The sequence below is a fragment of the Sedimentitalea todarodis genome, from assembly GCF_032595355.1.
GTDB classification, from domain to species: domain Bacteria; phylum Pseudomonadota; class Alphaproteobacteria; order Rhodobacterales; family Rhodobacteraceae; genus Sedimentitalea; species Sedimentitalea todarodis.
Window position 1 is genome coordinate 172746 of sequence record NZ_JASMWN010000004.1, and the last position, 56746, is coordinate 229491.

Below are 56746 nucleotides of genomic sequence, written 5' to 3' on the forward strand. Positions count from 1 at the left end.
GTCCATTGCACTGGACAAGAGCGGAATATTCATCTGAATGGTCTGCGTCACCCTTGTTGCGGTACTGGCCGTCGAGGGCAGTACATTGCTGGCCGCCGGGACCAGCAGAACGTCATCAAAGGTGAGGGCCTCGCGAATCTCCATCGTCACTCTCCGTGGATATCTCGTTTGGCGCTTCCCTATGGCATGGTTGGCGGATGGGGAAAAGGGTTCACACAGTATATTGTGCCCCCCAACGCTCTTTTCCACCCGACCCGGCGCTTTGACACCGCCACTTCAAACCGAATGACGCAGGCGCATCAGAAATTGCCGTTACCCGTGTTTCGCTTTACACAGCGCCGACTATGGTGACCCAAGCTGACACACAAGGTGGATCTGCGGCATGCAAAACGACCCTCTCGTGATCTTTACCCCATCCGGAAAACGCGGGCGCTTCCCGGCTGGCACACCGATCCTGACCGCCGCGCGCCAACTCGGCGTCGACCTCGACAGCGTTTGTGGCGGCCGCGGCATTTGCAGCAAATGCCAGATCACCCCAAGCTATGGTGAATTCCCCAAACATGGCGTCACTGTCGCGGCCGACGCCCTGACAGCATGGAATGCAGTTGAAGAGAGGTATCGCTCCAAACGCGGAATGATCGAGGGGCGCCGCCTTGGCTGCCAGGCCCAGGTGCAGAGAGATATCGTGATCGACGTGCCGCCGGAAAGCCAGGTGCACAAACAGGTGGTCCGCAAACGGGCCGAAGCCCGCGACATCGTCCTCGATCCCTCCGTCAAACTCTACTACGTCGAGGTCGCGGAACCCGACATGCATGACCCGACCGGCGATCTTGAGCGCCTGCGCAACGCGCTGCGCGAGCAATGGGACGTGACTGACCTGCAGATCGATCTGGCGACGCTGCAAGCACTTCAGCCCGTGCTGCGCAAGGGCGGGTGGAAAGTGACCTGCGCGGTTCACCTCGGCTCGCGCGCCTACCGGCCCCGCATCATGCAGGTCTGGCCGGGGTTTCACGACGCCCCGATCTACGGCCTTGCTGTCGATCTTGGCTCCACCACCATTGCGGCCCATCTTTGCAACATGCAAACCGGAGAGGTCGTGGCCTCGTCCGGGATCATGAACCCCCAGATACGGTATGGCGAAGACCTGATGAGCCGGGTCAGCTATTCGATGATGAACGCAGGCGGTGCCGCGGAAATGACGGCCGCGGTACGGGCCGGAATGAACACCCTGTTCGATCAGATTGCGTCAGAGGCCGGGATTGACAAGACCGAAATCATGGATGCCGTGTTTGTCTGCAATCCGGTCATGCACCACCTGTTTCTGGGTGTCGATCCGTTCGAACTGGGACAGGCGCCGTTTGCGCTGGCCACGTCGGATGCGCTGAACCTGACTGCCGCCGAGATGGATCTGAAACTGCACCCGAGCGCGCGCATCTACCTGTTGCCCTGTATTGCCGGACATGTCGGTGCGGATGCCGCCGCGGTGGCCTTGTCAGAGGCGCCTGACAAATCCGAAGACCTCGTTCTGGTTGTCGATGTGGGCACGAATGCGGAAATCCTGCTGGGCAACAAGGACAAGGTTCTTGCCTGTTCCTCGCCCACCGGCCCCGCCTTTGAGGGAGCCCAGATCTCCTCGGGCCAGCGCGCCGCCCCCGGAGCCATCGAGCGTGCCGAAATAGACCCCGTCACCAAAGAACCGCGCTTTCGGGTTATCGGCAGCGAGATCTGGTCCGACGAAGAGGGGTTCGCCGAAGTCATCGCCACGACCGGAATCACCGGCATTTGCGGATCGGGCATCATCGAACTGGTCGCCGAAATGCGGATGGCGGGGATCGTTGATGGGCCAGGCCTAATCGGTTCTGCGGAACAGACCGGCAGCGACCGCTGTATCCTCGACGGGCGCACCTATTCCTATCTGATCTGGGATGGCACCGCCGATGGCGGGCCGCGCATCACCGTCACCAACCGGGATATCCGCGAAATTCAGATGGCCAAGGCCGCGCTGTATTCCGGCGCGCGCCTGCTGATGGACAAGTTCGAGGTCGATCATGTCGACCGTATCGTGCTGGCCGGTGCGTTTGGAGCGCATATCAGCCCCAAACACGCGATGGTTCTGGGCATGATCCCCGACGCGCCGCTCGACAAGGTGACTTCGGCAGGGAACGCCGCCGGAACCGGCGCACGGATCGCGCTCTTGAACCGCAAGGCAAGGGACGAGATCGAACAGACGGTCCGGGCGATTCACAAGATCGAAACCGCGATCGAGCCACGCTTTCAGGAGCATTTCGTGAATGCCTCCAACATCCCCAACGCGATAGAACCCTATCCGATCCTGAACAGCATCGTGACGCTGCCGACCGTGAACTTCAATCAGAGCGGTCGGGAAACCCAGTCGCGCGAACGCCGGCGGCGGCGGCGCGAAGAGTGAAACCTTTTTGTCCAGTATGCGATAGAGCAAACGAGGACAGGGAAAGGACAATTAGTGAAGCGGCTATTTCCCTCATTGCCAGAGAACGCAGGCTTGGCCGAGGTATTCCAGACCTTTCCTGACACCATCAAACCACTACTGGAATATCATGATGCCCTGTTGCGCTCGGACAGCCCGCTTAGCATCGCGCAACGGGAACTGATTGCGGCCTATGTCTCCGGGCTTAACGCTTGTGCCTTTTGCTTTGGAGCGCATGTGATCATGGCGCGGGCCTTTGGCATATCGCCCGAAACGATCGAAGCCTTGATGGACGATCCTGACGCGGCACCGGTCGAAGCCGAGATGAGGCCCATTCTGGCCTATGTCGCAAAGCTGACCAACGCGCCCGCCACCATGACCGAGGCCGATGCCCAGGCGGTCTATGATGTCGGCTGGAGCGAACGGGCGCTGTTTGACGCGATTCAGACCTGTGCGCTCTTCAACTTCATGAACCGTATTCTCGAAGGCACCGGTGTGACCGCCTACCCGCTTGACCCGGATGCCCTCACCGAGGACGACCTGACCGCCCGTCGTACCGTGACCTATGGTGACTGGCGCCGCAGGATCGGCGTGCTGGACTGACCCACGGGTCCGGTATGCCGGACTTGCCAATCCGTCAGGAACGGTCATTCTGTGGGCATTGATCCAGTGATTGTACAAGGCCCGGCATGCAAACCCGCAAAATCATTATCTGCATCGACGGCACCGGGAACCGGGTCGGAGACAACGAAAGCAACATTCTCAAGCTCTACAAGGGCCTTGCGCAGTCAGACAGGCAGATCGTTCATTACGTGCCCGGTGTCGGCACGATGGACGGGCCGCACCTCTTTGGCTCTACCTTGGTGCGCAAGACCAAGGCACTGGCCGGGCTGGCCTTTGGCATGGGGCTCGAGGACGATGTGCTCGACGCCTATCGCTTTCTCTGCCGCACCTATCAAAGTGCCTCTGACAAGCGAAAGGCCGCAAATGCCGACCGTGCGGCGCTGCGGGACGCCGCGCGCAAACTCGGATTGAAATCCCCGCGCAAGACCCCCTCGCTACCAGAAGCGGAGGATGACCAGATCTATATCTTCGGGTTCTCGCGCGGTGCCTATGCCGCCCGGATCCTCGCCGGGTTCATCCACAATTTCGGTCTGGTCGATCCCGCACGGTTGCACATGATCACCGAAGCGTTCCGCGCCTACCGGATCGTGACAGAGCATGACCGCGGAGAGCCCAATGCCGTGGTCTTCAAGGCGTTGCGCCAATATGAAACCGTGCTGCGCCCCAATGGCCGGGTCCCGATCCGATGCCTCGGTCTGTTTGATACGGTGGCCTCGATGGTTCGACTGAACAGACCGCTGTCGTCGCTGTTCAAGTATCGCAGCCCGATGGAACTCAGCACCCATGCCAACGTCGAGCGCAACCCGTCGGTGCGCATCGTCCTGCATGCTATGGCCGTCGATGAACGGCGCAGCATGTTCCGTCCACTGCGTTGGCAGAAGAGCGAATATTACGGCAACCGATTCCGGCAGCCCCAGCAGCAACGCACGCAATTTGTTCACCAGCGATGGTTCCCCGGCTATCATTCCGACGTCGGTGGATCGCCCCGCGAAAACTTCAGCGGCATTGGCAAGATCACCCTGCTCTGGATGCTCAAAGAATTGCGGCGCATGGACCATCTTGCGTGGAAGGAGGACACCGCGCTTGATCCTCCCAAACCGGGCGAACGCCGGATGAAACCGATGCATGGCGTTCAGGTCAAGTCACGTTATCGCAGCGGTTTCCTGGAAGGCAAAGATCAGAAGCGTCGCACACCGGATGGTCAACGCTATGCCAAGCCGGATGCGCTTGCGCCGCTGCATGACTCGATGTCGCTGGCGTGGGCGCCTCTTGAGATTTTTCCCAAGACCACATTGCGGCGACAGTGGCACAACCGTCCCGGATGGTGTTGGTACCTGCCCCTGTCCGAGCCGCGTGTCATCGAAAAGGACGATACGATCGACGACTCGGTTTATGACCGCATGCGCCGCTGGCGGTTTTATCGGCCGGTAAATCTGCCGAAAGAGTAGGATGTCGCTGGCTGTGCGACTGTGCCGACCGCCGCTGACGCGCCCCACTCAATAGGGCGCATCAGTTTTGTCAGTTCGATCAGGCGGATGCGTCTTGCGGAATACGCAGAACCTGTCCGGGATAGATTTTGTCGGGGTGGCTCAGCATCGGCTTGTTTGCCTCAAATATCTCGGTGTAGCGGTTTGCGCTTCCGAGCGTCTTCTTGGCAATCGCAGACAGGGTATCGCCCCGTTCCACCGTGTGAAAAACGGTATCCGAACCATCGCCATCATCCTGGACACTGGCAACGCCACTCACGTTGCCGACGGCCAGAACGATCTTTTCGCGTGTTTCCTGATCGACGCCCTCACCGACCACTTTCACCGCGTCCCCTTCGACCGAGATATCCAATCCAGAGGTATCCAGACCCAGATCGGTCACTTCATTCTTCAGCACTTCGGCATCCGGCGCATCATCGCCACCAAAAAGGCTCTTGCCCGAATCCTTGACGAAACTCCACAAACCCATAGCGATCTCCAATTCTTGTTGTTGTGTTGCGTATGTCGCTGACAACGGACGCGCTCACAAGTGGGAAAACACGCGTGTTTTCGTCATTCCAGGGTTCGTCACTCAGGTCGCCTTGCGGGTTGCCAGCAGCAGGCTGGTTTCACTTGTGCTGACCCCGTCAAATCGCCGGATCTTCCCCAATGCCGCATCCAGCCCCTCCAGCGTCTCGGTGCCCAACTCAACGATCACATCCCATCGCCCGTTGGTGGAATGGACGGCCCGGACCTCGGGCAATCCCTGCAACTGACGCACGACCCGTTCGGTTCCACGCCCTTCGATCCCGATCATCATCAAACCGCGAACCGGATCGCGCAGCGTGTCCTCTTTCATCACCACCGTGAACCCCAGGATCTGACCGCTCTGCTGCAGGCGATCAATCCGCGATCGCACGGTGGTGCGCGACAGGTTCAAGGTCAGCGCGAGTTCTGACAGGGAAGCACGTGCATTGTGGCGCAGCGCCGCGATCAGACGTTCGTCCGTTTTGTCCAAAATGCCCTCCGTTTCGATATTTTATCGTACTAAATGCGCAAAACATCGACTATCATCAAGACCGATATGGAACTTAAACACAGGCATTCCAATCTTGCGAGGCTTTCATGACACGTAAAACCTGTATTCTGATCGGTGCCCCTGTAGATAGCGGCAAGGACCGACGTGGTTGCCTGATGGGACCCGATGCCTATCGAACCGCGGGCCTGTCCGAGGCGCTCTCCGATCTGGGCCACAAGGTTCAGGACATGGGCAATCTCACCCCCGCCACTCATGCGCCCGACACCGGCGAAAGCAAGCTGGTGCGCCCGAACGAAACCGTCGGCTGGACCAATCGCCTGATCCGCGTTGCCGAAGACGCCATGGGCCGTGGTCTGCCGATCTTCATGGGCGGCGATCATTCCCTGTCATTGGGCAGCGTCGCAGGTGTTGCCAACCACGCCGCAACGAAGGACCGCCCGCTCTTCGTCCTCTGGCTGGATGCGCACAGTGACTATCACACTCCGGAAACCACAGGTTCCGGCAATCTGCATGGCACCCCGCTGGGATATGTCACCGGGCGTTCGGGGTTTGGCGGATTTCCGGCAATCACCAACCCGGTGCCGCAGGAAAACATCTGCATCATCGGGCTGCGTTCGGTCGATGCCGCCGAAAGACAGGCCCTGCAGCAGACTGCCATTCGGCGCCACGACATGCGCTCGATTGACGAGACCGGGATCGCGGCCCCGCTGGCGGCCTTCCTCGATCACGTCGCCGCCGCAAACGGGCTGCTCCATGTCAGCCTGGACGTCGATTTCCTCGATCCGATGATCGCCCCTGCGGTCGGCACCACCGTCCCCGGAGGCGCCACCATGCGCGAGGCCCATCTGGTCATGGAGATGATCTGTGACAGTGATCTCATGACGTCGCTCGATCTCGTGGAATTGAACCCGTTTCTTGACGATCACGGCCGCACCGCCATGGTGATGGTGGACCTTGCCGCCTCGTCGCTCGGCCGTCGCGTCTTTGATCGTCCAACCTGAGAGCCACGGCAATGACCCTGCAAGCCCCCTCTTCCGTGATCATGGTGCGCCCACACGCGTTTCAGTCGAACCCGGAAACCCGTGCCGACAATGCGTTTCAGACCGCCTTGCCCCTGACAGAGGATGATGTCGCCGCCCTGGCGCGCGACGAGTTCGACGCCGCCGTTGCCCGGCTGCGCAAGGCCGGGGTCACCGTGCATGTCTTCGAGGATACCGGCAACGAGACCCCGGATTCGGTGTTTCCAAACAACTGGTTCTCGACCCATGCCGGTGGCCATGTCGCGGTCTATCCGATGTTTGCCGCAAACCGCCGTCGCGAGCGCCGCTGGGATGTGATCGACCTGCTGAAACGAGATTATCGCGTGCAGGACGTGATCGACTATTCCGGTCTGGAAGCTGATGATCTTGCGCTGGAAGGTACCGGTGCCATGGTTCTGGATCACGCCGAGCGTGTCGCCTACGTGGCCCGCAGCAAACGTGCGGATCCGGTCCTGCTGGAACGGTTCTGCACCCATTTCGGCTTTGAGCCGATCGTTTTTGACGCCGTCGATGCCAGCGGGGCGCCGATCTATCACACCAACGTTCTGATGACGATCGGTACCGCCTATGCGCTTGTCGGACTGAACCTGATAGCGAACGAGACACGCCGCGCGACCGTGGCGGCCCGCCTGGCCGAAGCCGGCCGCGACGTGATCGATCTCAGCGCGGATCAAATCGCCAACTTTGCCGGCAATGCCATCGAACTGACGGGGCGCGATGGCCCGGTGCTGGTGCTCTCCGCCCGCGCGCTTGCATCGCTGCACGACGACCAGATCAACCTGATTTCCCGCAGCGCCAGCCTGTTGCCACTGGACCTGCCCACCATCGAAACCGCCGGAGGCTCGGCCCGCTGCATGATCGCGGGCGTCCATCTGGCCCGACGCTGAAAGACACGACATGACCCAACCCTCTGACAAGGCCCTCGTGCCATTCGTTTCCGTCGATCACATGATGCAGCTGATCCACCACATCGGTATCGAACCGATGCTGTGCGGGCTGGCCGACTATATAGAATCCGATTTCAAACGCTGGGAGCTGTTTGACAAGACTCCGCGCGTGGCCAGCCATTCCGCCGAAGGAGTGATCGAACTTATGCCAACTTCGGATGGCGAGGTCTATGGCTTCAAATACGTCAACGGCCACCCCAAGAACACCGCCGAGGGGCTGCAAACCGTCACCGCCTTCGGCCTTCTGGCGGACGTGGCCTCGGGCTACCCGGTGTTGCTGACGGAAATGACCATTCTGACCGCGATGCGCACGGCCGCCACCAGCGCCATGGTCGCCAGGCACCTTGCCCCCAAAGGCGCAGACACGATGGCGATGATCGGCAACGGCGCACAATCGGAATTCCAGACCCTCGCGATGAAGGCGATCTGCGGGCTGAAATCCGTGCGCCTCTATGACACCGACCCTGCCGCAACAGCCAAATGCGCCGCCAATCTGGCGAACCATGGCATCAACGTCGTCAGCTGTGCGTCACCGGAGGACGCCATCGAAGGCGCGCAAATCCTGACCACCTGCACCGCAGACAAGCAATATGCGACCATCCTGACCGACAACATGGTCGGCGCGGGCGTCCATATCAACGCCATCGGCGGCGACTGTCCGGGTAAGACGGAACTGGCCCCGGCGATTCTGCATCGCTCTGACATCTTTGTCGAATTCCCACCACAAACCCGCATCGAAGGCGAGATTCAACAGCTTGATCCCGAACACCCCGTCACCGAATTATGGAAGGTCATTTCCGGCACGGCCAAGGGGCGCACCTCGGATCGGCAGATCACCCTGTTTGATTCAGTCGGTTTTGCGATCGAGGATTTCTCCGCCCTGCGTTATGTCCGCGATCAACTGCCCCCAACGGGTCTCTACCACCCGCTCGACCTTCTGGCCGACCCGGACGACCCGCGTGACCTCTTTGGCATGGTGCACCGCGCCAGCACCTAGGGCGCACATTATTCGGCCTTTGCGGGCTTCTCTCACAAAGGCAATTCCCATTCGAACCTAGTCCATCCTCGCGCCGTTGACACATCGTCGGAACGGCCTTATGCATAGTTTGTTATGATATAACATAACATGATCTGATCAACTCCGACTCTATACAAAGGCCCAGATGATGCACAGAAAAATGTTCCAGACCTTCGGTCGTCTTGCCGCAGTCGCCGTGCTGGCGATCGGTGCCCAGGCGCATGTCGCGCACAGCGCGTCAGACAAGTCCCACAGCCACGACCACAAGGCGGATGATATCTATCGCGGATATTTTGACGACGCACAGATCAAAGAACGCACGCTTGCCGATTGGCAGGGCGACTGGCAATCGATCTACGCCCATCTTCTGGACGGCGCACTGGACGCGGTCATGGCGCACAAGGCCGAAGAGAGCGAAAAAACCGCCGAGGAGTATCGCACCTACTACGAAACCGGCTATCGCACCGATGTTGACCGCATCGTGATCGAAGGCGACGACGTGACTTTCCACGAAGGCAATGAACACGTGCAGGCGCGCTATGCAAGCGACGGCTACGAAATCCTGGCTTATGAGAAAGGCAACCGAGGGGTCCGCTATATCTTTTCGAAGGTCGCCGGGGATGCCGAGGCACCGGAGTACATTCAGTTCAGCGACCACCATATCGCGCCCGAAACCGTCGGGCATTACCACCTCTACTGGGGTGATGACCGTGCCAAGGTGCTGACCGAACTGACCAACTGGCCCACATACTTCCCCTCCGGCATGACCGGCAAGGAGATCGCCGCCGACATGCTCGCGCATTGATGCGACGTTCGCGCCGAGGCCGGATCAACAAGGCGTGCGTGCCCGGTTGTTTCGGCCCCGGCGCATTGTCCCCTGACCTTGGGATTGGCCCCATTCGTCCGGGCCACCCCCGCAGCCGGTCCATCGCGCGATTTTCTTGGTCGGGCCGACGGATCAGGCTTCCAGTTCCGCATCCCAATAGAGGAAATCCATCCAACTGTCGTGCAGGTGGTTGGGCGGGAACTTGCGGCCCATGTTGCGCAGCTCTTCGGCGCCAGGCTGGCGCGGGGGTTTGCGCAGGGACAGGCCGGTACGATGCAACGCCTTGGATCCCTTCTTGAGGTTGCAGGGCGAACAGGCCGCCACCACGTTCTGCCAGCTGGTCACGCCTCCGCTCGCACGCGGCACCACGTGGTCAAAGGTCAGATCACCCTTGCCGCCGCAGTACTGGCAGCGGAATTCGTCCCGCAGAAACAAATTAAAGCGCGTGAAGGCCACGCGCTTTTGAGGTTTGACATAGTCCTTCAGCACCACCACCGAAGGTATTCGAATACTGGTACTCGGACTGCGAACCACCTCGTCATACTCGGCAACGATATCAACCCGATCAAGCCATGCGGCCTTGATCGCGTCCTGCCAGCACCAGAGGCTGAGCGGGTAATAGGACAAGGGGCGATAGTCGGCATTCAGGACCAATGCCGGGTGCTGGCGCAACGCACCAGGTGCTCTTACAAAATCCGTCCTGAATTCAGCGTTCATGGGTGACTCCGTCCTCGCCCTGCCTGCCTGTTTCCCGACACCAGAGCGGGGAACCCGCCCCGAATTGAGGATGACTATATATCGTGGTTGGAACCTGACAAGTCCTGTTTTTCCACAATATGTCGCCATCGATTCAACCGTATGCTGCAAGTGCAAGGTAACTCAGACATGACAGTTGTCCACAAAGCAGCCCCCCGCCCTGTTGCGCCCGCATGAATCTGCACTGTAGGACGGGCCCATGACCCGTCTCATCCGATTCAACAAACCCTTTGATGTGCTGTCGCAATTTACCGATTCAGGCACGATCGGCAGCCCGCGCCGCACCTTGTCGGACTTCATCGACCTGCCCGGTGTCTATCCCGCCGGGCGGCTCGATCGTGACAGCGAAGGTTTGATGCTGCTGACCGACGATGGCCGGTTGCAGGCGCGCATCTCCGATCCTCGACACAAGATGGAGAAAACCTATTGGGCGCAGGTCGAAGGCAATCCGGATGAAGCCGCAATCGCCGCGTTACGTGCCGGTGTCACGCTGAAAGACGGACCAACCCGCCCAGCAAAGGCCCGCCGCATCGAGGCACCCGCAGGGCTTTGGCCGCGCGTCCCGCCGATCCGGGTGCGCAAGTCGGTGCCGGATTGCTGGATCGAACTCGCCATTTCCGAAGGTCGCAACCGGCAGGTCCGGCGCATGACCGCAGCGGTCGGCCACCCGACGCTGCGTCTGATCCGTGCGCGTATCGGACCCTGGACACTCGATGGGCTGGGCCCCGGAGAATGGGGTGAAGCGGACGCTGACAGATGGTCGCGTCGCTGATAACATACGTGCATGACCACCACCAACCTGCCCCCTGCTGCCGCACCCGGCGCGATCCTCGAAACGGCATTATATGTCGATGATCTGGATGCCGCGACGACGTTTTACGAGGGTCTGCTGGGGCTTGAAGCTTTCCAGACAGTTCCCGGCCGTCACGTGTTCTTTCGGATTGGCGCGGCGGTGCTGCTTGTGTTCAATCCGGATGCAACCGGTACACCGTCGCAGAATCCGCGTCTGCCAGTGCCGCCTCATGGCGCGCGCGGGCCAGGTCACCTGTGCTTTGCGATGCCGCGCCAACAAATCGACGCGATGCGCGCGCGCCTGATCGCGGCCGGTATTGCGGTGGAAACAGAGTTCGACTGGCCCAACGGTGCCCATTCGCTTTATGTGCGTGACCCGGCGGACAATTCGGTCGAGTTTGCAGAGCCTTGGCTGTGGGAATGATCCAAGCCTAGATCGATACGCGTTCGCCCGCGTCAAACTTCACGATTTCCCTGGAAATGACGCCGATCTCGCCCAGGGCCTCGCGAAAGGCCGCCATATGCGGGGCCTCGGAATGCGCCTGCAAGGCGGCATCGTCGGACCATTCCTCGTAGACGCGGAACCGGTGCGGCGCTTCGACCTGTTGCGAGAACTCGTAGACGTGGCACCCGGATTCCTTTCGGGTTTCTACCATCATCTTGGTCGCCGCAGCCTGTGCAGATCCGATACGGTCGGGATTGATTTCTATGATACCGGTGACGATCAGCATGGTTGGTCCTCCCCTAAAGACTCAACTTGTCGCGCATGAAGGCGAGCGCCACGCTCAGCCCGTCTGGCGCGATCCCATGGGCGGTGCCCTTCATCACGTGGGCATAGACGTCCTGCCAACCGGCCTCCTGCAACGCCTCGGCGGCCTGTGGCAGTGATTGAGGCGGCACCACATCGTCCTGATCACCGTGAACAAGCAAGATCGGCGGTCGCACGACTACCTCATCCGCAAGTGTTTCCGGTGACAGCAACCGCCCGGAGAACCCGACAATCCCCGCAACCGCATCCTCGCGGCGCGGCCCGACATAGAGCGCCATCATCGTGCCTTGCGAAAACCCGAAGAGAACCACCTGTTCCGGCAAGACGTCCTCGTCCACCATCAACGCATCCAGAAATGCGTTCAGGTCGTCGACCGCCGACGTCATGCCGCGCATCGCTTCTTCTTCGCTCGACCCGTCGATCCAGGGAATGGGGAACCACTGGTAGGCATTCGGCATGCCGTCAATGGTCTCGGGCGCGTCCGGCGCGACAAACAGCGTATCCGGCAGATGTTCGCCCAATGGATCGGCCAGACCCAGCAGGTCGGCTCCGTTGGCGCCGTAGCCATGCAGGAACACGACAACCGATCGTGTGGTGCCCGAAAGCGGCTCTTTGCGGCCAGCAGTCAATACGCGCGTCATGAAACCCTCATCCCTGTTTGCCGCAGGCTGCCGCAAGACGGCGAGCAGCGACCTGCAATTGCATGGTTTTGGCACGCAGGTCCGCGCCTGACAAGGCAATTGGGGATCCACTGCCAAGCGACACCCGGCCCTTTCGGTTATTGCGCAGTTTATCAGAAGTTTGAATAATAGGACTGGATTGTACGCCCAAGGTGCGCAACGGTATTTCCAAACGATGACGGGGGGATGGCCGTGAAACGACTACCGCACTACCTGACAATTGGTTTGCTTCTGAGCGGGGCGACGATGGCGCAGGCCCAGAGCGAGGCGACAACGGACGCCGCTCCAAACGACGCTCTGTTGACACAGGCAGAGATCGAAACGCTGGTCGCGCCAGTGGCCTTGTATCCGGATACGCTCCTGATGCAGATCCTTGTCGCATCGACCTATCCGCTCGAGATCGTGAAGGCCGACAACCTTCTCACCAAGAATGCCGGTGCTGACAGTGCGACGCTGGAAAGCGCCATCGATGCCGCAGGGTATGATCCCAGCGTCGGAGTGCTCGCCACTGCCTTTCCCGAAGTCGTCACGGACATGGCCGAGCATGTGGAGTGGACCGAAGCCATGGGCGACGCGATGCTGGCGCAGAGCGACGATGTGATGAGCGGCATCCAGACGATGCGGCAGCAGGCGATCGACTCCGGTGCGCTGATCAGCGGTGCGGCGCAAACCGTCGAGGTCAATAACGAGGATGAGGTAATCATCCAGCCGACAGATCCCGAAGTTGTCTATGTCCCGCAATACGACCCCCAGGTTGTCTACGCGGACAACGGCAGTGATGTGGGTGATATCGTCATGGCCGGCGCGATCGCCTTTGGCACCTATGCTGTAATGGATGCCATTTTTGACACTAATGATCCATGGAACGACTATTGGGGCTGCCGCAACTGCGGCGGCTGGAGTGGCAACCCGATCATCCGCAATCCGAATATTGATATCGATGTCGACGGCAACGTGAACATTGGCAATGAAATTGATCTGGGCGACCGGGAATGGAAACCGGACGACAAGCGCAGAAAGGATGCGAAAGACAAGATTGCCGACAGAAAAGGCCCCGGCGGCGCAACCACGCTGCCGGTCAGGAAAGGCGACAACCGCGGGGATGCCATGCGCGCCAACCTCGCGCAGAAATCCGGCGCGGCCGACATCAGCCGTCCGGGCGCAGCCGGCAAGTTGCCACAGGTCAATCGCCCTTCGGCGCGGCCTGCAAATATCAAGCATGACGCTATCTCCAAGACCCGTCCCGGGGCGGGCAAGGCATCGGTCAACAGACCCGCATCCAAGCGACCGGCCATCAAGAAACCTGCGGCGGCAAGGCCAGCCGGCGGAAGCCACAAGGTCACAAGAAAAGCGCCACACAAAGCATCAGCGATGCAAAAACGTGCCCCGTCGCACAAGGCCCGCGCGGCCTCGCATCGCGGTGGCGGTGGCGGTCACCGGAGACGGAGGTAAGATCATGAAAAAGTTCCTTCTTTCAGGCCTCGCCGCAACCATGGTCTCGACCACGCCGCTGCTGGCGGAACCTGCTGTCTACGCCACACCGCATGATGCGCTCATGGCGCTGATTGATGCGGTTTCGGCGCAGGACCGCGACGCGGTTCTTGCGGTTTTCGGACCCGAAAACGCGGATCTGGTCACGACCGGCAATGCCGCCGAGGACCAGCGCAATCGACTGGAAGTATTGCAGATGTATGGCGAAGGCTACCGCATGGAGCCTCAGAATGACGCAGAGATCGTCATTGCCCTGGGGGCCGACGATTGGCCCTTTCCGGTGCCCCTTGCCCGGACCGACGCAGGCTGGGCGTTTGATGCAGAAGCCGGTCGAGCCGAAATTCAGAATCGCGAAATCGGTGGCAACGAACTGGAGATCATTGACCTGATGGACGCCTATGGTGACGTTCAGGCCGCGTTCCGGCTGGTGGATCAGAACGGCGACGGGGTCATGGAGTTTGCCCGCAGGATCATCTCGGATGCCGACGCGCGCGACGGGCTGTTCTGGCCTGGCGTGGACAGTCCAATTGGTGCAAACCTCGCGCGGGCGGCGGTCGACGGGTTTAGCGATGGCGAGGTCGACTACGAACCGGACCCCTATCAGGGTTATTACTTCCGTATCCTGACCGGGCAGACCGATGCGGCCCCCGGCGGGGCGATGGAATATATCATCAACAACCATATGTTGGCCGGACATGCGCTGCTTGCGGTCCCGTCTGCCTATGGTGAAACCGGGTTCCACAGTTTCATGGTGTCGGAAAACGGCATCATCCTTGAGGCAGATCTCGGACGCGACACGCTTGATATCGCAGCGGACATGACCATGTACGACCCCGGCGAGGGGTGGTCGCCAATTTCAGAGTAGCGTCAGTCGGATAGTCCCTTGTTGCTGGTCGCGACCCGGTAATAGGCCCAGAGAATGCGCGCCGCGACCGAACGCCAGGGCGACCACGCCTCTGCCATTTCGCGCAGGGCCCGGTCCTTTGGCCGGTCCGGCAATTCATAGAGAATGCGAGCCGCTTCCTGCAGGGCAAGATCACCCGGTGCAAAGACGTCGGCGCGCCCGAGGCTGAACATCGCATAGATTTCCGCTGTCCATGCGCCGATACCCGGCACCTGCATCAGTGTCGCGATCACGTCTTGGGAGGGGGCAGATCGCAGCGCCGTATAGTCGATATCGGCCGCTGCCAAAGCCCGCGCATATCGCATCTTTTGCCGGCTCAACCCGACCACGCGCAATGCCTCGTCATCTGTATCACGGACGTTGGCAGGGTCGGTCAGACCCGCGTTCTGCATACGGGCCCAGATCGCACTCGCCGAGGCGACGCTGACCTGCTGGCTGACAATCGCATTCAAGAGTTGCGCAAAGCCGTCCGGGCGAAGGCGCAAGGGCAATGGTCCGGTTTCCTGCAAGGCCGCCGCCAGATGCCTGTCATGTCGCGCCAACCAATCGGCCCCTTCCCTGACACAGTCATCACCGATGATGATGCGCCCGACGCTCACAATCTGTCCACCCAATGCAAGGCTTCCCGGACGGTCTCGACCCGCAATACATCCGGTTGCGGTGGCCGCGCAATCAGGATCACCGGCAGCCCAAGTTCCCTTGCCGCGATCAGCTTGGTCTTGCTTGGCTCTCCGCCGCTATTTTTGGCAACCAATACGTCAATCTCCAATTCACTCAGCGTTTCGCGTTCTTCGTCAACAGAAAACGGTCCCGTTCCAGTCACATAGCAGACGTTCTTGAGGTTCGCAGGCGGGGCGCGTTCTTCCAGTTGCCGCACGAAGAACCGGGCACTGCACTGTGCCACCAGATGCTCCAGTGTCGCGCGCCCGGTTGTTGTGAACACACGCTGCCCCGGCCGCAGAAACGCCGCGACCGCGCGTTCGTCGGCAACTTCGGTCCAGCGATCGCCCTCCTCCGGTGTCCAGGGCGGACGCAACACCTGAACAATCGGAACCGCCAGCCGCGCACAGACCCGCGCCGCGCTTGCACTGATCTGGTGGGCGAACGGATGAGTCGCGTCTACGACGGCGTCGATCCGCTCTGCCAACAGATAGCGGGCCATGCCATCCTCACCACCAAACCGCCCGTATCGCGTCGGCACCGGCAGCGGGCCGAAGCTGCGCGGGGGAAACAGGAACGATCCCGTCACCTTGCAATCCGCGCGCTCCGAGAGCGCCGTTGCGAGATCGCGCGCCTCTCCCGATCCTGCCAGAAGCAGAATGTGCCGACGATGTTTCGGGAATGCATCCATGTCTTTGACACTATCCCCACCACCCCTATGCGCAAGCCGCTTGTGCCTCGCGGGTTTGGACGATAACCAGCCAGCATGACTGACCAATTCGACGACAGGCGCGCCCGCCGCAATGTCTGGGTACTGGTAGCCGCACAGGCCATTCTGGGCGCACAGATGCCGATGATCTTTACCATCGGCGGGTTGGCCGGTCAGTCGCTGGCGTCAAACGTGTGCCTTGCCACGCTGCCGATCTCGCTGATTGTGCTGGGCTCGATGCTGTCGGCGACGCCCGTTTCGGCAATCATGCAGAAATTCGGACGCCGTGCCGGCTTCTTTCTCGGCGCGTTTGGCGGTGCCGTTGGCGGTGCTGTCGGAGCATATGGTCTTTATCTCGGCTCGTTCCCGGTGTTTCTGGCGGGCAGCTTCCTTACCGGTCTTTACATGAGCGCACAGGGATTTTACCGCTTTGCCGCTGCCGATACCGCCTCGGATGCCTTTCGCCCCAAGGCCATATCCTACGTCATGGCCGGCGGTCTGGTGTCGGCGGTGATTGGCCCGCAACTGGTCAAGGCCACCAGCCAGGCTTTTGTGGTCCCGTTTCTTGGCACCTACATCGCGGTCATCGCGGTGAATGTGATTGGCGGATTTCTGTTCTTCCTGATCGACATCCCGAAACCCGTTGCGCCCAGTGCCGGCGCGCCGCGCGGCCGCAGCCGGTGGGAGTTGATCACCACCCCGCGCATCGCGGTAGCCGTGATATGCGCCATGGTCTCCTATGCCTTGATGAACCTCGTGATGACCTCGACTCCCCTGGCCGTGGTGGGTTGTGGATTTACCGAGGGCAACGCCGCAGACGTAGTATCATTCCACGTGCTTGCGATGTTCGCCCCGTCCTTCTTTACCGGCCACCTGATTGCGCGGTTCGGGGTCGAACGGATTGTCGCGCTCGGGCTGTTGATCCTTGCCAGCGCGGGGATGGTTGCCCTGAACGGGGTGCAGCTCGAAAATTTCTTTGTGGCACTCGTCCTCCTTGGCCTTGGCTGGAACTTTGGCTTCATCGGCGCCACCACCATGCTGGCAGGCGCACATGAACCACAGGAACGGGGCCGGATGCAGGGGTTGAACGACTTGCTGGTTTTCGGCGGTGTCACGGTGGCGTCATTGGCATCAGGTGGGCTGATGAACTGTTCCGGGGGCAGCGCGATCGAAGGTTGGACGGCCGTCAACATGGCGATGATCCCGCTCTTGTGCCTCGCGGGCGGGGCGCTGGTGTGGCTGATGCTGCAGCCCAGGGAACAGAACGTCTGAACTACCAGCGGCCAGCTGCCGCCTGCCACATCAGCCCCAGGCGCTTGCGCGCTTCACTGGCACCGAGGCGCCCCTCGGCAACGCGGGCGGGGCTTTCGACGACCTGTCTGAGAATGGTTTCACCCTGCCAGCCAGCAAGCAACGCCGCGCCGGCGTCCTTGCCGATTTCCCGTCGCCGCGCACGGGCGCGGGCCAGGCGAGCCAGCCCATGCCGCGCCAATGCCCGAACCCCGTCAGGCGTGCCATCCAGCAGCGGCACGCGCCGCAGCACCTCTAGCTCCGGGATCGCCCGGAACCAGTTCGCAAGCCCCGATGCAAAGGCAAAATCGCGAACAACCTCCTCCTCGGCAGCGCCCAGCATCCGCGCCGCCAGCCACATGAGCGTGCCAGCGGTCTGCTCGATGTAGCGCTCGAAATGATCGCTGTCTTCAAACGGATCGCGGTAGATGTCCCAACGACGCACCGCGATCATCTCGTCCGCCTGCGCGGCAAGATCCGGTCTCAGAACCTCGGCCAGTGGTGTCACCACTTCGTGCCGCCGGACCAGCCCGCCTGCCGCGATCTCCGCCACCGCATCGCGCCACCATTGCAGGCGCATCTCGGCAATCATCGCCTCCTGCGTGACCCATGGCGCGCGAGCGACCTCGACATTCATGGCATAGATCGGAAACAACACCCGCCGCGCAGCGACCGGGGCCGCCATCGCCGCCATGAACCGATCCGGATCGCCCCGCTGTACCAGCGCGGCGCAGGCCGTGAGATCCTCGGCAAATCCGTCCTGCCCGGTCACCGTGGCCGCGCCAGCATCAGCGCATAGGCAATCCGGTCCTGCGCAGTTCGCCAAAGCGCGATCTCTCGCTCGGTTGCGGCGACGGGTTCGCGCAGGCCGGGATCGTCCGTGGCACGCAGCGCAACCAGATGCGCAGCCAGCGGCGTATAGTACCGCTGCCACGCTGCGCCGATGATCTGCCGATGATCCAGCACCTCAAAATCGGCGGCCTCGATGCGTGCAGCGATCCCGTCCAGATTCGTGATCGCGGGATACTCTTGCCAAAATGCAGAGACGGTTTCATCTGCAGACCCCAGCAGAACCGGCTCGGAAAATGCCACGGTTCCACCCGCTGCCAATCCGGAACGCCATCCGCGCAACCCTGCGGTCACGCCAAGAAAGTAGATCGCCCCGGCACACCAGATCAGATCAAAGGGTCCGTCCAGACGCGCCATATCGCCCTGCCGGACCGTGACATTCGGAATTCTCTCACACCGGGCCTGCGCTTCTTTCACCAGATGTGGCAGTTGTTCAATCGCAGTGATCTGCGCCTTGGGCAGCGCGTTCGCCAGCGTCTCGCTATCCGCCCCTGAACCACAGCCCGCATCACAGACCGCCCGCGCCCCGTTCAATCCAAGGCGCTTGATCGCCCAGGCAACATCGGCGGGATCGCCCGGTCCCTCGCGGTCCAGACCCGTGTAGATCCGCGCCAGCACCTCCTCGTCGGTCATGCGTCGCCTGCGCAATCGCGCACAAGTTTCCAGCGGATCGCATCCAGAAGGGCCTCGAAACTGGCATCGACGATGTTCGGGCTGACCCCCACGGTCGACCAGCGCCGCCCCTTGCCGTCTTCGCTGTCGATGATCACGCGGGTCACCGCCTCGGTGCCACCCTGGGTAATGCGCACCTTGAAATCGACCAGCCGCATGTCTTCGAGCACGGATGAATACTGCCCCAGATCCTTGGACAATGCCTTGCTCAGGGCGTTCACCGGCCCCCGGTCGCTGCCATCCTCATCCAGCGATTCACTGACCGACAGCAGTTTCCGGCCATCGACCTTCACCACCACCACAGCCTCGGACAGGCTGATCATCTTGTTGTACTTGTTCTTGCGCCGCTCGACCGTGACCTTGTAGCGCTTGACCTCGAAGAACTCGGGCATTTCGCCGAGTGCCGCGCGCGCCAGCAGTTCGAAACTCGCCTGCGCCGTGTCGTAGGAATAGCCCTGATCCTCGCGCTGCTTGATCCGCTCCAGGATCAGCCCAAGCGCCGGATTGTCTTTATCGACCGTCAGCCCGGCCTCGGCCAGTCGCCTGCGCAGGTTTGATTGTCCGGCCTGATTGGACATCGGCACGATCCGCTGATTGCCCACAAGGGTCGGCTCGATATGCTCATAGGTACCGGGATCCTTGAGGATCGCACTCGCATGCAAACCCGCCTTGTGGGCAAAGGCGCTGGCCCCGACATAGGGCGATTGACGCATCGGTACACGGTTCAGGATATCGTCCAGCATCCGGCTTGTCCGGGTCAGCCCGGCCAGCGCCGCGCGGCTGACGCCGGTTTCAAAGCGGCTGGCATAGGGTTCTTTCAACAGCAGCGTCGGGATCAGCGAGGTCAGGTTGGCATTGCCACAGCGTTCCCCCAGCCCGTTCAACGTTCCCTGAACCTGCCGCGCGCCGGATTCGATCGCTGCAAGCGAGCAGGCCACCGCGTTTTCAGTGTCGTTGTGGGTGTGAATGCCCAACCGCTCGCCGGGGATCCCTGCGGCGATCACCTCGGTGACAATGCGGCCAACCTCGGAGGGCATGGCCCCGCCATTGGTATCACAGAGCACGATCCACCGTGCCCCGGCTTCGTGTGCTGCGCGACAGCAGGCCAGCGCATACTCCGGGTTGTCGTTGTAGCCATCAAAGAAATGCTCGGCATCATAGAGCGCCTCACGCCCCTGCCCGACAATATGCGCAATCGATGCGCCGATGTTTTCGAGGTTTTCCTCAAGCGTGATCCCGAGTGCCGCGGTAACATGATAGTCATGCGATTTGCCCACCAGACAGACCGTACCGGTGCCCGCGTTCATCACCGCGGCGAGAACATCGTCATTCGCCGCCGATCGCCCGGCGCGTTTGGTCATGCCAAACGCCGCCAGCCTTGCCCGCGTCTGCGGAGCCTCGTCGAAAAACGCGCTGTCCGTGGGGTTCGCACCTGGCCAGCCGCCTTCTATGTAGTCGACACCGAGATCGTCCAGCGCCTTGGCGATCTGCACCTTCTCCGCAGTCGAGAACTGCACGCCCTGCGTCTGCTGCCCGTCCCGCAGCGTGGTGTCGTAGAGATAGAGGCGTTCACGGGTCATTCGGCACCCCCCCGACAGAGGATCCGGACGGGCCAAAGGCCCGGCTAGCGCCTGGCCCTCCCCCGGGAGGGCGCTTTGCACCCACACCGGGTCGGGCGCTGGCCTGTGTTGTGCAATAGAAGAATCTGGGAAATCTCATGGGGTGTTCCCCCAAAGTTCATCCAATAGGTTCACATCAAATCGCGCGGTCTTCTCAAATTCGGGTTCACCAACAGTGTCCTTAACCACAACACCTGCTCGGGCCATTCCGTCTCGAATTCTGTCAGCGCGCTCAAAGTCCTTTTTCCTTCTCGCATGCTCTCTTTCCTGCAACAGATAGCGAACCAAACCTGTCTCTGCATCGGAAAATCCTGGCACCATCGCCCAATCGGGAATTCCATTCTCTAGAAAGCCCAACACGCGCATGCTGGCACGAAGAGTAGTCACGTCATTTGAATTGGAAAGAACGTGACATTCGGTCAGCGCTCCGTGCGTGTTTAAATCGTTGGATAACTCAAGCTCCACCTGTGGATGAACTTTACCGGTCCCAGCTTCAGCTAAGCCGATTTGTCTGTACCATTTTCTTAAGGTTACCTCAGCTTCCCGCGCCTTCTCCACTGTCCAATCCATCGGCTTGCGGTAATGCGTCGACAGAAAAACGAACCGAATGACCTCGCCCGGAACCCCCTGTTCCAGTAGATCCCGCACGGTAAAAAAATTGCCCAACGATTTGGACATCTTCTTGCCTTCGACCTGCAACATCTCGTTGTGCATCCAGACCCGCGCAAAATCGCCTTCGGGGTGTGCGCAGCAGCTTTGGGCGATCTCGTTCTCATGATGCGGGAACATCAAGTCGTTGCCGCCGCCGTGAATGTCGAAACTCTCGCCCAGCAACTCATGTGCCATGGCCGAGCATTCGATATGCCAGCCGGGACGCCCCCGGCCCCATGGCGAGCCCCACCCCGGCAGGTCCGGCGTAGACGGTTTCCACAGTACGAAATCCATCGGGTTCTTCTTGTAGGGCGCGACCTCGACCCGCGCACCGGCGATCATGTCATCGACCGACCGGCCCGAAAGTTTGCCATACTGTTCCCGCCAGCTGTCCACCGCGAACAGCACATGCCCCTCGGCCTCATAGGCGTGACCCTTGGCAATCAAATCTTCGATCATCGCCACCATCTGCGGAATGTACTGCGTGGCGCGCGGCATGTGATTTGGTTCCAGCACCCCAAGCGCGCCCATATCATCCAGAAACCATTGGATTGTCTCTTCGGTGATCTCGCCAATCGCGCGACCGCTCTCGGCCGCCCTTGCGTTGATCTTGTCGTCCACGTCGGTGAAGTTGCGCACATAGGTCACGTGATCTGCGCCATAGGTGTGCCGCAAGAGCCGATACAGCACGTCGAACACCACCACCGGGCGTGCATTGCCCAGATGCGCCCGATCATAGACCGTGGGCCCGCAGACATACATCCGCACAGTGTCGGGATCGATGGGGGCAAACACCTCTTTCTTGCGGGACTTGGTGTTGTGCAGCTTGATCGTCATGGCGAAATCCTCACGCAGGCAGCGCGGGCTTAGCAACTTGGTCAGTGAAAGAAAATGACAGAAACCGGCCCGCTAAAAAGATCAGCAGGGAATGCAGCAAATAATGAAGCAAATACGGCTCATGCGATGGCCATAGCACAGGACCCAAGCCTTGGCCAAGATCATTTTTTGTATGAGCAGTCCGAACGTCGGGCGCACTGCATTGACAAAACCGGTCGACTCTGACCCTGTCGCGCTGTTTTCTACGGCGGAGATCACCATGCACCTGTCTCAACGCATCACCAATGTCACCGGCGGGGGATCGGATGGCTGGGATCTGTTCAACCGGGCGAGGGCGATGATCGCACGGGGCATTGCAGTGACCGAACTCACCATCGGCGAGCATGACACCCCGACCCACCCCAGCATTCTTGAAGCGATGCACACGGCAGCCCTTGGCGGGCACACCGGGTATGCGGCGGTTCCCGGAACGGACGAGTTGCGCGCAACGGTCGCCGCGCGGGTGCAGGCGCAGACCGGAATTGCGACCACGGCCGCCAACGTGATGATCACGCCGGGAGGGCAAGCGGCCCTGTTTGCCAGCCATACGGCGGTTTGCGACGCAGCCGACGTGGCGCTTTACATCGATCCGTACTATGCCACCTACCCCGGCACCATTCGCGGCGTCGGAGCTGTCCCCCGTGCGGTTCCCGCACATGCCGCAAATGCGTTTCAGCCCCGTGCCGAGGATATTGACGCTGCTGCAGCCGGAGCGGTGTCACTGCTCGTCAATTCCCCCAACAATCCGACGGGCGTGGTCTATGGCGCAGACACGCTCGCCGGTATTGCCGGGGTCTGCCAACGGCATGATCTGTGGCTGATCTCGGATGAGGTCTATGACACGCAGGTCTGGGAGGGCAGCCATCTGTCCCCACGTGCCCTGCCTGATATGGCCGACCGGACACTGGTTGTCGGCTCGATGTCGAAATCCTTTGCCATGACCGGGTCCCGTTGTGGCTGGATCGTCGGGCCAGAAACCGCCATCGACCATCTCATCACGCTTGCGACCCACACGACCTATGGCGTGCCGGGGTACATTCAGGACGCAACTGTTTTTGCACTTGCCCGGGGCGACGCGCTCGAACGGCAGGTGGCCGCGCCTTTTCGGCGGCGCCGGGCCATAGCGCAGGATATTCTGGCCCGACAGAACAGTGTCGCCCTGATTCCTGCGCAAGGGGCGATGTACCTGATGCTCGATATCCGCGCCACGGGTCTGACCGGCGAAGCCTTTGCCGAGGCGCTGCTGGATACGCACCATATCGCCGTCATGCCGGGCGAAAGCTTTGGTGCGGCGGCGGCCGGTCATGTCCGTGTGGCAATGACCATCGAGGACGGTGCCTTTGCATCGGCCTTGGCCGCGCTGTGTGACTTCGCAGAGGCACGCGCAGGCCAGACCGCCTAACTACCGGCCTGCAGGATCGCAAACCGCTCGCGGTTCTGTCCGTGTGGGCGTGCTGTGCCCCAAAACTGCGTCACTTACGTCGCAAATAGAACAGATCCGTCGCACGGCTGCGTCACACTCGATTTTCAAGAGGGCACGCCATGCAGGCTGAAGAGAGCAAGATTAGGCTGATTTCCCGTACCATCGGTGCGGATCGTGGGCGTGCGGCGCGCGGGAGACCTGGCGCGTCCTGACCCGCCGCCCTCCTCCCGCAACATGAGTGTCCCCATGAAAGATAATCCGACTTCTTCTGCCCCCGGTCGCAGCGGCGGGCGTGCCGCGCGTCGTGCCTCACGCAATGCCCCGCTTGCCGACCATCTCCGACCAATCCAGCCTGGAATGCGCGGTGGCACATACCGGCCACTCAGCGCCGCAGATATGCAGCGCATACACGAAACGGCGCTGGATGCGCTGGAACAGATCGGTCTTGCGGATGCCCCAGAAAGCGGTGTCCGGTATCTGACCGGTGCAGGCGCAATCCTGGGCGAGGATGGCCGCATCAGGTTTCCGCGCGCACTGGTCGAAGACACCATCGCCAAGGCAAACCGATCCGTGACCCTGATGGGGCGGGTGTCGGCCAACGACCTGACCCTGTCCGGCACGCGGGTGCATTTTGGCACTGCGGGGGCCGCCGTTCACATGGTCGATGTCGACGGGCGCAATTACCGGGAAAGCACGGTGCAGGATCTGCATGATGCCGCGCGCATCGCCGACCAGCTGGACAACATCCACTTTGTCCAGCGGCCGATGGTTTGCCGTGACATAGTCGACAATCTCGAGATGGATCTCAACTCGATCTACGCCTGTTGTTCCGGCACGACCAAGCATGTGGGCATGTCGTTCAGCGATCCGGAGTATGTCGCGCACGGTCTTGAGTTGCTGCACATGATCGCCGGTGGCGAGGACAAGTGGCGCGAACGGCCATTTGTCAGCAATTCCAACTGTTTTGTCGTGCCTCCAATGAAATTCGCGACCGAAAGCTGCGAGACGATGGAACGATGCATCGAAGGTGGGATGCCGGTTCTGTTGCTGTCTGCGGGCATGGCCGGTGCAACCGCGCCCTCGACCATCGCGGGTGCGATCGTTCAGGCGGTTGCGGAATGCCTGGCCGGGCTGGTCTATGTCAATGCGGTCAGGCCCGGGCATCCGGCCATTTTCGGGACCTGGCCCTTTGGCCTTGATCTGCGGAGCGGTGCGATGACAGGCGGATCCGGCGAGCAAGCGCTGTTGACCGCAGGTTGCGCCCAGATGCACCAGTTCTATGACATTCCCGGCGGCGCGGCGGCCGGGATCAGCGACTCGAAACTGCCCGACATGCAGGCGGGATGGGAGCAGATGTGTTCCAACGTCATGGCGGGATTGTCAGGGTTGAACATGGTCTATGAGGCGGCCGGCATGCACGCTTCGCTGCTCGGTTTCTGCCATGAATCGTTGATTCTGGGGGATGACCTGATCGGGCAGGCCCTGCGCTGTGTACGCGGCATCGAGGTGAGCGATGACACCTTGGCGCTGGAGCAGATCCGGTCTGTTTGCATCGGCGGGCCGGGCCATTATCTTGGCACCGACGAGACCCTTGCGCGCATGCAGACCGATCATGTCTATCCTGCGCTTGGCGATCGGACGTCCCCGAAGGAATGGGATGAACTCGGCAAGCCAGACCTGTTGCGACGGGCAACGGCTCGCAAGACCGAAATCCTGTCCCAACGCGCGCCGGCGCGTCTTGATCCGCTGAAAGACGCGGAAATACGGGAACGGTTCAACATTCACTTGTCCGGGTAAAATATTACCATAGAACAAAAAAACGCCCGGCGCATCAGGCCGGGCGTTCCTCGTTTTCAGTCGTCTCAGCCCTCGGATTTCGGCATCAAGCCTGCATCCTGTGCGGCAATCGACTCGGCATCATCCAATGCACCGTCGGCATTCAAATCCATCGCTGAGAAGCTCTCGACAGTGATCTCCGGATAGACCGCCTGAACCTCGTCCAGCGTCAGCATGCCATCACCGTTTGCGTCAATCTCCGTGGCCGCGAAAGCCATTGCGGGAAGACCGATTGCAAGGGCTGCAAGTGCTTTGAGTTTCATAGTCTGTTACCTCTCGTGTGTCGTATGGGTTTCTTGTTCCGTCCGTGAGTGGTGGACAGCCCCTACAGACACCCGCAGCACCCTGTTGTCATCCCGCATCCGGCATAGTGGCCCTGACACGCCAAAGGTTGCCGGATTCGGTGCGCCCGATGCGCAGGCTTCCGCGGTCAGGCAGCAGACAGTTACAGGTCGGCGGTTCTCGACTTATGCAGACACCGGGATCCGGCGAAGCGTTGCTTGGAGCCCCGTGTTTACCCCGTCAGCGGATATCGGCCACAACCGGAACTCGCCGGCACCGCGCGATTCGCGGAGCCGGCGAATCCCCGCGCGCGGCCCGCCAGACGGGCTCAGAACAGGAAGTCGGCGCTGTCGAGATTGGCCATGTTGACGTTCTCCAGCGTGATCACGGTCTTGTCCGTATCGTCGATCAACACGTCCGCGCCTGATTGCGTCATGTGGTTGTTTACAAGATCGTTGAATGTCTTGATCCGGGTCACCGCCGACAGATCGATTTTCTCGTTGTCGTTGGTCGCATCAAAATCCCGGACCGAATCATTGCCGTATTTGTTGGCAAAGACGAAGACATCGTTTCCGGCACCGCCGTGCAGAACGTCATTCCCCTTGCCGCTATCCAGCGTGTCGTCGTCGTTCTGTCCGAAAAGCCGATCCCTTCCGATACCCCCATTCAGGCTGTCATTGCCGTCGCCGCCACGCATGTTGTCTTTGCCCTGACCACCGCTCAGGATGTCATTTCCCTGATTTCCATACAGCATGTCGTTGCCGTCCCCGGTGAACAGGTTGTCATTGCCCCTGCCCCCTCGGAAAACGTCGTCGCCTAGGTTGTTCAGCAATGCCCCGTCGCCAATCAGCGTGCCCTCGGGAGAAATGTCATCAAGGTCGCCCAGGGTCAGGTCCCAGTCCCTGCTCATGACATAGTTTTCGATTGCGAAGGGTTGGGTGCCCAACAGATCAGCCAGGCGAATCGGAGCGAAGGTGGTCAGGTCGATATCGACATCCGTGATCGACATTGTCTCGGAGATCGTCGTGACAGTGATCATGTCGATCACCCCGGTCGCAATATACGTCAGCCCGCCCGGGGTGACGGCAGTGGTGAACCCGGCCCCTGTTGCGGTATAGGTGGCCGGTTCACCCTCGTAGAGACCGCTGCCGGTGAATTGCGTGGAGGTGTAACGCGTGCCAAGCGCGGCCTCGGTGGAGATGAAATCGACGATTTCCGGGATATCCGCGACCGAGAATGTGGTGTCTGAGGGCAGAACAATTGTAAAGGCCATGCGTGATTTCCTTGAGACAAGTGGATTTGGCTTGGTTAGGAAAAGGAGAGCACTCGTGCTAAACTGTTTTTGTGCTCCGCAATGTCGCTTGGCGGCGCAAACTGGATGTTAGACTCTGCTTGTGATTGAGTCACGCCGATTGCGGCGCTTTCTCTGGACTCCACAAAAACAGACTGTTCACGAATCAGAAAAAACGGGGGTCCTGAGACCCCCGTTGAGTTTCGCCGTTCAGGCTCATCTAGTTTACCGCCCGGTGTTTTTTTGCCTGCGGCCTGAACGTCGCCAAGAGCGAGCGCACCCGCCCCTTGTCCCGTGGAAATCCGCCGGATTTCCACGAAGTGAGACAGAGCGGAAACCAGTGGTTTCTGCGGAGTCTCACTCCGCTGAATAATGAGCGGGCCACCTCATTGGCCCTACCCTTCTGTTTCGTCGGGGTCCGGTCACCGGCTGGCAGCCCTGCGACCCCTACACGCCTTTTGGAGGCGCGATCTTTGTCAGCTACACCCGGACGTTCCGCCGCAGGTGTTGCATTTCATGCAAGTCCCGTTGCGCACCAGCGTGTAGTTGCCGCATTCGCCGCAGGCCTCGCCCTCGTAGCCCTGCATCTTGGCTTTGGTCCGCGCATCCAGCGATACAGTACCGGTGGACACAGCCGTGGAGGCGGCGGCAAGGCCGGCGGCCACATCGGGCACCAGTGAATTCAGCGTTTGCGCAGCATCCAACGAGGCCGCCAGTGCCGTCGCGCCCATGCTCGCCCCGCCCTGCAGAACCACAAGTTCCTGTGGCAAGCGCTTGCGCAGATACCCGGTCGAGCTGATTTGTTTCAGCACCTCAAGCGATTTGCTCGCCGCAGTTTCGCTGAGCTCGCTGACGTTTGAGACACCCTCTTCTTCGCCACGCCCCAGATCATCAAACGATGCGCCCTCGGGTTTCACATGCGCCAGATCAGTCCGGTCAAGGTACGACACCGCGAGTTCGCGGAACACGTAGTCCAGGATCGAGGTCGCATTCTTGATGCTGTCATTGCCCTGAACCATGCCGGCAGGTTCGAACTTGGTGAAGGTGAAGGCGTCGACGAATTCCTCCAGCGGCACCCCGTATTGCAGACCCACGGACACGGCGATGGCAAAGTTGTTCATCATCGCCCGGAACCCTGCACCCTCTTTGTGCATATCGATAAAGATTTCGCCGAGATTCCCGTCTTCGTATTCACCGGTCCGCAAATAGACCTTGTGCCCGCCAACAATGGCCTTTTGGGTATAGCCCTTGCGCCGCTGCGGCATCTTTTCACGGTGCGATTTTATGATTTCCTTGACCACCACCTTTTCGATGATCTTCTCGGCAATCACGGTCGCCTTTGCGTGCGGCGTACCGCTCTCCAGCGTATCGGCGGCCTCGTCATCATCCTCGACCAGTGCAGAGGCCAGAGGTTGTGACAACTTGGAGCCATCGCGGTAAAGCGCGTTGGCTTTGACACCCAGCGACCAGCTCAGCTCGTAGGCGCGTTGGCAATCTTCGATACTCGCGTCGTTCGGCATGTTGATCGTCTTGCTGATCGCGCCCGAGATAAAGCTCTGTGCTGCGGCCATCATGGTGATGTGGCTTTTGACCGAGAGATAGCGCTTGCCCTTCTTGCCGCAGGGATTGGCGCAGTCGAAGATGCCATAGTGTTCCTTGCGCAGGAACGGAGCGCCCTCCAGCGTCATGGTGCCACAAACGTGATCGTTCGCCAGTTCGATGTCCTTCTTGCTGAAACCCAGGTGGCGCAGCAGGTCAAAGGTCGGATCGTTGAGCTTGGCCGCGGGGATGCCCAATACGTTCTGGCAGAATTCTTCGCCCAGAGTCCACTGGTTGAACACGAACCGGATATCAAACGCGCTGGCCAGCGCCGCGTCGACCTTGGCCAGTTCGTTGGCACCAAATCCATGACCCGCCAGCGTGGTGTGATTGATGCCGGGTGCATTGCCAATGGTGCCGTGCCCCACCGCATAGGACACGATTTCCTCGATCTGCGCAGACCCATAGCCCAGCTTTTCAAGGGCCGCCGGAACCGACTGGTTTATGATCTTGAAATATCCGCCACCGGCCAGCTTCTTGAACTTGACCAGCGCAAAGTCAGGCTCGATCCCGGTGGTGTCGCAATCCATGACCAGTCCGATGGTGCCGGTCGGCGCGATCACCGTGGCCTGGGCATTGCGATAGCCGTGCTTCTGCCCGAGGCTCAGAGCCTCGTCCCAGGCGGATTTGGCCAGATCGACCAGCCGCGCATCGGGACAGTTGCCATGATCGAGCGGCACCGGCCTGACCGCCAGTTGCTGATAGCCATCGGTCGCGCCATGGGCGGCGTTGCGGTGATTGCGGATCACGCGCAGCATGTGGTCGCTGTTCCGCTCATACCCGGAAAACGGCCCGAGTTCGCCCGCCATTTCGGCGCTCGTGGCATAGGCGACTCCGGTCATGATCGCGGTCAGTGCCCCGCAGAGCGCGCGGCCTTCGTCGCTGTCATAGCTGTAGCCCATGTTCATCAGCAACCCGCCGATATTGGCATATCCCAGCCCGAGCGTACGGAAGTCATAGGACAGCTGCGCAATCTCCTTGGACGGGAATTGTGCCATCATCACGCTGACTTCCAGGGTCACGGTCCAAAGCCGCGAGGCGTGCATGTAATCCTCGGCCTGGAACTCGCCATCCTTGAGGAAGGTCAAGAGGTTCATCGACGCCAGATTGCAGGCGGTATCGTCCAGGAACATGTACTCGGAACAGGGGTTCGATCCCCGGATCTCGCCGTCTTCCGGGCAGGTGTGCCAGTCGTTCACAGTGTCATGATACTGAATTCCCGGATCGGCACAGGCCCAGGCCGCGTGGCCCACCTGCTCCCACAGATCGCGCGCCCGGATGGTCTTGGCGACCTTGCCATCGACGCGGTTGATCAGTTCCCAATCTGCATCCTTTTCCACGGCAGTCAGGAACGCGTTGGTGACCCGGATCGAGTTGTTGCTGTTCTGGCCCGAGACGCTGTTATAGGCTTCGGAATCCCAGTCGGTGTCATAGGTCGGGAATTCGATGCTCGTGTGACCCTGACGCGCATAGTCCAGCACCCGCTTGATATAGGTCTCCGGGATCATGTTGCGCTTGGCATCGCGAACCGCATCCCTGAGCGCCGCATTTACCGCCGGATCATAGGCGTCCGCTTCGGCTCCGTCCCAGAGGCGGATGGCTTCGAAGATGCCATTCAGCTTCTTCTCGTGCATTTTCGAACCGGCGACGATGCTGGCAACCTTCTGTTCCTCCAGCACCTTCCAGTTGATGAAATCCTCGATATCCGGATGGTCCGCGTCGACGATCACCATCTTGGCGGCGCGCCGCGTGGTGCCGCCAGACTTGATCGCACCGGCCGCCCGGTCGCCGATCTTGAGAAAACCCATGAGGCCGCTCGACTTGCCACCACCGGACAGCTTTTCGCCTTCCCCGCGCAGGTGGCTGAAATTGGTGCCGGTGCCGCTGCCATATTTGAACAGCCGCGCCTCGCGCACCCAGAGGTCCATGATGCCGCCTTCGTTGACAAGATCATCCTGTACGCCCTGGATAAAGCAGGCATGCGGTTGCGGGTGCTCATAGCTGGACTTGGATTTCGTCAGCTTGCCGGTCTTGTGATCGACATAGTGATGACCCTGCGCCGGCCCGTCGATGCCATAGGCCCAGTGCAGACCGGTGTTGAACCACTGCGGGCTGTTGGGCGCGGCCTTTTGCGTCGCCAGCATGAAGCGCATCTCATCATAATAGGCGCGCGCATCGTCTTCGGTGCTGAAATATCCACCCTTCCAGCCCCAATAGGCCCAGGCCCCGGCGAGACGGTCAAACACCTGCTTGGCCGAGGTTTCACCGCCCATCTCGACATCATCGCCGTCGGGGACCGAACGCCAAAGAAATTCGGGCACGTTCTTTTCACGCACCTTCTTTAGACGGCACGGAACACCTGCCTTGCGGAAGTACTTCTGCGCGATGACATCGCTTGCAACCTGGCTCCAGCTTTCGGGCACCTCGACATCATCCAGACGGAACACGGTTGTTCCATCCGGATTGCGGATTTCGGACGTTGCCGAGATAAAATCAAGCGCGGCATAGGCGTCCTGGCCGGCTGTGGTGAATTTGCGTTCAATCTTCATGTGCGCTGCCTCTGTCTTCCAGCTGTTATCAAAGCCCTGATTCAGGCCCGCGTCGGATTTGCCGACGCTTTTGGTGTGCCCGGTTGCACGAGGCAAAACAGTCCCGGCCCCTTGCAGAACAAGAGAGACATCGACGTGCGCGTCGAGATGTACCAGTGGTGTCTTACCCTCCCAACCTTGTCAGAGCCTCTGGCTTTTCCTACCAGATTTAGTGGCTCAGCGGCCGGCTCATACAACTTGGCGTATCCGACCGCATTCGGCAACGAAATTTTTCAACAATTTCGGACTCTTTTTTGTTGACCTCGACAGCGCCCGATTCCGACGTGATGCGAAGGCCGATTCATCCACAGAAGGTTAACGCTGGTGCGTGGTGCGGACGCTGCGTTGCGAATAGCAAGAATTCGCCTGTTTCAGTGCGCCTTGGCGTGTCATGTTAAGAAATAGGTTTGCCTTTTGCCGCGCCGCAGCATTAGGGACATGACGACTTATGCACCGGATCCGGCAAGAAACACGCCTCGCATCCCGGTCGCAGATTTTTTTTGGAGAACTGCTCAATGCGCCCGGTTCCAGCCCCCTTCTACTTCCTACTGGTGGTAGTTCTGATTGGCTGCGAGACACAAGATATGGTGACATCAAATGCGAAGGCCCGCTTTGCGTCCTATCCCGACTCGCTGATTGCCGCGTTGGAATCGGCCTGTGCCGGACCCGCACAGACATTTCTGCGGCCCACACCGGATGCGATCGAATGCCGCGAGTACCTTCCGCCCGAACCGACCGCCGCGATCATCCTGACCTATGACGGAACGACAAGCGATCTGCCGCAACTGGTGATCCGCTTCCAGACAAATGAGGACACACCAGGCTACCTGGTGGAAAACGATGTCTATCTAAGCGTGCCCCAGAAATCGGGCGCGCCGTTGCATGTTCGTCAACGGGATCCCCGTTTGAATCGGGTTGTGAACGCCCTCTACCAGCGCTCCGGCGGTGTGCCGGAAGCCTGAAGGATTCAACAAACGTCTGATCAAGCGAGCGGAACGCGCACTGCGCAGGCCTCTGACGTCGTTCAGCTTTGTGAAAATACTCCAGGGTGTCTGAGGGGCAGCGCCCCTCAGCAATCACCTGACCTGAACGCCGAGATATATGTGCGCATCAGGTTCGTCTTGTCGAAAAATGGTCGGGGCGGCGAGATTCGAACTCACGACCCCCTGTACCCAAAACAGGTGCGCTACCAGACTGCGCCACGCCCCGGACCGTGCGCCTCTCTAGCCGGGCAAACCGGATTTGAAAAGCCCTAACAGGGCCATATTGCAGGACCATCGGAAAAAACCGGGTGCTGCATCTGGGATCCGGGTTCGATCCCATAGCGTTTCGCGAGGCCGCCGTTGATTTCCAGAACCGCGTAAATGCCTGCTCCACCCTCGATCGCGGTCAGATCCCCCGGCACGGCGCGATGATGAACGTGCTTTATCGTACCGCTCTGGTCCACGAAAATCATATCCAGGGGAATCAGGGTGTTCTTCATCCAGAAACTGGCGCGTCGCGGTGCCTCGTAGACAAAAAGCATTCCAGACCCACGCGGCAATGCTTCGCGAAACATCAGCCCCTGCGAACGCGCCTTGGGCGTATCCACCACTTCCACGGCAAAGCCCGCCTCGCCCCATGAGCCGCGCAACTGAACATGATCATCACGGCACGCGCTGGCCGCCGCCACGGTGCTGCACATCAGTGCTGCCAACAGCAAAGCAAGACGCATCATGTCAGGAGTCGGTTGCCGACACGGCCATTTCCCAGGCCATGACCTCCGCAGCCATCCGGCCGCGCTTGCCATCGATCACGCGCATCGCAAGCGCTTCGCCGGGTTGCAGATCCGCAAGCCCGGACTGGCGCAAGACTTCGATATGCAGAAAGACATCTTCGGGACGGCCAAAGACGTTGGCAAACCCAAACCCCTTGGATTTGTCGAACCATTTCACCCGCGCGGGCTCGAGCGGCGCGTTGTGAATGACATCCAGATCCAGAGCGGCAAAGTCCGTCAGCACGGGCACTTCTTCGCGTGCCGGTGGTGTGATGCTGACAATTTCAACCGCCTGCACGCCACGGTCTGTCCGATGGGTGACAACTTCAATTCCGGCCCCGTCCGCGACGGAACTCTGTCCGAAATTGCGCAGGACATTCACATGCAGCAAGATATCCGGACCACCTTCGTCAGACACGACAAAGCCAAACCCCTTGACGGGATCGAACCACTTTACCTGGCCGCGCACGTGGTACATGCTATTCAGATCGTCCGCCACAAGTTAACCACCACGATGTTTGATGTCCCAATGTTACACGAAGTAGTGGACAAGTTTAAGCACCAATTTCAAGGAGAAATTGCGACGCCATTACAATAAGTTGCATTTCACGTGACGTGAATGTCACGGAGAGAGGCGCTGAATCTGCCATTCCGAGCCCTCATTTGAGCGTTGCCAGGCGAACCTGTCATGCAATCTGAATGCACCGTCTGCCCAGAATTCGATATGGCTCGGAACGATCCGATAGCCGCCCCAGAACGGTGGCCGAGGCGGATTGGTTCCGTGCTGCGCAGTCACCTTTGCAACTTCTGCCATCAAAGCCGCGCGGCTGCTCAACGGCTGCGATTGATGTGAAGCCCAGGCCCCGAGCCGGCTCTTGAGAGAGCGTGACACGAAATAGGCATCCGCCTGCGGCCCGTCTTCCCGGCTGATTTCGCCACGCACCCGGATCTGGCGGCGCAGCGACTTCCAGTGCATCACGAAGGCGGCCTTCCCTGCCCCATCAAGTTCCCGTGCCTTCTGGCTTTCGTAATTCGTATAGAAAACGAATGCGGCGGGTTCGATCTCTTTCAACAAGACCATCCGCGCGTTCGGAAGCCCGTCGGCATCTACCGTGCTCAGCGCAATCGCGTTCGGATCGTTTGGCTCGGTCGCCTCTGCTTCGGACAGCCAGCGCTGCGCGATGGCAAACGGATCGTCTCCCGCGAATATTCCGTCCCGTTCAGTCATTGTGTCCCTTTCGCATGGATCGTGCGCGTCCTGTCAGCCGCCGCCGGCCAGCACTTGAAGCAGTCAGGTCAATCGCCTAAAGGTCAAGCCCACAATGCGCATTGGTCGGAGAAAAAAATGTCAAATGAGCTAATGGCCGGCAAACGAGGCCTGATCATGGGCCTTGCGAACGACAAATCAATTGCCTGGGGCATTGCAAAAGCGCTGGCGGACGCCGGAGCCGAACTGGCATTTTCGTATCAGGGCGATGCACTGAAAAAGCGTGTCGATCCGCTTGCCGCACAGCTAGGCAGCCAGTTTGTTCTGCCATGTGACGTCGGCGATGAAGCCTCGATAGACGCGCTGTTTGACCAGTTGAAAGAGCAGTGGGGTAGCCTTGATTTCATCGTTCATGCCATCGGCTTTTCCGACAAGAACGAACTGCGCGGGCGCTATGTCGATACCAGCCGTGCCAACTTCCAACTGTCCATGGATATCTCGGTATACTCATTCACTGCGGTCGTTCAGCGCGCGGAAAAGATGATGAATGAGGGCGGCTCGTGCCTGACGCTGACCTATTACGGTGCCGAACGGGTTATGCCGCACTATAACGTCATGGGCGTCGCCAAGGCGGCACTGGAGGCGTCTGTCCGCTATCTGGCCGAGGATCTTGGCAAGGACGGCATCCGCGTAAATGCCATCTCTGCGGGTCCGATCAAGACGCTTGCCGCCAGTGGCATCGGCGATTTCCGTTACATTATGAAGTGGAACGAATACAACTCCCCCCTGCGCCGCAACGTGACCATCGACGATGTCGGCGGTTCCGCGCTCTACCTTCTTTCCGATCTCGGTTCCGGGACGACAGGCGAAGTGTTGCACGTGGATGCAGGGTATCACGTTGTCGGAATGAAAGCGGTCGATGCCCCGGACATCGCTGCCGTAACAGGTCGAAAGGACTGATGAATGTGGAGTGGTGCCTGCAGGGCAATCCCAATGCTCGTCGTCACCGGATTTGCCGTTGCTGCGTGCAATATGGCCACCCCGACTTCCGACACCCAGCAACAAGCGGTGCCGCCATCACAAGGAATTGCCGGAGAATGGCGCCTGCAGGCTGAGGACAGCCTGTCGTGGTGCCGCTTTGTCATTGACCCCAGCGACACCGGCAAGGGACGCGCCGCCGACTATGGCTGCATTGATCTTGATGGTTTTGCAGGCTTCGTCCGACGATGGGAGCGCGAAGACGGCCAGATCGTGTTCTACTCCGCGACAAATGACGGCCCGGTGGCGCGCGTTCGGCGTGACGGTCCAGACATCTTGCGCGGCAACCTGGTTCCTTCCGGCCGAAAAATCGTCATGACCCGCCGATAAACGCAGCGAAAAATCAAGGACCGCCACTATGACCGACAACCGCCTGCCCCACGAAAAGGGGTTTCACATCAGCTGGGACCAGATCCATCGTGACAGCCGGGCGCTGGCGTGGCGTCTGGATGGCCACGGGCCCGATGACGGTGGCTGGCGCGCGGTCGTGGCCATCACCCGCGGCGGAATGGCCCCCGCGATGATCGTCGCGCGCGAACTTGATATCCGCACTGTTGATACGATCAGCATTAAATCTTACGATCATCAGCACCAATCCGAGGCGAAGGTGCTGAAATCTCCCAATGCAGACATGATGGGCGACGGCACTGGTATCCTGATCGTGGATGATCTGGTGGACAGTGGCAAAACCCTAGAGGTCGTGCGCAGGATGTTCCCCAAGGCGCATTTTGCGACGGTCTATGCCAAGCCAAAGGGGCGTCCCCAAGTCGATACCTTTATCACCGAGGTCAGCCAGGACACATGGATCTTCTTCCCCTGGGATATGGCCCTGCAATATGTCGAGCCATACCGGGGCACTGACTGACCGCAATCCAACGCCTTACTGGGGCCCGACATGACGCGCACGCGATCCACCTTTCCCTCTCCGATCGTCGAGACTTTTGGCTGGCTCAAGGGGATCGAGCATCCTGCGGATCGCCCGCTGATGCTGGTGTCTCAGGCCGCGCCGGTAGCACCGCCGCCGAAAGAACTGCGCGAGGCATTGGCGGATCTGGTTCTCACCAACGATGCCATTCATCTCTATGGGCCGGTGTTGGGCTTGTCCGAGTTGCGCGCCGAACTTGCGGAGCAATGCAGCACCCGCTACGGCGGTGCGATCACTCAGGCGCAAGTCGCGATCACGTCGGGATGCAATCAGGCGTTTGCTGCCGCCGTCGCCACCCTGACCGATCAGGGGGATGAGGTTATCCTGCCAACCCCCTGGTATTTCAATCATAAGATGTGGCTGGACATGTCCGGTGTCAGTGCCGTACCACTGCCCGTTCAAGCGGATATGCTACCCGATCCGGAGCAGGCCGCGCGACGGATCACAGGCCGCACACGGGCCATCGTTCTGGTCACACCCAACAATCCCACCGGGGCCGAATACCCTGCGCCGCTGCTGCGTGCATTCTATGATCTAGCGAAATCGCGCGGGATCAAACTCATCGTGGATGAAACTTATCGCGATTTCGACAGCCGCGATGGTGCGCCGCATGATCTGTTCGGCGATCCCGATTGGGACCAGACGCTGCTGCATCTCTATTCCTTCTCCAAGGCCTATCGCCTCACCGGACACCGCGTCGGCGCACTTGTAACGTCTGCCGACCTGCTGTCAGAGGTTGAGAAATTCCTTGATACGGTCACGATCTGCCCCACCCAGACCGGCCAGCAGGCCGCCCTTTGGGGCATGCGCAACCTGTCAAAGTGGCTAGAGGGAGAGCGCGCCGAGATCCTCGCCCGTCGCGCCGCGATCGGCAACGGATTTCCCGTTCTCGCCGAGCGAGGATGGGCGTTGCGCGGGCTGGGCGCCTATTTTGCCTATTTCGAGCATCCCTTTGACATGCCCTCTGACCAACTGGCAAAATCGATGGTCCACCTGGCCAGCATCCTTGCGCTGCCGGCCACCATGTTCACGCCGCCGGGCGATTCCCATGGGGCACGCCACCTGCGCATTGCCTTTGCCAACCTCGACCAAGACGGAATTGCCGTGTTTTTCGACCGATTGGCCGCCCTGCCTGCCTGAACCCGTCTTGCCCCCCCAGAACACGCGTCGTAGACAAGGCGGCGAAAAACAAGGCAGCTCATTGCCAGGCAGGGAGGCATCATGGCCGCAGGCGTTAAAAGTTTATCCAAGACATTTGTCTGGATTATCCTCGCTCTTCTGATCGTGGGGCTGGCCGGATTCGGAGCCACCAATCTCAGCGGTACGATCCGCACCATCGGCTATGCGGGCGACCAACCGATCAGCGTCGACGACTATGGCCGCGAATTGCAGCGTGAAATCCGCGCGATCGAGGCACAATCGGGCCAAACCCTGCCGATGTCGCAGGTCCGCGCCATGGGTCTGGACCAGATCGTGCTGTCCCGGCTCGTCGGGCTGGCCTCGCTGGACAACGAAGTGGCGTCTCTGGGCATTTCCATTGGCGATGCCAATCTGCAGCAGGAAATCCTTCAAATACCGGCCTTTCAGGGGATCGACGGTGCCTTTGATCGCGAGTCCTACCGCTTTGCCCTCAGTCAGGCTGGCCTGAACGAAACCGACTTTGAAAACGACCTGCGCGCCGAATCCGCCCGCACGATTGTTCAGGGTGCAATCATGGCGGGCACCACCATGCCTGCCATCATGACCAACACCATGACCGACCACATTGCGGCGCGGCGCAATTTCATCTGGGCCCAGATGACGGCAGAGAATCTGGATACGCCGATTGCGGACCCGACTCCAGACCAACTGCAGGCCTATTACGACGAACATCCCGACGATTTCACCCTGCCCGAGACCAAGCGCCTGACCTATGTCCTGATGACGCCGGAAATGATTCTCGATCAGGTGAAAATCGATGAAACCGCCCTGCGTGATCTCTATGACAGCCGGAGTGAGGAATATGATGTTGCCGAGCGGCGACTGGTGGAACGTCTGGCATTCTCCGACATCTCTGCGGCTTCGAGCGCCAAGGCGCAGCTTGATGTCGGGGGCACCACGTTCGACGCGTTGGTCGAGCAGCGTGGCCTCGCGCTGTCCGATATCGATATGGGCGATGTGACCCGCGAAGACCTGCGCGAAGCCGCGGACGATATCTTTGCCGCAGACATCGGGGACGTGCTCGGCCCCCTGCCGTCCGAGCTTGGTCCGGCACTCTACCGGGTCAACGGCAATCTCGCGGCGCGCGTGACCGCGTTTGAAGACGTCGAGGAAGAACTGCGCGCCGAACTCGCCGGGGATCGCGCCCGGCGGCTTATCGAAACACAGGCCGAAGGGATCAGCGATCTGATGGCCGGTGGTGCGACGCTGGAGGAACTGGTGGAAGAAACCGACCTGGAACTCGGCACGATCAACTGGACCGACGAGGCACATGAAGGGGTGGCGGCCTATGAGGATTTCCGCGCCGCCGCCGCCGCCGTGACGGCGGACGATTTCCCCGAGATCGGCTTTACCGAGGATGGCGCAATCTTTGCCTTGCGTCTTGAAGAAGTGCTGCCGGTTCGCCCGGAGCCCTTTGCCGCTGCACGCGAAAAAGTGGCCCAGGCATGGACGCTGGACCAGACCGAAGCCGCGCTGAAGGCGCAGGCAGAGACCATCGTCGCAGAACTTGGCGAAACCGGCGACTTCACCGAAACCGGCCTGTCCTTCCGGGTTGAGAACAGCATGACACGCTCAGCTTACATCGAAAGTACGCCGACCGATTTCATGTCTCAGGTGTTCGAGTTGGAGAAAGGCGAACTGCGCGTCATCGCATCAGAGGGCACAGTACTGATCGTGCGGCTTGAGGATACCCTGCCGCCGGAAAACACCGCAGAACTGACCGCGATGCAGACCGCGTTTGGCGAGGGGCTTGATCAGGCATTGGCCGAAAACCTGTTCGAGGTCTTCATGCGCGATGCCCGGCAGCGCGCGAAACCACAGATTGACCAGCAGGCGCTGAATGCCGTGCAGGCCAGTTTCCAGTAAGGGCGGAGCATGCTGCTGACACCCGACCTTGACAGCTTTGCCCGCGCCTACGAGGCGGGGGAAAATCAGGTTGTCTATACGCGTCTGGCCGCTGATCTGGACACGCCGGTGTCACTCATGCTCAAGCTGACGGGTGCCCAGAAGGACGCCTTCATGCTGGAATCGGTGACAGGCGGTGAAATTCGCGGGCGCTATTCGATCATCGGGATGAAGCCGGACCTGGTCTGGCGGTGCCGGGGCACCGAAAGCGCATTGAACAGATCCGCCCGCTTTGATCCGGACGCGTTCGAGTCGCAGCAGGGTGATCCGATGGCCAACCTGCGCGCCCTGATTGGCGAAAGCCACATCGCGTTGCCCGACGATCTGCCACAGGCTGCCGCCGGACTGTTCGGCTATCTCGGCTATGACATGGTGAGGCTGGTCGAACATCTGCCGGATGTGCCCCCCGATCCGCTGGGCCTGCCCGATGCGATGATGTTGCGCCCGTCGGTCGTGGCCGTTCTGGATGGGGTCAAGGGCGAGGTCACCGTGGTCTCTCCAGCCTGGAAGAGCGACGGGCAGTCCGCGCGCGCGGCCTATGCACAGGCCGCCGAACGGGTCATGGATGCGGTGCGCGATCTTGAGCGTGCCATGCCCGCCGAGACCCGCGATCTTGGCGATGCCGCCGAAGTTGCGCCTCCCGTGAGCAATTTCACCCCAGCGGCCTACAAGGCGGCGGTCGAGACGGCCAAGGACTATATCCGTGCCGGAGACATCTTTCAGGTCGTACCGTCTCAGCGTTGGACGCAGGATTTTCCCCTGCCCCCCTTCGCGCTTTATCGCAGCCTGCGCCGGACCAACCCGTCGCCCTTCATGTTCTATTTCAACTTTGGCGGTTTCCAGGTGATCGGCGCATCGCCCGAAATTCTGGTCCGCGTGTTTGGCAACGAGGTCACCATCCGCCCGATCGCAGGCACCCGCCCGCGCGGTGCGACGCCGGAAGAGGACCGCGCGCTGGAAGCTGACCTGCTGGCGGACAAGAAGGAGCTGGCCGAGCATCTGATGCTGCTCGACCTGGGCCGGAACGACACCGGTCGGGTCGCCCGTATCGGCACGGTGCGCCCCACCGAGAAGTTCATCATCGAGCGCTACTCCCACGTTATGCACATCGTCAGCAACGTCGTTGGCGAACTGGACGAAGGCAAGGACGCCCTTGACGCGTTTTTTGCCGGAATGCCTGCGGGCACGGTCAGCGGCGCACCAAAGGTGCGCGCCATGGAGATCATCGACGAACTGGAGCCGGAAAAGCGCGGCGTCTATGGTGGCGGCGTCGGCTATTTCTCGGCTGGTGGCGACATGGACATGTGCATCGCACTGCGCACGGCAGTGGTTCAGGATCGCAAGCTCTATGTTCAGGCCGGTGGCGGGGTCGTCTATGACAGCGATCCCGAGGCCGAGTATCAGGAGACCGTCCACAAATCCAACGCCATCCGCCGCGCTGCTGCGGATGCGGCGCGATTTACCCGGAATGGCAATAGCTGAGCGCAAAATTCTGCGGGTTATGTGAGGGGGCTCCGCCCCGCCGCCCTGCGGGCGGCTCCCCCGGAGTATTGATGCAAAGATGAAGGCGCAGCTGCGGCCTAGAGCGCTCGGCGTTTGGCTTGGCTCAGCCAGTATTACCTAACACGTTGAAATCTGGTATTTCCGACAGCGTTGGGTGGGTCAGTTGAAGCTCGAAACGCCAACGCCTGCAGGGTCTGGTTTCCAGCAGAGCAATTAATAATGGGCCGCCCCGTTTCGGGGTTAGCCCTTTGTCGTTCGGTTCCGCATTCGGCCCCGCGAGACCGGTCAGCCGACCAGTTCGAGGCCGGCAAAGAAGTAGGCGATCTCGGTTGCGGCGGTTTCGGGGGCATCTGAACCGTGCACCGAGTTTTCGCCAACCGATTCGGCGAATTCGGCACGGATGGTGCCCGGCGCTGCGTCTGCCGGGTTGGTGGCGCCCATGATTTCGCGGTTCTTGGTGATCGCGTTCTCGCCTTCCAGGACCTGAACCACGACTGGTGCGGAGGACATGAACGCGCACAGTTCGTCGTAGAACGGGCGTTCATTGTGCACGTCATAGAAGACACCGGCCTGTGCCTTGGTCATGTGAATACGCTTTTGCGCGATGATGCGCAGACCCGCGTCTTCAAACTTGGCGTTGATCTTGCCGGTCAGGTTGCGGCGGGTGGCGTCGGGTTTGATGATCGAAAAGGTGCGTTCCAGTGCCATCGGGTATCTCCATCATTGGTCGGCGGATTGGCCCGCCGGACTGTCTCGCGCGCCGCCTAGCATGGGCTGGCCGCTTTGGAAAGGCGCGTTGGCGCTCTGAAGGCCGCATTTGGACTGCCATGGGCGCGCCGCATCAGGTGACGTCCGGCAGCGGGCCGATCTGATCAAGCCATCGGACATAGAGCGCAGACAGCAAACCGAGTTCCGCTGATCATCGACATAATGCCCAGAACCGCAAAGGGCGCGTGCTCGGCGGTCACGATCGCGTCGGTGCCGCTGGTCAGAACGGCGCCAATTCCAACCGCCAGGGCACCCGACAGGCCACAGGCCGTGCCTGCAAGGCTGGGGCGCACCAACAGGAGCCCCGCACTGCGCTGGCCGTGGTCAACCCGTTCCAAACTCCGACGGCAACGGCGGAGGCAGAGAACTCCCAACCGACGCTATCGCGAAGACGGCCACGGAAACGAGGAGCACTGGGCGGCGCCCAAACCTGTCGGACATCGGCCCGACGATGATCTGCGGCACCGCCGTGATCGCAAGATAGCCGGAAATCGCAAGGTTCACATGGCCCCAGGACACGTCGAATTCCTCGGCGATCTGCGCCACAGACGGCAGGATCATATTCAGCAAAACCACCGATACGGCCGTAAGGATCACGAGCGTGAACAGGTGCGATGGGCTTTGCGCAAGTTGCATGTCAATCGCGATGATTTCGGCGTTCCGAACAAAGCTGCGCCAACACATCGGGGATAGGCTTTCCATAGCCTCCCCGGCTCTGCTAAGAGCCGCCTCATGTTACGCATAAATGATATCACCTATTCGGTCGAAGGCCGCCCGCTGTTTGAGTCGGCCAGCGCCACGATCCCGACCGGGCACAAGGTTGGCATGGTCGGTCGCAACGGCGCTGGCAAGACCACGCTGTTCCGTCTGATCCGGAGCGAACTGGCGCTTGAAGGCGGCTCGATCAGCCTGCCGTCGCAGGCTCGCATTGGCGGCGTCGCACAGGAGGTGCCCGGCAACGAGGTGTCCTTGCTGGACACCGTGCTGGCCGCCGACACAGAGCGCGCCTCGCTGCTGGCCGAGGCCGAAACCGCCACCGACCCGGCGCGAATCGCCGAAGTTCAGACGCGGCTGACAGATATCGACGCCTGGTCCGCCGAAGCGCGTGCGTCCTCCATTCTGCGTGGCCTGGGTTTTGACAGCGAAGAACAGGCCATGCCCTGCAGCGCCTTTTCCGGCGGTTGGCGGATGCGGGTGGCATTGGCCGCAGTCCTGTTTGCACAGCCAGACTATCTGCTCCTGGACGAACCGACCAACTACCTGGATCTCGAAGGCGCGCTGTGGCTGGAAAACTATCTCGGACGGTATCCCCACACCGTGATCATCATCAGCCATGATCGTGAATTGCTGAACCGGGCAGTGGGCGGCATCCTGCATCTGGAGAACCGCGGGCTGACCTATTACACCGGCAACTACGACCAGTTTGCCCGCCAGCGCGCCGCCAATCGCGCGGTGCAGGCGGCGGCGGCCAAGAAACAGGATACAAGGCGCGCGCATCTTCAGGCTTTTGTCGATCGTTTCAAGGCCAAGGCCAGCAAGGCCAAGCAGGCGCAGAGCCGTGTCAAGATGCTGGAAAAGATGGAAACCATCCGCGCGCCCGAAGACGCCGCGCGCACAGTGTTTTCCTTTCCCGAACCCGAGGAACTGTCGCCTCCGATCATCGCCACCGAAGGGGTGAAGGTCGGCTATGGCGACACCGTGGTATTGCGCAATCTGAATCTGCGCATCGATCAGGACGACCGCATCGCCCTGCTCGGCAAGAACGGCCAGGGCAAATCGACGCTCGCCAAGCTGCTCAGTGACCGGCTGGCACCGATGGCGGGCAAGATGAACAGTTCCAACAAGCTGCGTATCGGGTTCTTTGCACAACATCAGGTCGAGGAATTGCGCGTCGACGAAACCCCGTTGCAACACCTGCTGCGCGAACGCCCCGCCGAGGGGCAGGCCAAGCTGCGCGCGCGTCTGGCCGGGTTCGGTCTTGGCGCGGATCAGGCCGACACGGTGGTCGGGCGGTTGTCCGGCGGGCAAAAGGCGCGGCTGTCGCTGTTGCTGGCCACCCTGTCCGCGCCGCACCTGCTGATCCTGGATGAGCCGACCAACCACCTCGACATCGAAAGTCGCGAGGCGCTGGTCGAGGCGCTCACGGCCTATTCCGGCGCGGTCATCCTGGTCAGCCACGACATGCATCTGCTGTCGCTGGTGGTCGACAGGCTCTGGCTGGTATCCGACGGTACCGTACAGCCCTATGAGGGCGATCTGGGCGCTTATCGTGATCTGTTGCTGGCACGCGACAAACCCCCGCGCAAACAGCAGGAAGAGGCCAAGCCAAAACCCAAGCGCCCCTCGCGTGACTCAATTCTTGCATTGCGCGCCGAAGCCCGCAAAGGTGAGGAACGGGTGCAAAAACTCAACGCAATGCGCGACAAGCTAGCCAACAAACTGGCGGATCCCGCGCTCTACGAAGACGAAAAGAAAGGCGAAGCCGAGGTCTGGCAGCGCAAGTACGCAGAAGTCATGAATGGACTTGACCGCGCTGAAGCTCTTTGGATGAGCGCGCTGGAAAAACTGGAAAGAGCAGAGACATGAGTATCGATTCTGCCTTTCTGGTCACAACCTTTGTCACGTTGTTCGTCATTATCGATCCATTCGCGCTCGCTCCCCTGTTTCTGGCGCTGACCCACGGCAAGTCAGCGCAGGAGCGGCGCGCCATCGCGGTGCGCGCCTGCCTGACATCGATGGGGATTCTGACGGTTTTTGCGGCGTTCGGTGAATCGGTGCTGAATTTTGCGGGCATCTCGATGCCGGCATTCCGCGTGGCCGGCGGCTTGCTTCTGTTCCTCACGGCACTGGATATGTTGTTTGAACGCCGCACCAAGCGACGCGAAAATCAGGCGGAAGAATCCGAAGAGGAAGACGGGCACGATCCTTCGGTGTTTCCGCTGGCAATCCCGCTGATCGCCGGGCCGGGATCGATTGCCTCGATGATACTGCTGACCGGCCAGTCGCCCGGATTGCAGGGGCTGGTTCTGGTGGTGGCTGTGATGATCGCAGTGGTTACCCTTTCCCTGATTAGTTTCCTGGCCAGCGGCATGATGGAACGGGTGCTGGGCAAGACCGGCATCAACGTGATCACCCGTCTTCTGGGCATGTTGCTGGCGGCCCTGGCCGTACAGTTTGTGCTGGACGGGCTGCGCGACTTTGGCTTCGTTGGCTAGGATCCGCGTGGATCGTGCCTACATCTGTCCGGTGAGATGGGGTGATTGGCGATGGCTTCCATAGAACTGGGAAATCTGATCTATCTGGTGCTGCTCCTTGTGATGGTGCTCACCTGGTTTGTCGCGCAGAACCGCCAGTCGCTTGGCAAGCTGGCGCAGCAGGCATTGGCTTGGGGTCTGATTTTCGTCGGGGTGATTGCCGCAATCGGGGTCTGGGATGATATCCGCCAGACCCTGCGCCCGACGCAAAGTGTCATCACCGAGACCGGCCAGATCGAAGTACCGCGCGCGCCGGATGGACATTACTATCTGACCTTGCTGATAAACGACAAACCGATTGATTTCCTGGTTGATACGGGGGCGTCAGAAATGGTCCTGACTTCGGCCGATGCGGAACGGGCCGGGTTGTCGCTGAATGATCTGATCTATTCCGGACGCGCCTTTACGGCAAACGGCGAGGTTCGCACCGCACGTGTCACGCTGGACAGTGTTGAACTGGGGCAGGTCCTTGACCGAGATGTGTCTGCCTGGGTCAACGAAGGCGAAATGGAGCAATCGCTTCTGGGTATGGCCTATCTGCGGCGCTGGAGCCGGATCGAAATCAGTGACCGCGCCCTGATCCTGACCCGCTGAGCGCGCGCAGCGCTCCCGTGTGTCAGCGGCGCCATTTTGAATATCTGCTCCCGGCCCGAACTTATCTCTCTGGCTCCTTGCTGATCACGGTCGTAACAGTTCGGGTTGAGCGGCTTTGCGTAAGAGCGATCGCACCCAGAACCAACACGCAGGCAACCGCTTGTGCGCCCGTGATAACCTCGCCGAAGGCAAAAATACCGACCGCGAACATCGTGGGCAGTTCGATACTGCCTATGACAGCGGTGCGCGTCGCCCCGATGACAGGTGAACAGACGGTATAAATCAGTTGCGGAACAAGCGCGGTCACGAGACCGATCCCGACGATCAGAAACCAGTCATTTCCACTCTTTGGCAGCACATCTTCGATCTCGGATGAGAGAATGAGCGGCACAAGCCCGATGACCGACCCAAGCGAGACCGACGCTATTCTGGCCAAAGGGGCAATGCGCGCCAAGCGGTGCACCAAAACACATATGCCAAAGCCAAATCCAAAAGGGGCCGCCAATGATATCAAGAGCGTTGGTATCTGGTCTGCATGCACAGAAGCAGGAGACCCTGCAATTATTGCGGCAATGACTATCAATCCAGCAGCTACAAGGCTGCGCCGTGTCGGCGTGTCGCCGAAAATCGCCCAAGCGATGAGGATCGTGAACACGGGATACGTCATATAGAGAACGCCAACCGTCGATGCAGGAACTGTCTCAAGAGCGGTGACATAGCCGACCCAGCCAAGCCCCATGACTGCGCCAGCGGTCAGACCCCAGACAATTTCGCGCCACTTTGAGCGATGCTTCAGCAGTGCTGGCAACAGGATGATCGCGGCCAATATGTACCGATAAAACGCAACCGCGTAGGGCGCGAGCCCCTGATCGGTGAGACCACGGCTGAAATAGGGTACGAAGCCAAAACAGATGGAAGCAAAAAACACACCGGCCCCTGCAAGGGCATAGGGTGTGGCCTGATGAATGGGTGAGGTCAATTTGTTCATCCCTGACAGCTATCACTCAATTCTGCGGCTGCCACCCACACCCAAAAGGCAAGGCCAGACTGTCAGCACGGCAGCAAAAAACACGGTGGCCCACCCAACCCGACAGAGTTCAAGACAACAGGATCACCCGTCGCCGACATCGACCGAAGTCACCGGCTAGCGTTCCGCTTTCTTCTCCCACCGGCCGCTCTCCTCGGACCAGTATTGCGCCGAACAGCCCGCTTCGGTCAGCGCCTTCCACTGCACGCGCGCGCGCTGGACCGCAGGAGGATCGTTGCCATCAAACAGCACGCACACCCGCGCAAGCGCCGTTACTTCATCAGGCATGATCTCGGCCCCGTCCACCGTCATCATGCAGTCTGGCGTGTTGGTGGCCGTGTTCGTGGTGAGCAGGATCGGCTGATCCACGTCATGCGGACCTCCGGCGGTCCCATGTGGAAGAAATCCGTCATCGGGGCCAAGCCAAAGTTGTTCGTCAAGCCACGCCATACGGGCGGCGTCTGTACCGCGCACGGCAATCCGCCACCCCGCCTGCCGCGCCTTGCCCAGAAGCACCGGCAACGTGTGTTCGAGCGGTTGACGCGTGAGGTGATAGAAATAGGCAGCGCCCATTACCGTGCCGCCATTGGATCATAGTCGCCCAGCGTCCAGATGTGACCTTCAGGATCGCGTAGGGAAAAGCTCGCCCCGCCATAGGATTGATCCTCAAGCGGCATGACGATCTCGGCTCCTGCCGCGACCACCTGTGCATATCGAACCGCGAGATCATCGACGACAACGTAGATGGACGTGGTGACGCCCCCTGCCAGAGCAGGATCGGTCATGACGTCGTCAAACGAACCATCATTGGGCGGGCCAAACATCATCAGCCCACGTCCCAACCTGATCTGCGCATGCACGATGCTGCCGGCGTCATCCCGGTAGACCGCGTGTTCGACTAACCCGAGCACATTTGTGACAAAGGCCAGCGCGGCTTCGCAATCGCGGTATCGGGTGGCGGGAATGAGCATTGCGGATCGGGTCCTGACTACTCCGAGGTTTCGAACTTATCCTGCACCAACCGGTTCAGCGCCGCAACGCCCCAGCCGGTCGCGCCTTTGGGGGCAAAGTCGGTCTCGGCCTTGACGGAGGCGACGCCGGCGATGTCCAGATGAATCCACGGGGTCTCGTCCTTGACGAAGCGCGCGAGGAACTGGGCCGCCGTAACCGACCCCGCAGGCCGCCCGCCCGTGTTCTTGATGTCGGCAATGCGCGATTTGATGAGGTCGTCATAGGCCTTGCCCATAGGCATGCGCCAGGCCCCCTCGCCCTCAGCCGCAGCAGATTTGAGGAACGCGCCGCAAAATGCGTCGTCGTTTGAGAAAACTCCCGCATTTTCGTGACCCAGCCCGACGATGATCGCTCCGGTCAGGGTCGCAAGATCGATCATCCCCGCAGGTTTGAACCGTTCCTGCGCGTACCACATCACGTCGCACAGAACCAATCGCCCCTCGGCATCGGTGTTGATCACCTCGACGGTGGTTCCCTTCATCGATTTGATTACATCGCCCGGTCGCGTCGCGGTACCCGATGGCATGTTTTCCACCAGGCCGACCAGCCCGACGACATTGGCGGACGCCTTGCGCAGGGCCAATGCGCGCATGGTTCCGGCAACAACACCTGCGCCCCCCATATCCATGGTCATGTCTTCCATACCGCCCGCCGGTTTCAGCGAGATACCACCCGTGTCAAACACCACACCCTTGCCGACAAGCGCCAGCGGTGCGTCGCCCTTCTTGCCGCCGTCCCAGTGCATCACCACAACCTTGGACGGGCTTGCCGACCCTTGCCCGACGCTAAGCAGGGTGCGCATGCCCAACTCTGCGAGCTTGTCCTCTTCGAGCACCTCGACCTTGAGACCAAGCTCCTGCATGTCCACCAACCGGTCGGCAAATTCGGTGGTTGTCAGAACATTGGCGGGTTCGTTCACCAGATCGCGCGTCATATGTGCGCCTTCGGCCACGGCCAATAGCGGCGCGGCAGCGGCGGAGACCTCGTCGGCCTTGGTATGATAGAGCGTAACGGGTGCAGAATCGTCCGGAGTGTCATCCTCTGCGGATTTGTAGGCGTCGAAGCGATAGTCCCTGAGCGCGATGCCAAGCGCAAGCTCTGCCGCCTTGCGCATACCGCCCGCCATCACTGACAGTGGCTTGTCCCCTTTCGACTTTGCCAGCGCCGCGCCCGCCCTGCGGGCCTCAACAGTGGTGACCTTGCGATCCAGGACCAGAACATCCAGCGCCTCGGCCGCCAGACCGGTGGGCCATGCGAGCGATATCAGCTGACCTGACTTCGCCTTGGAGAATCTCTCACTCGCCACCAGACGCGCCACCGCACCCTTGGTCAGCCGGTTGGCCCGGCGCGCCGCCGGATCGAGTTTGCCGTCCGGGGCAACGACGATGACGATCCGCCCTTTGGCGGCTTCCATCACGTCCAGGTCCGTGGCTTCGAATGCAATCGGCGTCAATCGGCTCATCTTCAGGCTCTCCAAACTGTTGTTGCGGCTACAGGTAGCGCGGGCGATGCGGGTTGACCAGATAGCAGTTTTCGCGACCACGGAATTGCATTAGGGTCGCGCACACGGATTTGGCAGTCGACCTGGGAGAGCGCGGTGTCACGATACGACAGATACGTCCTGTCGCAGTACCTGGTGTTATTCGGCTTTTTCTCGCTGATTCTCGTGGCTGTGTTCTGGATCAACCGGGCCGTGGTCCTGTTTGACCGGCTGATCGGTGATGGCCAATCGGCCATGGTGTTTTTCGAATTCACGGCCCTCACCCTGCCCAACCTCATCCGCATGGTGCTGCCGATGGCGGCCTTTGCCGCGTCGGTCTATGTCACCAACCGGCTGAACTCCGAAAGCGAATTGACGGTGATGCAGGCCACCGGTTCAAGCCCCTGGCAGCTGGCGCGTCCGGCGCTGGCCTTTGGATTGCTCGCCGCCGCGATGATGAGCATACTGACGCATGTGCTGTTGCCTGCCTCGACCAAACAGCTTGCGATCCGCGAAGCCGAGGTTGCGCGCAACGTCACCGCGCGATTGTTGACCGAAGGCAGTTTTCTGCACCCGACCGAGGGGGTCACCTTCTACATTCGTCAGATCGAGCCGGATGGCCGGTTGAACGATGTCTTCCTGTCCGACCAACGCGATCCGGCCCAAAGCGTGATCTATACCGGGGCCGAGGCGTTTCTGGTGCGCGATGGCGACCGCGCCAATCTGATCATGGTGGATGGTTTGGCCCAGATGCTGAACACCGCGGCACAGACGCTTTCGACCACAGTTTTTGCCGATTTCTCCTTTGACATCAGCTCTCTGATCAACAAGAGCGATATCCGCACCCGCAACATTCGTGCGATCCCCACGCTCGAATTGATGCGCATGCCCGAGTCCATATCCAGAACCGACGGCTATTCGGCGGGGCAACTCGCAGAGGAGCTACATCTGCGGTTTGCCCGTGCGCTGGTCTGTGTTGCCGTCACGCTGATCGGGTTCTCGACACTGCTCCTTGGCGGCTTCTCCCGGTTTGGTGTCTGGCGGCAGGCCCTGCTGGCCTTCGTGCTGCTTGTGTTTCTGGAGGTATTGCGCGGGATCGTGTCGGACCCGGTTCTGGCGGATGCCAAGATGTGGCCCCTGGTCTATGTGCCGACGGTTGTGGGGTTGATGATTGCGACCTTGTTTCTGTGGCTTGCCTCACGACCGCGCCGGCGAAGGATAAAGGCCAGCATCGCGCCACCTGCCGAGGCCGCGACATGATCCTTGATCGGTATTTCGCCAAGCGATTTCTTGTCAGCTTCCTGCTGATCGGAGCCGTGTTTCTCACGCTGATCCTGTTGATCGACCTGATCGAACAACTCAGGAAATTCGAGGGCATCGACGTCAGCTTTGGCAAACTGTTCCGACTGACACTGCTGAATGCTCCCTCGGCGATCAATGAGATTCTGCCGCTGCTGATGATCCTGTCCACCATCGTGCTGTTCATCGGTCTTGCCCGCAGCAGCGAACTCGTGGTGACGCGGGCCGCGGGACGATCGGGCATCCGGGCATTGGCCGCTCCGATCATGGTGGCAATGGTCATCGGCGGGCTTGCGGTCAGCACGTTGAACCCGATCGTTGCAGCAACCTCGAACCGGTATCAGCAACTGGCCGACACCTATCGCACAGGTGGCCCCTCGGCGCTCTCGCTTAGTGGCGAGGGTCTCTGGTTGCGGCAGGGTGCGCTGCGGGGGCAATCGGTCATTCACGCCACCGGCTATGGCGGCGGCGAGGATATGCTGGTTCTGTATGACGTGACCATACTGGCATATGCACCGAACGATGGCCCGATCCGACGGATCCGGGCGGAAAGCGCGACGCTGACACAGGATGAGTGGGTATTGGGCGACGTAAAGGTCTGGCCCCTCATCACCGGCCTGAACCCGGAAACCAACGCCGACACCTATGATGTCCTGCGCATTCCGACAACCCTCACCGAAGAGCGGATTCGCGACAGTATCGGACGGCCCTCGGGCATCTCGATCTATGACCTGCCGCAAACCATTCGCGAACTGAAGCGCGCCGGATTTGCCACCAAGCGCCAGGAAGTCTGGCTGCAAGCGGAACTGGCGCGACCATTGTTTCTGGTGGCCATGGTCCTGGTCGGTGCCGCCTTCACCATGCGCCATACCCGCTTTGGTGGCACCGGTGTTGCGGTTCTGGCCTCGGTCTTGCTGGGTTTCGGGCTGTACTTCATCCGAAACTTTGCGCAAATACTTGGTGAGAATGGCCAGATCCCCGTAACGCTGGCCGCCTGGGCACCGCCGATAGCGTCGATCTTGCTCACCCTCGGGTTACTCTTGTATGCGGAAGACGGATGACGCAGGCGATCTGTAATGCACTAAGAAATCTACTTCTGCTGGCAGCTTTCTGGTCAGCTCTTCCCGCTTTGGCGCAGCAGGGCGAAGACGGAGTGGTGGACGACACGCTTCCGGCGACGCTGGTTGCGGACAGCGTTTTCATCACACCTGACCGCCAACTCGTCGCCGAAGGCAACGTCGAGGCATTTCAGGGCCAGACCCGCCTGCGCGCCGAGCGAATCACGTTTGATCGCGAGACGGGAACGCTCTCTATCGAAGGACCGATCCGCATCGATGACGGCGGCGAAATGGTGATCCTGGCCAATGCCGCGGAAATCGACTCCGACTTTCAGAACGGCTTGCTGACCGGCGCACGGATGGTGCTGGATGAACAGTTGCAAATGGCGGCTCTGCAAATGAACCGGGTCAGCGGACGCTACACCCAACTCTTCAAGACCGCCGTCACCTCGTGCAATGTCTGCGAGGACGGACGTCCGCCACTCTGGCAAATCCGGGCGCGCAAGGTGATCCATGACCAGGAGGAAAAGCAGCTCTATTTCGAAGATGCGCAGTTCCGCATTCTCGACGTACCAGTGATGTACCTGCCACGGTTCCGGCTGCCCGATCCGACGCTGGAGCGCGGGCGCGGATTTCTCATCCCATCGTTGCGGACAACGTCACAGTTGAGTACCGGCGTACGCCTGCCCTATTTCATCCCGCTGGGCGACTCCCGCGACTTGACCCTCGCGCCTTATATCTCGTCGCGCACCCGAACACTCGACTATCGCTATCGACAGGCCTTTCGCAGGGGGAGGATCGGCTTCGAAGGCGCATATACCCGTGATGACATTCAACCCGGCGACTCGCGCGGCTACCTGTTCGGATACGGTGCCTTCGATCTGCCTCGTGACTTTGCTCTGAGGTTCGACCTGGCGCTGGTCTCGGACGACTCGTACCTGTCACAGTACGATCTGCCCGATCTCGACCGCCTGCGCAGCGAGATCGCGCTGACACGGGTCAAGCGCGACAGCGCCTTTCAGGTCGACCTGATCCACTACCAGTCGCTGCGCGAAAATGATGATGAGACCACGCCGAGCCGGTTCGCCGACGTGTTCTACGAACGGCGTTACTTCCCAAAGGCGATCGGCGGAGAATTGCGGCTGAACTTCGAAGGCCACGGGCATGAACGGCTCTCCGATGTCAATATCGACGGGCGCGATGTACTGCGCGCCACTGCTGATATCGATTGGCACCGGACATGGATCGCCGGCAATGGCCTGCGCACCGACTGGCAGATGGGCGTGTCTGGCGACATCTTCAAGATCTATCAGGACAGCGACTATCCCGACGACATCATCCGCGCGACACCGCGCGCGGCGCTGACCCTCAGCTATCCGATGAGCAAGAGCATGGGCAACGGTGTCACCCAATCCCTCGAGCCTGTGGTCCAACTTGGTTGGAGCGACGTGCACGGCGAAAACCCACCGAACATCGAGAGCCGCTTTGTCGAGTTCGACCAGGGCAACCTGTTGTCCCTGTCCCGTTTCCCGGGACCCGACCGGCGCGAGGAAGGTGCGGCGCTGGTCTACGGGCTGAACTGGGCGCGCTATGCGCCGTCCGGATGGCAGGCCTGGGCAACGATCGGCCAGGTTTTCCGCAAGACCGCGGACGAAGCATTCACCGATACATCGGGGTTGTCTGGCACGTCCTCCTCGATCCTGATCGCGGGTCAGTTCCAGCATGATAGCGGGCTGATGCTGACAGGGCGCGGGCTGATCGACAATTCGCTCAGCATGAACAAGGCAGAGGTTCGCGGCAGCTGGAGCAATAACTCGCTGAACCTTGCCGGCACCTATCTGTGGCTGGGCAGCGATCTTGAGGAAGACCGCGACTCGCCGCTGTCCGAAGTGTGGTTCGACGGCACCTATGGCATCAATCAAAGCTGGTCGGCGGGTGCCAGCCTGCGCTATGACATCTCCGACCACCGCGCCACGCGGGCCGGATTTGGGGTCGTCTATCGCAATGAATGCGTAACGGTCGATCTTTCGCTCCGTCGCGATTATACGTCATCCTCAAGTGTTGAGCCCACGACCGATTTCAGCTTTAGTATCTCGCTAGCCGGCTTTGCCGTAGACAGTGGAACAGAAAAATATAGGCGATCATGCAGTTGAACCTTCCTCTCCGATTCTCGTCCCTGACCAGTCGTTTGCGCGCCGGTATTCTCGCCGGCATCGTCCTTTCGGCAATTGCGGGCAGTGCGACCGCCCAGGGGCTGTTTGCTCCGGTGATCACCGTCAACGATCAGGTCATCACCCGCTACGAGCTTGAACAGCGGAGCGAGTTCCTGAAACTGCTGGCTGTTCCGGGCATCCCGGAGCAACTGGCACGCGAGGCGCTGATCGAAGACCGGTTGAAACTGCAAGCCGCCATATCCGCAGGCCTCGAGGTCACGCCCGAAGAAATCGAGGGAGGGATCGAGGAACTTTCGTCGCGGACCGATTTGTCGCCCGAGGAATTCGTCAAGGCTCTGGAACAAGGTGGCGTCTCGGTCGAAACCCTGCGCGACTTTGCCAAGGTGAATGTCGCCTGGCGCAATCTGATCCGTGCCCGCTTCTTGTCACTTGCACGACCGAGCGAAGCGGAAATCGATCGTGCGATCGGTAGCGGCGGCGGCGGCGGCCTGCGCGTGCTCCTGTCGGAGCTCATCATCCCGGTGACCCCACAAACGCAGGAACAGGTCGACGAACTGGCGTTGCAGCTATCGCAAATCCGCAGCTATGACGCCTTTTCCGAAGCCGCCGGCAAGTATTCTGCCACCCAGACCCGTGCCAATGGCGGGCGGATGGATTGGATCAATCTCACTGATCTGCCACCGGGACTGCGGCCACTGATCCTTGATCTGACGCCGGGCGAGGTAACCGCCCCCATTCCACTGCCCGAAGCGGTCGCTCTGTTTCAGCTGCGCGCCATCAAGGAAAGTGCTGTCGCCACGCCACGCTATTCGACGATTGATTATGCGCTCTACTACCTCCCCGGTGGGCGAACACCCGAGGCTCTGGGCAGGGCCGCGCGCATTGCCAATGACGTCGACACCTGTGACGATCTCTACGGCGTTGCCAAGAACCAGCCAGCGACACAGTTGGAAATGCTGAGCCAGAAGCCATCAGAGATACCACGCGATGTCGCCGTCGAACTGGCGAAGTTGGACGAAGGCGAGATCTCCACAGCGCTGACCAGGTCGAACGGCCAGACGCTGGTGCTGCTGATGGCGTGCGGACGCACTGCCGAGGCAAACGAGGAAGCCACCCGTGAGCAGGTCGCGCAGTCGCTTGTTCAGCAGAAACTGAGAGCCTATGCCGACAGCTATCTGGATCAGCTTGAAGCCGAAGCGATCATCGTCGAACGATGATGCCGCCAATCGCGCTGACCTGCGGGGACCCCGCCGGGATTGGCCCGGAACTGGCGGTCAAGGCGTGGCAGGAACTCGGCAAGGGTTGTCCATTCTTCTGGATCGGGGATCCGCGCCACCTCCCCCGTGATACGCCTATCGTCGAGATTTCTGCTCCGAATCAGGCAAGTGGTGCCATTTCGCGCGGATTGCCCGTGCTGGCGCACCGTTTTTTTGCACCGTCCACACCCGGCACCCCGGAATTGCGCAATGCGCAGGGTGTCATCGAGGTAATCGAGCGCGCGGTGGCGCTGGTGCAATCGGGCGAGGCCAGTGCGGTCTGCACCGCACCGATCAGCAAGAAGGTGCTGATTGACGGTGCCGCGTTTGCCTATCCCGGCCATACCGAGTTTCTGGCCGCCCTTGCAGGGCGCGTACGGGTCGTGATGATGCTGGCCAGTGATCGGCTTCGGGTGGTGCCGACCACCATTCACATCGCTCTTGCCGACGTGCCCCGCGTTCTGACACCGGAACTCTTGCGCGACACCATTGCGATCACGGCGGACGGATTGCGACAGCAATTCGGCATCAGCCATCCGCGCATTGCGGTGGCCGGGCTGAACCCCCATGCCGGCGAAGGCGGCGCCATGGGCGATGAAGAACACATATGGATCGCACCGCTGATCCGGGACCTCGCAAGCGATGCTCTGACGCTGACCGGGCCACACCCCGCGGACACGCTGTTTCATGCCGCCGCGCGCGCAAAGTACGACGCCGTGGTCGCGATGTATCACGATCAGGCGCTGATCCCGATCAAGACGCTGGATTTTGATCTGGGCGTCAATATCACGCTTGGCCTGCCCTTTGTCCGCACGTCGCCCGATCACGGCACCGCGTTTGACATTGCAGGCCATGGGCTTGCGAATCCTGCCAGCCTGATAGAGGCACTCAAATGCGCTCGGACCATGGCGCTGCGGTCAACAGGTGCCCTTTCTGACCCCATCGCCGATTGCGACACTGGAACCACCTCATGAGCGCCATAGACAGCCTGCCGCCCCTGCGCGAGGTCATTGCCACGCACCAGCTTTCAGCCCGCAAATCCCTGGGTCAGAACTTCCTTCTCGATCTGAACCTGACCGCAAAAATCGCGCGGCAGGCCGGCGATCTCGCTGACTGTGATGTGCTGGAAATCGGACCGGGCCCCGGCGGGCTGACCCGTGGCCTGCTCACCCAGGGCGCGCGCAAAGTGCTGGCCGTGGAAAAGGACAGCCGCTGTATTCCTGCACTGCGGGAAATTGCGGCGGCCTATCCCGGACGTCTCAAGATCGTGGAAGGTGACGCGCTCCTGATCGATCCGATGGCGCATCTGACATCACCGGTCCGGGTGGCCGCGAACCTGCCCTACAATGTCGGTACAGAATTGCTGGTGCGCTGGCTGACACCGCCAATCTGGCCCCCCTTCTGGCAGAGCCTGACCCTGATGTTTCAGCGCGAAGTGGCCGAGCGGATCGTGGCGCAGCCGGGTAGCAAGACCTATGGGCGTTTGGCTATTCTGGCACAGTGGCGCGCAGACACCCGTATCGCGATGAGCCTGCCCCCCGGCGCGTTTACTCCGCCGCCCAAGGTTTCGAGCGCGGTCGTGCATTTGACCGCCCTGCCCGAGCCACGCTTTCCGGCGAATCCCAGGACATTGGAGAGGATCGTGGCCGCCGCCTTCAATCAGCGCCGCAAGATGCTGCGTGCCGCGCTCAAGGGGCTGGCCCCGGATATCGAGGACCGCTTGCAATCGGTTGGCCTGCGACCAACGGATCGGGCCGAACAGGTGCCGCTGGAGGGGTTTTGCGCACTTGCGCGCAGCTTTGACAGCTGACGCGCAGGGATCCTATTCGGCGGCTTCGGGGTTGCCGTCCGGCTTGGCCGCGGTCTCTGCTTCTGCCGTAGCCTTCGGCTTCCTGCTCGTCGCAGCGGCCTTCTGGGCAGGCGCTTCCGCGCTGCCCGAATCATCTGCCTTGGGTGCGGGTTTACGTGTACGTGGTTTCCGCGTCGGTTTCTTGGGTTTGCTTTCGGGCGTTTCCACCAGACCGCTATCCCCGGAATCGGCGCTGCCCAGATCCAGGACATCGGGCTGCGGCGCGTTGCCGGGGTCGGCTGGCTGCGGTGCAGACTTTGGTTCTGATGGCTGCGGTGCGGCCTGTGGTTGGGTCACCG

At 60.7% G+C, this 56746-nt stretch carries 56 protein-coding genes and 1 tRNA gene (2 of these 57 only partly in view); 30 read left to right on the forward strand and 27 right to left on the reverse strand.

The window, feature by feature from the left end; translation table 11 throughout:
• Positions 1-144, reverse strand: the beginning of a protein-coding gene (gene guaB, locus QO231_RS07630; RefSeq protein WP_316774829.1) for an IMP dehydrogenase. It extends 1308 nt beyond the left edge of the window; 144 of the gene's 1452 nt are visible here — the first part of the coding sequence; it begins with the start codon at positions 142-144; its stop codon lies off the left edge, out of view.
• A 238-nt stretch (positions 145-382) separates the two neighbouring features.
• Here guaB and QO231_RS07635 point away from each other — a divergent pair, with 238 nt between their 5' ends.
• From QO231_RS07635 to QO231_RS07645, 3 genes are all read left to right on the forward strand, one after another.
• Entirely contained in the window at positions 383-2428 is a 2046-nt protein-coding gene (locus QO231_RS07635) for an ASKHA domain-containing protein (protein WP_316774832.1), read from the forward strand.
• Between the two features lie 54 nt (positions 2429-2482).
• Positions 2483-3049 (forward strand): carboxymuconolactone decarboxylase family protein, encoded by a 567-nt coding sequence (locus QO231_RS07640; protein WP_316774834.1) that lies wholly within the window; start codon positions 2483-2485, stop codon positions 3047-3049.
• A gap of 86 nt (positions 3050-3135) precedes the next feature.
• Positions 3136-4518 carry a T6SS phospholipase effector Tle1-like catalytic domain-containing protein gene (locus QO231_RS07645; protein ID WP_316774835.1) on the forward strand — a complete coding sequence of 461 codons (1383 nt, stop codon included), beginning with the start codon at positions 3136-3138 and terminating at the stop codon, positions 4516-4518.
• A gap of 79 nt (positions 4519-4597) precedes the next feature.
• On the opposite strand, the gene lysM is transcribed toward QO231_RS07645, so the two are convergent.
• Together lysM and QO231_RS07655 are read right to left on the reverse strand one after the other, a co-directional pair.
• Positions 4598-5026, reverse strand: coding sequence for a peptidoglycan-binding protein LysM (lysM, locus tag QO231_RS07650; protein WP_316774837.1), 429 nt, complete (start codon positions 5024-5026; stop codon positions 4598-4600).
• Between the two features lie 102 nt (positions 5027-5128).
• The gene (locus QO231_RS07655) at positions 5129-5554 is read right to left on the reverse strand and encodes an Lrp/AsnC family transcriptional regulator (protein WP_316774840.1); all 426 of its coding nucleotides are present in this window, start codon (positions 5552-5554) and stop codon (positions 5129-5131) included.
• Between the two features lie 107 nt (positions 5555-5661).
• Between QO231_RS07655 and rocF the strand changes: the two genes are divergently transcribed.
• From rocF to QO231_RS07675, 4 genes are all read left to right on the forward strand, one after another.
• Entirely contained in the window at positions 5662-6576 is a 915-nt protein-coding gene (gene rocF, locus QO231_RS07660) for an arginase (protein WP_316774842.1), read from the forward strand.
• Positions 6577-6587: 11 nt separating this feature from the next.
• Complete coding sequence (gene ctlX, locus QO231_RS07665) at positions 6588-7502, forward strand: citrulline utilization hydrolase CtlX (protein ID WP_316774844.1); 915 nt, start codon at positions 6588-6590, stop codon at positions 7500-7502.
• A gap of 10 nt (positions 7503-7512) precedes the next feature.
• Complete coding sequence (locus QO231_RS07670) at positions 7513-8559, forward strand: ornithine cyclodeaminase (protein WP_316774846.1); 1047 nt, start codon at positions 7513-7515, stop codon at positions 8557-8559.
• A 169-nt stretch (positions 8560-8728) separates the two neighbouring features.
• Positions 8729-9385 (forward strand): ZinT family metal-binding protein, encoded by a 657-nt coding sequence (locus QO231_RS07675; RefSeq protein ID WP_394356586.1) that lies wholly within the window; start codon positions 8729-8731, stop codon positions 9383-9385.
• 153 nt (positions 9386-9538) lie between these two features.
• Here the strand turns inward: QO231_RS07675 and QO231_RS07680 are convergent, their stop codons facing one another.
• Entirely contained in the window at positions 9539-10123 is a 585-nt protein-coding gene (locus QO231_RS07680) for an HNH endonuclease (protein WP_316774849.1), read from the reverse strand.
• A gap of 238 nt (positions 10124-10361) precedes the next feature.
• Between QO231_RS07680 and QO231_RS07685 the strand changes: the two genes are divergently transcribed.
• Positions 10362-10934 carry a pseudouridine synthase gene (locus QO231_RS07685; protein ID WP_316774850.1) on the forward strand — a complete coding sequence of 191 codons (573 nt, stop codon included), beginning with the start codon at positions 10362-10364 and terminating at the stop codon, positions 10932-10934.
• 12 nt (positions 10935-10946) lie between these two features.
• The gene (locus QO231_RS07690) at positions 10947-11378 is read left to right on the forward strand and encodes a VOC family protein (protein ID WP_316774851.1); all 432 of its coding nucleotides are present in this window, start codon (positions 10947-10949) and stop codon (positions 11376-11378) included.
• 7 nt (positions 11379-11385) lie between these two features.
• On the opposite strand, the gene QO231_RS07695 is transcribed toward QO231_RS07690, so the two are convergent.
• Positions 11386-11685: a putative quinol monooxygenase gene (locus QO231_RS07695; protein ID WP_316774853.1), complete on the reverse strand. Its 300-nt coding sequence runs from the start codon at positions 11683-11685 to the stop codon at positions 11386-11388.
• A gap of 13 nt (positions 11686-11698) precedes the next feature.
• The gene (locus QO231_RS07700) at positions 11699-12364 is read right to left on the reverse strand and encodes an alpha/beta hydrolase (RefSeq protein WP_316774855.1); all 666 of its coding nucleotides are present in this window, start codon (positions 12362-12364) and stop codon (positions 11699-11701) included.
• A gap of 231 nt (positions 12365-12595) precedes the next feature.
• On the opposite strand from QO231_RS07700, the gene QO231_RS07705 reads away from it, so the two are divergent.
• Both QO231_RS07705 and QO231_RS07710 read left to right on the forward strand, forming a co-directional pair.
• The gene (locus QO231_RS07705; protein ID WP_316774857.1) at positions 12596-13855 is read left to right on the forward strand and encodes a DUF3300 domain-containing protein; all 1260 of its coding nucleotides are present in this window, start codon (positions 12596-12598) and stop codon (positions 13853-13855) included.
• Between the two features lie 4 nt (positions 13856-13859).
• A complete protein-coding gene (locus QO231_RS07710) occupies positions 13860-14759 on the forward strand; it encodes a DUF2950 family protein (RefSeq protein ID WP_316774858.1) in 900 nt (299 codons plus the stop codon).
• 2 nt (positions 14760-14761) lie between these two features.
• Here the strand turns inward: QO231_RS07710 and QO231_RS07715 are convergent, their stop codons facing one another.
• Together QO231_RS07715 and QO231_RS07720 are read right to left on the reverse strand one after the other, a co-directional pair.
• Complete coding sequence (locus QO231_RS07715; RefSeq protein WP_316775005.1) at positions 14762-15397, reverse strand: DNA-3-methyladenine glycosylase family protein; 636 nt, start codon at positions 15395-15397, stop codon at positions 14762-14764.
• Entirely contained in the window at positions 15394-16149 is a 756-nt protein-coding gene (locus tag QO231_RS07720; RefSeq protein WP_316774860.1) for a cobalt-precorrin-6A reductase, read from the reverse strand. The genes QO231_RS07715 and QO231_RS07720 overlap by 4 nt, the downstream gene beginning before the upstream one ends.
• Positions 16150-16224: 75 nt before the next feature.
• Between QO231_RS07720 and QO231_RS07725 the strand changes: the two genes are divergently transcribed.
• Positions 16225-17439: an MFS transporter gene (locus QO231_RS07725; protein WP_316774861.1), complete on the forward strand. Its 1215-nt coding sequence runs from the start codon at positions 16225-16227 to the stop codon at positions 17437-17439.
• Position 17440: 1 nt separating this feature from the next.
• Here QO231_RS07725 and QO231_RS07730 read toward each other — a convergent pair whose 3' ends face one another.
• The 4 genes from QO231_RS07730 to cysS all read right to left on the reverse strand — a co-directional run bounded on the left by QO231_RS07730 (position 17441) and on the right by cysS (position 22085).
• Entirely contained in the window at positions 17441-18229 is a 789-nt protein-coding gene (locus tag QO231_RS07730) for a squalene/phytoene synthase family protein (RefSeq protein WP_316774862.1), read from the reverse strand.
• Positions 18226-18939, reverse strand: a complete 714-nt coding sequence (locus tag QO231_RS07735; RefSeq protein ID WP_316774864.1) for a class I SAM-dependent methyltransferase — start codon at positions 18937-18939, stop codon at positions 18226-18228. The genes QO231_RS07730 and QO231_RS07735 overlap by 4 nt, the downstream gene beginning before the upstream one ends.
• Entirely contained in the window at positions 18936-20558 is a 1623-nt protein-coding gene (gene cimA, locus QO231_RS07740) for a citramalate synthase (RefSeq protein WP_316774865.1), read from the reverse strand. Before cimA ends, QO231_RS07735 begins: the two co-directional genes overlap by 4 nt.
• Before the next feature lie 135 nt (positions 20559-20693).
• Positions 20694-22085, reverse strand: a complete 1392-nt coding sequence (cysS, locus tag QO231_RS07745) for a cysteine--tRNA ligase (protein WP_316774866.1) — start codon at positions 22083-22085, stop codon at positions 20694-20696.
• A gap of 259 nt (positions 22086-22344) precedes the next feature.
• Here cysS and QO231_RS07750 point away from each other — a divergent pair, with 259 nt between their 5' ends.
• Together QO231_RS07750 and QO231_RS07755 are read left to right on the forward strand one after the other, a co-directional pair.
• Positions 22345-23526 (forward strand): pyridoxal phosphate-dependent aminotransferase, encoded by a 1182-nt coding sequence (locus QO231_RS07750; protein ID WP_316774868.1) that lies wholly within the window; start codon positions 22345-22347, stop codon positions 23524-23526.
• A gap of 267 nt (positions 23527-23793) precedes the next feature.
• Positions 23794-25344 (forward strand): trimethylamine methyltransferase family protein, encoded by a 1551-nt coding sequence (locus QO231_RS07755; protein WP_316774869.1) that lies wholly within the window; start codon positions 23794-23796, stop codon positions 25342-25344.
• Positions 25345-25409: 65 nt separating this feature from the next.
• On the opposite strand, the gene QO231_RS07760 is transcribed toward QO231_RS07755, so the two are convergent.
• The 3 genes from QO231_RS07760 to QO231_RS07770 form a co-directional block, all read right to left on the reverse strand.
• A complete protein-coding gene (locus QO231_RS07760) occupies positions 25410-25646 on the reverse strand; it encodes an EF-hand domain-containing protein (RefSeq protein ID WP_316774871.1) in 237 nt (78 codons plus the stop codon).
• A gap of 347 nt (positions 25647-25993) precedes the next feature.
• A complete protein-coding gene (locus QO231_RS07765; RefSeq protein ID WP_316774873.1) occupies positions 25994-26938 on the reverse strand; it encodes a calcium-binding protein in 945 nt (314 codons plus the stop codon).
• 494 nt (positions 26939-27432) lie between these two features.
• Positions 27433-31104, reverse strand: a complete 3672-nt coding sequence (locus tag QO231_RS07770) for a vitamin B12-dependent ribonucleotide reductase (protein WP_316774874.1) — start codon at positions 31102-31104, stop codon at positions 27433-27435.
• Positions 31105-31658: 554 nt separating this feature from the next.
• Between QO231_RS07770 and QO231_RS07775 the strand changes: the two genes are divergently transcribed.
• Entirely contained in the window at positions 31659-32105 is a 447-nt protein-coding gene (locus tag QO231_RS07775) for a hypothetical protein (protein ID WP_316774876.1), read from the forward strand.
• A 170-nt stretch (positions 32106-32275) separates the two neighbouring features.
• Here the strand turns inward: QO231_RS07775 and QO231_RS07780 are convergent.
• The 4 genes from QO231_RS07780 to pdxH form a co-directional block, all read right to left on the reverse strand.
• A tRNA-Pro gene (locus QO231_RS07780) sits at positions 32276-32352 on the reverse strand.
• A 43-nt stretch (positions 32353-32395) separates the two neighbouring features.
• Positions 32396-32860, reverse strand: coding sequence for a DUF192 domain-containing protein (locus tag QO231_RS07785; RefSeq protein ID WP_316774878.1), 465 nt, complete (start codon positions 32858-32860; stop codon positions 32396-32398).
• 1 nt (position 32861) lies between these two features.
• The gene (locus QO231_RS07790) at positions 32862-33398 is read right to left on the reverse strand and encodes a cold-shock protein (protein WP_316774879.1); all 537 of its coding nucleotides are present in this window, start codon (positions 33396-33398) and stop codon (positions 32862-32864) included.
• A gap of 123 nt (positions 33399-33521) precedes the next feature.
• On the reverse strand, positions 33522-34127 hold the full coding sequence (pdxH, locus tag QO231_RS07795) for a pyridoxamine 5'-phosphate oxidase (RefSeq protein WP_316774881.1): 606 nt from the start codon (positions 34125-34127) through the stop codon (positions 33522-33524).
• Positions 34128-34244: 117 nt separating this feature from the next.
• Here pdxH and fabI point away from each other — a divergent pair, with 117 nt between their 5' ends.
• The 6 genes from fabI (at position 34245) to trpE (ending at position 40656) form a co-directional block, all read left to right on the forward strand.
• Entirely contained in the window at positions 34245-35066 is an 822-nt protein-coding gene (gene fabI, locus QO231_RS07800; RefSeq protein ID WP_316774882.1) for an enoyl-ACP reductase FabI, read from the forward strand.
• A 33-nt stretch (positions 35067-35099) separates the two neighbouring features.
• Entirely contained in the window at positions 35100-35474 is a 375-nt protein-coding gene (locus QO231_RS07805) for an AprI/Inh family metalloprotease inhibitor (protein WP_316774884.1), read from the forward strand.
• 28 nt (positions 35475-35502) lie between these two features.
• Positions 35503-36009 (forward strand): xanthine phosphoribosyltransferase, encoded by a 507-nt coding sequence (gene gpt / locus QO231_RS07810; protein ID WP_316774886.1) that lies wholly within the window; start codon positions 35503-35505, stop codon positions 36007-36009.
• Positions 36010-36039: 30 nt separating this feature from the next.
• A complete protein-coding gene (locus tag QO231_RS07815) occupies positions 36040-37209 on the forward strand; it encodes an aminotransferase (protein ID WP_316774887.1) in 1170 nt (389 codons plus the stop codon).
• 81 nt (positions 37210-37290) lie between these two features.
• Positions 37291-39135: a peptidylprolyl isomerase gene (locus QO231_RS07820; RefSeq protein WP_316774889.1), complete on the forward strand. Its 1845-nt coding sequence runs from the start codon at positions 37291-37293 to the stop codon at positions 39133-39135.
• Positions 39136-39144: 9 nt separating this feature from the next.
• Positions 39145-40656, forward strand: a complete 1512-nt coding sequence (gene trpE / locus QO231_RS07825) for an anthranilate synthase component I (RefSeq protein ID WP_316774890.1) — start codon at positions 39145-39147, stop codon at positions 40654-40656.
• 306 nt (positions 40657-40962) lie between these two features.
• Here the strand turns inward: trpE and ndk are convergent, their stop codons facing one another.
• The 3 genes from ndk to QO231_RS07840 all read right to left on the reverse strand — a co-directional run bounded on the left by ndk (position 40963) and on the right by QO231_RS07840 (position 42147).
• On the reverse strand, positions 40963-41385 hold the full coding sequence (ndk, locus tag QO231_RS07830; protein ID WP_316774892.1) for a nucleoside-diphosphate kinase: 423 nt from the start codon (positions 41383-41385) through the stop codon (positions 40963-40965).
• Between the two features lie 164 nt (positions 41386-41549).
• Positions 41550-41783 (reverse strand): hypothetical protein, encoded by a 234-nt coding sequence (locus QO231_RS07835; protein ID WP_316774894.1) that lies wholly within the window; start codon positions 41781-41783, stop codon positions 41550-41552.
• Positions 41770-42147, reverse strand: a complete 378-nt coding sequence (locus QO231_RS07840; RefSeq protein ID WP_316774895.1) for an MFS transporter — start codon at positions 42145-42147, stop codon at positions 41770-41772. The genes QO231_RS07835 and QO231_RS07840 overlap by 14 nt, the downstream gene beginning before the upstream one ends.
• Before the next feature lie 30 nt (positions 42148-42177).
• On the opposite strand from QO231_RS07840, the gene QO231_RS07845 reads away from it, so the two are divergent.
• The 3 genes from QO231_RS07845 to QO231_RS07855 are packed head-to-tail and all read left to right on the forward strand — an operon-like array spanning position 42178 to position 45293.
• The gene (locus tag QO231_RS07845) at positions 42178-44031 is read left to right on the forward strand and encodes an ABC-F family ATP-binding cassette domain-containing protein (RefSeq protein ID WP_316774897.1); all 1854 of its coding nucleotides are present in this window, start codon (positions 42178-42180) and stop codon (positions 44029-44031) included.
• A complete protein-coding gene (locus QO231_RS07850; RefSeq protein ID WP_316774899.1) occupies positions 44028-44660 on the forward strand; it encodes a MarC family protein in 633 nt (210 codons plus the stop codon). The genes QO231_RS07845 and QO231_RS07850 overlap by 4 nt, the downstream gene beginning before the upstream one ends.
• 51 nt (positions 44661-44711) lie before the next feature.
• Entirely contained in the window at positions 44712-45293 is a 582-nt protein-coding gene (locus QO231_RS07855; protein WP_316774900.1) for a retropepsin-like aspartic protease family protein, read from the forward strand.
• A 61-nt stretch (positions 45294-45354) separates the two neighbouring features.
• Here QO231_RS07855 and QO231_RS07860 read toward each other — a convergent pair whose 3' ends face one another.
• The 4 genes from QO231_RS07860 to QO231_RS07875 all read right to left on the reverse strand — a co-directional run bounded on the left by QO231_RS07860 (position 45355) and on the right by QO231_RS07875 (position 48793).
• The gene (locus QO231_RS07860; RefSeq protein WP_316774902.1) at positions 45355-46272 is read right to left on the reverse strand and encodes a DMT family transporter; all 918 of its coding nucleotides are present in this window, start codon (positions 46270-46272) and stop codon (positions 45355-45357) included.
• A 165-nt stretch (positions 46273-46437) separates the two neighbouring features.
• Positions 46438-46893, reverse strand: a complete 456-nt coding sequence (locus tag QO231_RS07865) for a DNA polymerase III subunit chi (protein WP_316774903.1) — start codon at positions 46891-46893, stop codon at positions 46438-46440.
• Complete coding sequence (locus tag QO231_RS07870; protein WP_316774904.1) at positions 46893-47291, reverse strand: VOC family protein; 399 nt, start codon at positions 47289-47291, stop codon at positions 46893-46895. Before QO231_RS07870 ends, QO231_RS07865 begins: the two co-directional genes overlap by 1 nt.
• A gap of 17 nt (positions 47292-47308) precedes the next feature.
• Positions 47309-48793, reverse strand: a complete 1485-nt coding sequence (locus tag QO231_RS07875) for a leucyl aminopeptidase (protein WP_316774905.1) — start codon at positions 48791-48793, stop codon at positions 47309-47311.
• Positions 48794-48928: 135 nt separating this feature from the next.
• Between QO231_RS07875 and lptF the strand changes: the two genes are divergently transcribed.
• From lptF to rsmA, 6 genes are read left to right on the forward strand one after another with little or no spacing between them, the layout of a single operon-like run.
• Entirely contained in the window at positions 48929-50071 is a 1143-nt protein-coding gene (lptF, locus tag QO231_RS07880) for an LPS export ABC transporter permease LptF (protein ID WP_316774907.1), read from the forward strand.
• Positions 50068-51171 carry an LPS export ABC transporter permease LptG gene (gene lptG, locus QO231_RS07885; RefSeq protein WP_316774909.1) on the forward strand — a complete coding sequence of 368 codons (1104 nt, stop codon included), beginning with the start codon at positions 50068-50070 and terminating at the stop codon, positions 51169-51171. Before lptF ends, lptG begins: the two co-directional genes overlap by 4 nt.
• The gene (locus QO231_RS07890) at positions 51168-53321 is read left to right on the forward strand and encodes an LPS-assembly protein LptD (RefSeq protein ID WP_316774911.1); all 2154 of its coding nucleotides are present in this window, start codon (positions 51168-51170) and stop codon (positions 53319-53321) included. The genes lptG and QO231_RS07890 overlap by 4 nt, the downstream gene beginning before the upstream one ends.
• Positions 53312-54559: a peptidylprolyl isomerase gene (locus tag QO231_RS07895; protein ID WP_394356584.1), complete on the forward strand. Its 1248-nt coding sequence runs from the start codon at positions 53312-53314 to the stop codon at positions 54557-54559. Before QO231_RS07890 ends, QO231_RS07895 begins: the two co-directional genes overlap by 10 nt.
• Positions 54556-55572, forward strand: coding sequence for a 4-hydroxythreonine-4-phosphate dehydrogenase PdxA (gene pdxA, locus QO231_RS07900; RefSeq protein ID WP_316774915.1), 1017 nt, complete (start codon positions 54556-54558; stop codon positions 55570-55572). The genes QO231_RS07895 and pdxA overlap by 4 nt, the downstream gene beginning before the upstream one ends.
• Complete coding sequence (gene rsmA, locus QO231_RS07905; protein ID WP_316774916.1) at positions 55569-56408, forward strand: 16S rRNA (adenine(1518)-N(6)/adenine(1519)-N(6))-dimethyltransferase RsmA; 840 nt, start codon at positions 55569-55571, stop codon at positions 56406-56408. The genes pdxA and rsmA overlap by 4 nt, the downstream gene beginning before the upstream one ends.
• 12 nt (positions 56409-56420) lie before the next feature.
• Here the strand turns inward: rsmA and QO231_RS07910 are convergent, their stop codons facing one another.
• Positions 56421-56746 carry the end of a DUF4167 domain-containing protein gene (locus QO231_RS07910; protein WP_316774917.1) on the reverse strand. The gene runs 352 nt beyond the window's last position, so only the last 326 of its 678 coding nucleotides appear in the window; the start codon falls outside the window, past its right edge; it ends in the stop codon at positions 56421-56423.

Bases quoted from the DNA above. Each gene is read 5' to 3' on its own strand.
- QO231_RS07635 (WP_316774832.1), top strand. From the start codon at position 383: ATGCAAAACGACCCTCTCGTGATCTTTACCCCATCCGGAAAACGCGGG.
- QO231_RS07645 (WP_316774835.1), top strand. From the start codon at position 3,136: ATGCAAACCCGCAAAATCATTATCTGCATCGACGGCACCGGGAACCGG.
- lysM (WP_316774837.1), bottom strand. From the start codon at position 5,026: ATGGGTTTGTGGAGTTTCGTCAAGGATTCGGGCAAGAGCCTTTTTGGT.
- rocF (WP_316774842.1), top strand. From the start codon at position 5,662: ATGACACGTAAAACCTGTATTCTGATCGGTGCCCCTGTAGATAGCGGC.
- ctlX (WP_316774844.1), top strand. From the start codon at position 6,588: ATGACCCTGCAAGCCCCCTCTTCCGTGATCATGGTGCGCCCACACGCG.
- QO231_RS07670 (WP_316774846.1), top strand. From the start codon at position 7,513: ATGACCCAACCCTCTGACAAGGCCCTCGTGCCATTCGTTTCCGTCGAT.
- QO231_RS07675 (WP_394356586.1), top strand. From the start codon at position 8,729: ATGCACAGAAAAATGTTCCAGACCTTCGGTCGTCTTGCCGCAGTCGCC.
- QO231_RS07680 (WP_316774849.1), bottom strand. From the start codon at position 10,123: ATGAACGCTGAATTCAGGACGGATTTTGTAAGAGCACCTGGTGCGTTG.
- QO231_RS07685 (WP_316774850.1), top strand. From the start codon at position 10,362: ATGACCCGTCTCATCCGATTCAACAAACCCTTTGATGTGCTGTCGCAA.
- QO231_RS07690 (WP_316774851.1), top strand. From the start codon at position 10,947: ATGACCACCACCAACCTGCCCCCTGCTGCCGCACCCGGCGCGATCCTC.
- QO231_RS07695 (WP_316774853.1), bottom strand. From the start codon at position 11,685: ATGCTGATCGTCACCGGTATCATAGAAATCAATCCCGACCGTATCGGA.
- QO231_RS07700 (WP_316774855.1), bottom strand. From the start codon at position 12,364: ATGACGCGCGTATTGACTGCTGGCCGCAAAGAGCCGCTTTCGGGCACC.
- QO231_RS07710 (WP_316774858.1), top strand. From the start codon at position 13,860: ATGAAAAAGTTCCTTCTTTCAGGCCTCGCCGCAACCATGGTCTCGACC.
- QO231_RS07720 (WP_316774860.1), bottom strand. From the start codon at position 16,149: ATGGATGCATTCCCGAAACATCGTCGGCACATTCTGCTTCTGGCAGGA.
- QO231_RS07725 (WP_316774861.1), top strand. From the start codon at position 16,225: ATGACTGACCAATTCGACGACAGGCGCGCCCGCCGCAATGTCTGGGTA.
- QO231_RS07735 (WP_316774864.1), bottom strand. From the start codon at position 18,939: ATGACCGACGAGGAGGTGCTGGCGCGGATCTACACGGGTCTGGACCGC.
- cimA (WP_316774865.1), bottom strand. From the start codon at position 20,558: ATGACCCGTGAACGCCTCTATCTCTACGACACCACGCTGCGGGACGGG.
- cysS (WP_316774866.1), bottom strand. From the start codon at position 22,085: ATGACGATCAAGCTGCACAACACCAAGTCCCGCAAGAAAGAGGTGTTT.
- QO231_RS07750 (WP_316774868.1), top strand. From the start codon at position 22,345: ATGCACCTGTCTCAACGCATCACCAATGTCACCGGCGGGGGATCGGAT.
- QO231_RS07755 (WP_316774869.1), top strand. From the start codon at position 23,794: ATGAAAGATAATCCGACTTCTTCTGCCCCCGGTCGCAGCGGCGGGCGT.
- QO231_RS07760 (WP_316774871.1), bottom strand. From the start codon at position 25,646: ATGAAACTCAAAGCACTTGCAGCCCTTGCAATCGGTCTTCCCGCAATG.
- QO231_RS07765 (WP_316774873.1), bottom strand. From the start codon at position 26,938: ATGGCCTTTACAATTGTTCTGCCCTCAGACACCACATTCTCGGTCGCG.
- QO231_RS07770 (WP_316774874.1), bottom strand. From the start codon at position 31,104: ATGAAGATTGAACGCAAATTCACCACAGCCGGCCAGGACGCCTATGCC.
- QO231_RS07775 (WP_316774876.1), top strand. From the start codon at position 31,659: ATGCGCCCGGTTCCAGCCCCCTTCTACTTCCTACTGGTGGTAGTTCTG.
- QO231_RS07785 (WP_316774878.1), bottom strand. From the start codon at position 32,860: ATGATGCGTCTTGCTTTGCTGTTGGCAGCACTGATGTGCAGCACCGTG.
- pdxH (WP_316774881.1), bottom strand. From the start codon at position 34,127: ATGACTGAACGGGACGGAATATTCGCGGGAGACGATCCGTTTGCCATC.
- fabI (WP_316774882.1), top strand. From the start codon at position 34,245: ATGTCAAATGAGCTAATGGCCGGCAAACGAGGCCTGATCATGGGCCTT.
- QO231_RS07805 (WP_316774884.1), top strand. From the start codon at position 35,100: ATGCTCGTCGTCACCGGATTTGCCGTTGCTGCGTGCAATATGGCCACC.
- gpt (WP_316774886.1), top strand. From the start codon at position 35,503: ATGACCGACAACCGCCTGCCCCACGAAAAGGGGTTTCACATCAGCTGG.
- QO231_RS07815 (WP_316774887.1), top strand. From the start codon at position 36,040: ATGACGCGCACGCGATCCACCTTTCCCTCTCCGATCGTCGAGACTTTT.
- QO231_RS07820 (WP_316774889.1), top strand. From the start codon at position 37,291: ATGGCCGCAGGCGTTAAAAGTTTATCCAAGACATTTGTCTGGATTATC.
- trpE (WP_316774890.1), top strand. From the start codon at position 39,145: ATGCTGCTGACACCCGACCTTGACAGCTTTGCCCGCGCCTACGAGGCG.
- ndk (WP_316774892.1), bottom strand. From the start codon at position 41,385: ATGGCACTGGAACGCACCTTTTCGATCATCAAACCCGACGCCACCCGC.
- QO231_RS07840 (WP_316774895.1), bottom strand. From the start codon at position 42,147: ATGGAAAGCCTATCCCCGATGTGTTGGCGCAGCTTTGTTCGGAACGCC.
- QO231_RS07845 (WP_316774897.1), top strand. From the start codon at position 42,178: ATGTTACGCATAAATGATATCACCTATTCGGTCGAAGGCCGCCCGCTG.
- QO231_RS07850 (WP_316774899.1), top strand. From the start codon at position 44,028: ATGAGTATCGATTCTGCCTTTCTGGTCACAACCTTTGTCACGTTGTTC.
- QO231_RS07855 (WP_316774900.1), top strand. From the start codon at position 44,712: ATGGCTTCCATAGAACTGGGAAATCTGATCTATCTGGTGCTGCTCCTT.
- QO231_RS07865 (WP_316774903.1), bottom strand. From the start codon at position 46,893: ATGGGCGCTGCCTATTTCTATCACCTCACGCGTCAACCGCTCGAACAC.
- QO231_RS07870 (WP_316774904.1), bottom strand. From the start codon at position 47,291: ATGCTCATTCCCGCCACCCGATACCGCGATTGCGAAGCCGCGCTGGCC.
- QO231_RS07875 (WP_316774905.1), bottom strand. From the start codon at position 48,793: ATGAGCCGATTGACGCCGATTGCATTCGAAGCCACGGACCTGGACGTG.
- lptG (WP_316774909.1), top strand. From the start codon at position 50,068: ATGATCCTTGATCGGTATTTCGCCAAGCGATTTCTTGTCAGCTTCCTG.
- QO231_RS07890 (WP_316774911.1), top strand. From the start codon at position 51,168: ATGACGCAGGCGATCTGTAATGCACTAAGAAATCTACTTCTGCTGGCA.
- QO231_RS07895 (WP_394356584.1), top strand. From the start codon at position 53,312: ATGCAGTTGAACCTTCCTCTCCGATTCTCGTCCCTGACCAGTCGTTTG.
- pdxA (WP_316774915.1), top strand. From the start codon at position 54,556: ATGATGCCGCCAATCGCGCTGACCTGCGGGGACCCCGCCGGGATTGGC.
- rsmA (WP_316774916.1), top strand. From the start codon at position 55,569: ATGAGCGCCATAGACAGCCTGCCGCCCCTGCGCGAGGTCATTGCCACG.